Origin of the sequence: Phenylobacterium sp., from assembly GCF_004799515.1 — a bacterium.
Classification (GTDB): Bacteria; Pseudomonadota; Alphaproteobacteria; order Caulobacterales; family Caulobacteraceae; genus Phenylobacterium.
The window spans coordinates 1-55442 of the sequence record NZ_SSMX01000002.1 but is presented as its reverse complement, the minus strand read 5'-3'; the positions used below and the strand labels follow the sequence as shown (position 1 = coordinate 55442).

The window sequence follows — 55442 nt, the reverse complement described above, 5'->3', positions numbered from 1 at the left end:
GGGTCATCGGAGATCGGCGTGGCCGTGCGCGCCTTCAACGATATGCAGGAGCGCCTGCGCCGCTACGTTGACGACCGAACCGCCATGGTGGGCGCCATCGCCCACGACCTGCGCACGCCGCTCACCCGCCTGCGTTTCCGCATCGAAGGCCTACCGGACGACCAGAAGGCCAAGATGAGCGCCGACATCGATCAGATGGAGGCGATGATCTCCGCGGCGCTGACCTTCGTGCGCGACGCCAGCCGGCCCGGCGAGCGCACGCCGCTGGAGCTATCGTCCTTGCTGGAAAGCCTCTGCGACGAGATGGCCGAGACCGGCGCCTCCACCGAGGTGGAGAGCGGCGAGAAGGTGGTGCTGCAGGGCGACCCCATGGCGCTGCGGCGGCTGTTCTCCAACCTCTTGGAGAACGCGGTGAAGTATGGCGGCCGGGCGCGCACGCGGGTCTTCCTGGCCGACCAGAACGCGGTGGTGGAGATCGAGGACGACGGCCCAGGCATCCCGCCGGCCGAGCGGGAAAAAGTGTTCGAACCCTTCTACCGGCGCGAACCGTCGCGCAGCCGTCAGACCGGCGGGATCGGGCTCGGATTGGCGGTGGTGCGCTCCATCGCCCGTGGCCACGGCGGCGATGTGGACCTGGTCAACCGGGTGGGCGGCGGCCTGACGGCGCGGGTGCAATTGCCGCTCTAGGATGGGCTTTCCGGCATAGCTCGCGCGCTTGTGATTGGCGGCTAAGCCCTTCTGACTACAGCAAAGCTCGGCTCCGAAAAGCCGTCCGCATGCGAATAGCGGCGTTCCAAACGCAACCTTGGCAGCGATTCGTTGGTTAGCCCCACCGCAACGCCACTGACGCCTGAGGAGCGTACCCCATGCCCACCGCAGACACCGGAAAGCCGCGCGCCCGCCGGGGCTTCGCCGCGATGAACCCCGAACGCCGCCGCGAGATCGCCCGCAAAGGCGGCGCCTCGGTGCCCGGCGAAAAGCGCAGCTTCGCCAAAGACCGCGACCTGGCGGCTTCTGCCGGCCGTAAGGGCGGCGAAGCCAGCCGCGGCGGCGGCCGCACCCGCGGACGCGACCTCGGCTGAGCCGAGCTGGGGCCGCCGGACCCCTGGCGCTCAGGCGTCCGGGCGTTCGCGCAGGTCCCGGGCCATGGCCGCGAAGACGCCGCCCCAGTCGTTGAACGCCGTCTGGCGGTAGAGCCGGACGGTCGGATACCAGGGCGTGTCGGCGCGGCCGTCCATCCAGCGCCAGTCGGGGACCTGCGGGACCGCGAGCCAGGTCTTCGCGCCCAGCGCCCCGGCGAGATGGACAATGGCGCCATCCATGGCGACCACCAGATCGCACGCCAGAACGGCTGCGGCGGTGTCGAGATAGAGGTCCGAGCCGGGATCGAAGTCCTCGCCCAGGGTCTCCACCGTCATGCCGGCCGGCAACCCCGAGAGCTGCGCCAGGCCCGGACCCTTCTGCAGGCTGATCAGCCGCACGCCGGCCAGGCCCGCCAGCGGCGCGGCCGCGGCCAGCGGAAACGCGCGCGGCACCGGCGGCGCGCTGGAGGCCGCGCTCCCCTGCCAGACGACGCCCACCTTGAAACCGCCCTCGCCGACCCTTGAGCGCCAGCGGGCGACCCGCTCTGGTTCGGCCTGGAGATAGCGGCCGCGCGGCACGGTCGCGACCGTGGTCCCGAAACCGCCCGGCAGGCTGAGCAGGGCGCTCACGAAATCGTAGCCACCGTCGCCCGGAACCGCGTCCTCATCGGCCAATTGCAACCGGGGATCCATCGTCCGCAGGATGGCGTGCATGGCGCGCGGCGCGGCCAGGGTGACCTCCGCGCCGGCGACGATGGCCAGGGCGGCGTAGCGGCCGAACTGCAGGAGATCGCCCTGGAAGAACTCCGGATAGATGAACAGCCTCCGCCCCCGCAGCGACTGGCCGGCCCATTGGCGCGGCAGGGCGTAGCGGGGATCGTCGAATCCCGGGCTGGACTTGCGCCATTCGAAGGCCTGGAAGCCGGCGCGGTAATCGCCGAGCTGCAGCAAGAGGGCGGCGCGGTTGTGCTGGGCCATAGCGAAGCGCGGGTTGAGCGCGACCGCCCGGTCATAAGCCGCCAGCGCCTCGGCCGGGCGGCCGAGCAGGCGCAGGGTGCTCGCGACATTGTAGGCCAGCACCGGGTCGCCGGGGGCCAGCGCGGCGGCGGCCTGGAAAGCCTCCAGGGCCTCGGCATGGCGTCCCGCCGCCTGGTGCGCATCGGCCTGACGGTGCAGATCGCCCACAGCCGTGGCCGCGATTGGAATCTCGTCAGGCGTCATGCGCTGGTGTCGCGAAAGCCCCGCGCCTAGGCCATCAGGGAGACGACGGCGAAGGCGGGATCCTGACTAAGCCAGCTGGTCTCCAGCCGCCAGCCCGCCTTTTCCGCCAGGCCCGCGAACCGATCCACAGTGAACTTGGCGGAGTTCTCCGTGTGGATGGTCTCGCCGGCGGCGAAGCGGAACACCCGTCCGGCCACCCTCACCCGCTGATCCTCCAGGCTCTGCAGGTGCATTTCGATGCGGCTGTCGACGGCGTTCCAGATCGCGCGGTGAACGAAGGCGTCAGGATCGAAGTCGCCGCCCAGCTCCCGGTTGATGCGGGTGAGCAGGTTCTTGTTGAAGGCCGCGGTGACGCCGGCCGCGTCATCGTAGGCGGCCACCAGGATCTCCGGGTCCTTCACCACGTCGATGCCGACCAGGAAGCGCGAACCCACGCCGAGCAGCGCCCGGGCGCTTTCCAGGAAGGCCTGCGCCTCGTCCGGCGTGAAGTTGCCGATCGTCGAGCCGGGGAAGAAGCCAGTGACCGGCCGGCCCTGCGCCTCATGCGGCAGGACGATGGCGCGGGTGAAGTCCTCCAGCAGCGGGGCCACCGTCAGCCCCGGATAGTCCCGCCGGATCGCCAGCGACGCCTCGTCCAGCGCCGCGCCGCTGATGTCGATGGGGGCGTAGACCGCGATCTGCGGGGCGGCGTCCAGCAGGATGCGGGTCTTGACGCTGGCTCCGGAGCCGAACTCCACCAGGGCCGCGTCCGGCGAGATCAGCTGGGCGATCTCGGGCGCGACCCGGCTCAGGAGGGCGATCTCGGTGCGGGTCGGATAGTATTCCGGCAGCTCGGTGATCGCCTCGAACAGGCGCGAGCCCTCCGCGTCATAGAAGTACTTCGGCGGCACGGTCTTCTGCGGCCGCGACAGGCCCGTCAGGACGTCGGCCTCGAACTCGCCGGTCACCGAGGCGCCCGCGCCCGGCGCGCCGTCGCGGGCGAGCCGGAGCCCAGAGAACATCCAGCGCTGCTGCGGATAGAAGAAGTTGCGGTAGCTGGCGCGGGTGTGGCCGGTGGGCGTGACGCAGGCGCCGCCGCGCAGCACGAACTGGCCGGCCATGAACTTGCCGTTGTACTCGCCCACCGCGCCGGCCTCGGGCTTGAATCCCGGATAGGGCGCGTAGGCCGAGCGGGTCCATTCCCAGAGATCGCCGAACATCTGCCGCAGGCCCGAGCCTGGCGGCGGGGCTCCGGCGGCCAAGCGCCCAGACCCCGCGAAATTGCCCGCCACGGACAAGCCTTGGGCGGCGTGCTCCCATTCCGCCTCGGTGGGCAGGCGCGCGCCCGCCCAGGTCGCATAGGCCTCGGCCTCGTAGAAGCTGACGTGGCTGACCGGGGCGGTCGGATCGATGGGACGCAGGCCGTGCAGGCCCATGGCGCTCCAGGCGCCGGCGGCGTCCTGCTGCCAGTAGAGCGGCGCGATCCAGCCCTCCGCCTGGGCCTGCGCCCAGCCCTCGGAGAGCCAGAGTTCGGAGCGGCGGTAGCCGCCGTCGGCGATGAAGGCCAGCCACTCGGCGTTGGTCACCAGCCGGTCGGCGAGCTCGAACGGCTCAAGCCAGACCCTGTGGCGCGGTCCCTCATTGTCGAAGGCGAAGCCGGCGCCCGGCGCGTGGCCGATCTCCACCAGCCCGCCCTCGAAGCCCACGAACTTCAACGGGTCCGGCGCGACGCCCGCGGGCGCGTGGCGCGGCGGAGCGTAGGCCGGCTGCAGGGGCGACTGGGCAAAGAGGTGCAGGATGTCCATCAGGATCAGCTCCTGATGCTGTTCCTCATGGGCCAGGCCCAGGTCGAGAAGCGGGACAAGCCCCTCGGCCAGAGGCTGGGTGAGCAACTGGCCCATGCCGGCGTCGACGTGCGCCCGATAGGCGATGACGTCGTTCAGCGACGGGCGGGTGAGCAGGCCCCGCTCCGGCCGCGGCTGCCGGGCCCCCAGCGCCTCGTAGTAGGAATTGAACAGGTAGTGGAAGCGCGGGTCGAAGACCTTGTAGCCCGCCAGGTTGGGGACCAGCAGGAAGGTCTCCCAGAACCAGGTGACGTGCGCCAGGTGCCACTTGGTGGGGCTGGCGTCCGGCATGGACTGGGCGAGTTGGTCTTCCGGCGTGAGCGAGCGGGTCAGCGCCTCGGTGGCCTGGCGCACCGCGCGGTAGCGGTGCAGGTCGGCCGGAACGGACCGGACAGCCTCGCTTTGGGGCGCTTGCGATGCCGCAAGCGCCTGCGGCTCCCCGGCGAGCGGGTCGTTGGATTGGCTCATGTGCCTCCTCTCCGCGCGTCCGCACCCGGACACGCCTCTTCCCGCCTAGCCACAGCTAGTCATTCCTTCGCCGGGCGCAACCACGGTGGGAACGCGGTTCGCGAAAAACCTCCGCGGCGCGCCTCCGGAAGACCGGCCCAAAGACCGGAACGGATGAAGGGGGCTCGCGTTCATCGACCGGCGGAGAGCCGGAGGGCGCGGCGGTTTCCGGCGCAGTTGAGTGCGAGGCCCCATGGACGCGACGCTGAGTTGGCGTGACGAGGTGGTCGGCCTGATCCCGGCGCTACGGGCCTTCGCCTGGTCCCTGAGCCACAATGGCTCCGACGCCGACGACCTGGTGCAGGACACCCTCATCAAGGCCTGGACCAACCGCGAGAAGTTCGAACCGGGCACCAACCTGCGCGCGTGGCTCTTCACCATCCTGCGCAACACCTACTACACCGCCATCCTGCGCCGCCGGCGTGAGGTGCGCGACGAGACCGGCGAATACGCCGGCGCGCTGAAGTCGCCGCCGACCCAGGACTGGAGCGTGGCGATGCACTCCCTGCAGGCGGCGCTGCAGAAGCTGCCCGCCGAGCACCGCGAAGCCCTGATCCTGGTAGGCGCGGCGGGCCTCTCCTACGAAGAGGCGGCCGAGATTTGCGGCTGCGCGCTGGGCACCATCAAGAGCCGGGTGAACCGGGCCCGCGCCCGGCTCCTGAAGATCATGGACGCCGAGGACGCCACCGACGTCATGGCGTTGGAGACCATGGCGGTGGCTGTCCGCGCCTGAGACGGGGCCTGACGGCTACTTCCCGTCCGGATAGACCACCGGCAGCACCAGGGCCGAGGGGTGCGAGGCGTCCATATAGACCGAGTTGGTCGCCACCCGCGGCGCCAACTTGTGCTCGCCCTCCGCCTCGCCGGTGTTCGGATTGACATTGAAGCGCGGGCTGTTGGACGAGGTGATGTGCACCGCGATCCGATGGCCCTTCTCGAAGGTGATCGCCGTCGACCACAGGTCGATGTCCAGCTCCTCCGGCGCGCCCGGCGTCATCATCTTGATATCGCCCGGCAGGCGGCCATTGCGGAACTTGGCGCGGATCGGGGCGTCCAGCACGATGGCCTCGTAGCCGTCGGGATAGACGTCCACCAGCTTGGCCATGAAGTCGGTGTCGGGACCGTCGGTGGCGCCATAGAGTTCGACCTTCACCGGGCCGGAGACGGTGACGTCCTTGTCCAGCACCGGGGTCTGGAAGCGCAGGTAGTCCGGCCGGTCCTTGATCGCCCGCTGGTCCATCGGCCCGCGCTCGAAGGTCAGGTTCGCCCCGCCCACCGTCGGCACGGGATTGGCCGGATCGAAGCGGTAGCTGACCTTCGTCCCCTCGCCGCCCGGCGCCTTGGTCGCCAGCGTCTTGTCCGGTTCCAGGTAGTAGCGGACCTCGCGGTAGGCTGGCGGCCAGTTGGCCGAGGTCAGGATGCGGTTCTTGGGGCTGACCCGGCCCTTCTCGGCGCCCGCCATCATGAAATAGGTGACCGGCGGTTCGTCCATGATCCCGTTCTGCTCGCCCTTCAGCCAGTAGCTGAACCAGCGGATCTCCTGGTCGGTGGCGAGGTTCAGCCGATCGAAGCCGGGATAGGTCAGGTCTCCGGACAGGTTCCCGTGACCGAACGGCCCCATCATCAGCTTCTGGTTGCCGCGCGCCCCTCTTGCGCCCTGGTTCTGCAGGTATTCAAAGTTCGAAATGTTGCCGTGGTTGAAGATGTCGTACCAGCCGCCGACGTTGTAGATCGGAATCTGGATGTACTTGCGGTTCTCGCTCATCGCCGCGCGGTTCCAGAAGATGTCGTCCGTCACGCGCCGGCGCTGCTGATCGAGCACGTCGTCGGCGACGCCCTGGCCCTTCGACCAGCCGATGACGTCCTTCTCCTTCAGCACGCCGCCCATGTAGCTGTTCTGCATGAGGTCGTAGGGCGCCACGACGACATAGGCCGCCTTCAGATGCGGCGGGGCGGCCATGGCGGCCTCGTTGGAGGTGATGCCCATGGCCGAACCGCCGGAGAGGCCGATCTTGCCGTTGCTCCACGGCTGTTTCGCGGCCCATTCGACGCTGTCGTAGCCGTCCTCGACGTCATTCTCGAAGGCCGCGTAGAAGCCCTGGCTGCGCCCCTTGCCGCGCACATCCTGCAACACATAGACGAAGCCCGCGTCGGTGTAGTGCTTGGCCTGGGCGACCAGAGCCTGGCGCATCTTCGAGCCGTCCGGGTCGTGCTCCTTGTCGATGCGGCCGTCCTTCAGATAGGGCGTGCGCGTCATCACCGCGGGCCAGGGGCCGGCGCCGGCGGGCTTGAAGACGTTGGCGGCGAGCTTGGTCCCGTCGCGCATGACGGCGATCTCCTCGGCCGCGCCGGGCGGCAGGCCCGGCCACTTTTCCGCGGAGGCGGCGGCGGCCTTGGCGGCCGGCTTCGCGGGCGTCTGGGCGACCGCGCCAGTCGCGAGGCTCAGCGCCAGGGCCGAGGCCAGGGCGAAATGGGTCAGCTTGCTCATCGGATGGTCCCCCCGGGCGGGTCTTTCGCCCGCGCCAAATCGTGTGTTTGCAAATCGCGCGGGCGCGTGGCGCCGCGGGCGCCACTTAAGCACAGGCATGGCGGCGGCGTCAGCGCCCTTCCGGCGCGCGGCGCGGCGCTCTAAGAACTTGGCGATGCCCGACACCCGAGCCCTTCGGCCATGACCCGCGACGAGGCCCTGGCGCTGGACGCCGGCGATCCGCTGGCGCGGTTCCGCGCGGGCTTCGCCCTGCCCCACGGCCTGATCTACCTGGACGGCAATTCGCTAGGGCCTCCACCGCTGGCGGTCCACGAGCGGCTGGCGGAGGTTTCGCACAACGAGTGGGGCGAGGGCCTGGTGCGCAGCTGGAACAGCGCCCGCTGGATCGAGGCGCCGCTGCGGGTCGGCGGCAAGATCGCCCGGCTGATCGGCGCTCAGCCGCACGAGGTGACGGTGGCCGATTCCACCACGGTGAACCTCTTCAAGCTGGCCGCCGGCGCGCTGTCGCTAAAGCCCGGCCGCACGACGATCCTGTCCGAAGCCGGCAACTTCCCCACCGACCTCTACGCCCTGCAGGGGCTGGCGGCGCTGCTGGGACCGGGGCGGGCGCGGCTGCGGACTGTGCCGCCGGAGGATTTGGTCGCCGCCATCGGCGAGGACACCGCCGCGGTCGTCCTGACCCACGTGCACTACAAGACCTCGCGCCGCTGGGACCTGGCGGCGGTGACCGCGGCGGCCCACGCCAAGGGCGCGCTGATGATCTGGGACCTGTGCCATAGCGTCGGCGCGATCGCCGTCGACCTGAACGGCGCGGGCGCGGACCTCGCGGTCGGCTGCAGCTACAAGTACCTGAACGGCGGCCCCGGAGCGCCGGCCTTCCTGTTCGTGGCCGAGCGGCACCAAGCGCAGATCGCCTCGCCGCTCTCCGGCTGGATGGGCCACGCCGAGCCCTTCGCCTTCGAGGACGGCTACCGCCCGGCCGCCGATATCCGCGGCCAGATCACCGGCACGCCGCCGATCCTGGGGCTGGCGGCGCTGGAGGCGGGCGTCGACCTGCAGCTCCAGGCCGATCCGGCGCAGGTGGAGGCCAAGGGCCTGGCGCTGGCCGGCCTGTTCGTCCGCCAGGTCGAGGCCGCCGCGGCTGACCCGGCGCTGCGGCTCACCGGGCCGCGCGGGCCGACGGCGCGGGGCCTGCACGTCTCCTTCGCCCATCCGGAGGGCTACGCCCTGGTCCAGGCGATGATCGCCCGCGGCATCGTCGGGGACTTCCGCGCCCCCGACATCGCCCGCTTCGGCTTCTCGCCTCTGTTCCTGAGCTACGCGCAGGTCTGGGACGCCGCGCAGGCGCTGGCCGAGGTGCTGGCGACCCGAGCCTGGGACCGCCCGGAATTCCGCGCCCGCGCTGCGGTGACTTGACCCCTCGCACAACCCAAGACGCAACCGGGGGTCGTAACGATACGTCAGGAAATTATAGGCACCTTATTCGGCGAGAGGAGGACCACCCAGATGTCTCCCCGCCGAGGAACGCCCTTTGTCGCGCTGGACCTGTTCCCACGCGGCCTAGCTTTCGCCGTCCAGACGCACCGGAACCTGGTCGTCCAGGCCTTCGGGCTGGCGATGGTCATCCTGACGGCCCTGCCCGTCGTCCCTTGGCCGGCCATGATCATCTGGACCGCGCTGCAGGTGACGGTGATCGTCTCCGAGGACCGGCTGATGCACACGGTGCAGGCCGGCGGCCGAAGCGCCGCGGCCGCCTCGCGCATCGCGCCGGCCCTGCGGATCTGCGCCACCACGCTCTACGCCCTGGCGGCCTTCGCCCTGATCGTCCGCGGCGGCGCGGTGGAGCGGCTCTTCGCCTTCGCGCTGATGAGCGTCTCCATGGTCCATGTGCTGATGCGCTACTTCCGCTCGCGCTGGATCCTGGCGGCGAGCCTCGCCCCCTATATCGCCATTCTGGGCCTGATCGGCCTGGGCCAGGCCCGTCAGGAACTGCTGGTCGACCGCCCGTTGGGCGCCGTCGCGGCAGGCTTCACCCTCTTGCTGTTCGGTGTTCAGTTCTGGTCGGCGCGAGCCCAGCTCGCCGCCTCCTGGGAAGAGCTGGTGGCCGCGCAGAAGGCCGCCGAGGAGCGCGAGCGCGCCGCCGAGGCCGCCAATCGCGCCAAGTCCAACTTCCTGGCCACCATGAGCCACGAGCTGCGCACGCCGCTCAATGGCGTGCTGGGCATGGCCCAGGCGCTGACCTCCGAGCGCCTGACCCAGATCCAACACGAGCGGGTGAAGATCATCCGCCGCTCGTCGGAAAACCTGCTGGCGGTGCTGAACGACCTCCTGGACCTCTCCAAGATCGAGACCAGTGCGCTGGAGCTGGAGCTGGCGGAGTTCGACCTCGAGCACCTGGTGCGCGGCGTGGCCGCGGCCTACCAGCCGCTGGCCGACAAGAAGGACCTGAGCTTCCATTTCGAGATCAGCGAGGCCGCGCGGGGCCGCTATGATGGCGACTCCGCCCGCATCCGGCGCGTGCTGTACAGCCTAGCGGACAATGCGGTGAAGTTCACCGAGGCCGGCGGGGTGACCATGACCGTCGACCGGTTCGACGGCCAGGTGGTGTTCCAGGTGTCCGACAGCGGCATCGGCATCGAGGCCAAGGACATGGGGCGCCTGTTCGAAGGCTTCTTCCAGGCCGACGCCGGGCGCGACCGCCGCTACGGCGGCGCGGGCCTGGGCCTGGCCATCTGCCGCGAGATGACCCAGCTGATGGGCGGCTCCATCGAGGCGGCCAGCGAACCGGGCGCCGGCGCAACCTTCACCGTGCGCCTGCCGCTGGTCCCGGCCCGCGCCGTGGCCGAGCCGGCCGTCGCAGACGCCGCCGAGGCAGAGACCGGAGCCGCCGGCGAGATCCGCGTCCTGGCCGCCGAGGACAACGACACCAACCAGCTGGTGCTGAAGACCTTACTGTCGCAGGCCGGCATCAATCCCACCCTGGTGGAGAACGGCCGCCAGGCGCTGGAGGCCTGGGAGACCCAGCACTGGGACATCATCCTGATGGACATCCAGATGCCGGTCATGGATGGGGTCGCCGCCACCGTGGCGATCCGCGAGCGCGAGGCGCAGACCGGGCGTCCGCGCACCCCGATCCTGGCGGTAACCGCCAACGCCATGACCCATCAGGTGGCCGAATACGAGGCCGCGGGCATGGACGGAATGGTTCCCAAGCCCATCGACATCACCGCCCTCTTCCAGGCGATGGAGCAGGCCCTGGAGCCCGCCTACGCCGAGGTGGAGCAGAAGACGGCGGTCGCGGCGGCCTGATCCGGCCCGCGGGATTTACCTGAGCTGACCGCTCTCTATAGTGGCGTCAGCGCGCGATGCGCTTTTCAGGAGAGCCGCTGGTGAACAGACGTCTGCTCTTTGCTTCCCTCTTCGCCCTGATGACGCCGACATTGGCGTTCGCCCAGGAAGACAAACGCCAACAGCGCCCCGCCGGCGGACCGGGCGGCGGCGGCCAACGCCCTGGCGGCCAAGGCGGCGGCGGACGGCCGCCCGGCGGCGGCGGTGAGCGGCCTCCTGCTGGCGGCGGTGGCGGCCGGCCTCCCGGCGGCGGCGGTGGCGGCGGCCAACGCCCGCCCTCCGGCCAGCGCCCGCCCCCGCGTCCCAATCCTGGCGGCCCCAATCCTGGCGGCCCCAATCCTGGCGGCCGTCCGCCCGGCGGAGGCCGTCCGCCGCAAGGCGGCCATCGCCCGCCGCCCGGACCGCCCCCCATGGGGCCGCATCGGCCCGGTTCGGGCCGGCCCCCGGGCTTCCGCCCGATCCACGGGAGTCCGTGGCGCTATCCATCCGGGTTCCGCTATCGCCGCTGGGGTGTCGGCATGACCCTGCCGGCGATATTCCTCACCTCGGCCTACTTCTTCAGCAACTATTACCAGATGGGCCTCGAGGGACCGCCGTATGGCTACCAGTGGGTGCGCTACGGACCGGACCTGCTCCTGGTGCAGCTTGCCACCGGCCAGGTCTCCGACGTGATCTACGGGGCGTTCTACTAGCCACGCGGCCGACTGTTTCAGGGCGAATTACGCCAGGTCACAGTGGAGACATCCGCGTGTAGGCTGACCACGGGTATGCTGGCTCCAAGCATGGACCACGCCGTCGTCTCAGGAACCGACCCGGTCGACGCCGCGGCGGTCTCGGCGCTGATCGACGGCGTGTACGCCTGTGTGCTTGACCGCGGCCGCTGGCCTGGGGTGCTGGAGAGCCTGTGCCACGAGATCGGCGGCTGCGCGGCCAGCCTCAACATCCACAACCTGGCCACCCGCGTTCCGGAATTGCTTGTGGAGCACGGCACCGACCCTGTGGCCTCGCGGGCCTATGTGGAGACCTACGCCGGCCTCAACCCGCTGATCGATGCGATCCTGCTCTACATCCCGCCCGGACAGGTGGACACCGTCTACCGCACCGCGGACCTGCCCGCCTTCCGGCGCAGCCGCTTCTATCGCGAGTGGGTCGGGCCACAGGCCTGGGGCGACTGGCTGAGTTGCGTCCTGATCCGCACCACCTCCAGCCTGGCCATGCTGGCCGTAGCCCGTCGGGAGCGGGACGGACCGTTCAGCCCGCAGGACGTCGAGTTCGTGCGGCTGCTGGCGCCGCACCTACAGCGCGCGACCATGCTGAGCCGGGTTTTCGATGACCGCGACGCCAAGCGCGAGGGTCTGTCGGCCCTGGTCGACCGCATCCGCGCGCCAGCCTTCCTGGTCAACCCGGCGGGGACCGTGGCCTTCGTCAACGCCGCGGGCGAGCAGCTCCTGGCCGAAGGTTCGGTGCTGCAGGCGCGCGACGGGCGGCTGACGCCCTGCGACGGCGACACCCGCCGGCGTTTCGCCGAGGCGCTATACGCGGAGGCCGGCGCCCCGGTCAGCCTGGTGTTCGGACCGCCGCAGGACCGGCGGCTCCTCTGGGTGGCGCCGGCCTCGGCGGCGAGCGGCGGCCACAGCATCGTGCTGGTCACCTCCCGCGAGGACGACCTGCCCCTGCCCGGCCCGCTGCTGGTCGAGGCGTTCGGCCTGACCGCGGCGGAGATCCGCGTCCTGGTGGCCCTGCTCAAGCGCCGGACTATGGCGGAGATCGCCCAGGACCTGGGCATCACGCCCAGGACCGCCAAGGCGCACCTGCAACACCTGTTCGAGAAGACCGGCACGCGCCGGCAGGCCGACCTGCTGGCCGAGGTGATGGCCCTCGTCCCACCGATCAGCGTCTTCTAGCGGCTTCGCAGACGCCTAGGCCCGGCTCGGCTCAGGCTGGGGCGGGCAGCCTGCGCCGGCGCAGGGCCGCGCCCGCCAGGCCGAAGCCCGCGATCATCAGCGACCAAGCGGCCGGCTCCGGCACGCCCCCGGTTCCCGCCGGCGCCAGCGGCGTGGCCACGAAGCCGGTGTACTCGAAATTGAAGCCGTTGCCGCTGTAGAGGCTGCCCCCGATCACGCCGGCGTCGTTGATGGTGTCCGGACCCTGGTTGCTGTCCGGGTCGAAGGGCGGCAGGTCGAGGGTGCTGAACACCCCGCCCTGCTCGGCGAAGCTCACGCCATTGGCCGTGCCCACCACCTCGCCGAGGTCGTTGACGGCCGAGATGTGGGTGACGGTCGCGCTCGGGGGCGCGATGGTGGTGAAGACCCCATCGTCGTCCAGGAAACCCAGGTTCTTACCGCCGCTGAAGTACTGGCCGACGATCAGGCCGTTGGCGCTGACCCCAGAGATGCTGGTGGCGCCGGAGCCCGGCACGGAGACGACGCTGAAGACGCCGCCCTTGTCTATGAAGCCCACCCGCACGCCGCCAACCATGGCGGTGCCGACCACGTCGCCGGCGCTGTCGATGCCCGTGGGGACGATGCCGGAGAACCCGGGGGCCGACAGGGTGGTGAGCACGCCGTTGGTGTCGGTGAAGTAGGTGAAGACCCCATTGCTGGCGGCGGTCTCGTACTCGCCCAGCACCACGCCCGCGTTGTTGATGCCCAGTAGCTGGGTGTCGACGGCGCCCGGGGCGTTCACGAAGGTGTACTGGCCGCCCTTGTCGATGAAACCGACGAAGTCGTAGACCAGCCCCACGCCGTTGGTGGTCTGGATGTCGGTGCCGACCACCGTGCCCGAGGCGTTCATCGCCGCGACGCCGATGGCGCTGGTGTTGCCGCCGTTGTTGATCAGCGGCGGCGCGACGGGGGTCTCGACCCCACCCTGATAGATGAACGCGCCCTGAGAGCTGGGATTGCCGTAGCCGACCAGGATCTGGCCGGCGTCGTTGATCGCGACCACGCCGGTGTTCGACGATCCCGCCACGGGGAACTGGGTGAACTGGTAGTCGGTGGCCAAGGCCGGCCCGGCGGCGGCCGCGGCGATGGCGGCCAGCAGGTACATCGAACGACGCATCTCAACGAACTCCCGGACGAAAACGGAAGCTGAGCCTAGCGGCCGGGAAGATGCGCCACATTGTCCGAACGGACAGTTCTGCGGGGCTTTGGAGGTGTCGACAGCGTCGGTCGGCGGGCTGCTTTATGGACCATATTCAATGAGTTAGTCAGACAACCGAACCGCGTTCGTGCACTCGGGGAACGCGAATTCCAACGGGTCCTGGAGGGCATCCAGCTTCGCACCGGCCCCTCAGCCAATCCCACGAAGCTCGTATAGCGAAGCAGGATGGCGGTGACGGAGGGATTCGAACCCTCGATACCCTTTCAGGTATGACGATTTAGCAAACCGTTGCCTTCAGCCACTCGGCCACGTCACCTTGCTGAAAACGTTGGAGATTCCATCCAGCGTCAGCGTCCCTCCGCGAGCCTCGGCAAGGCCGGTCCGCAGCGGGATCGCGGTTTCTAGCCGAAGGCGGCGGCTCTGCCTAGACGGCTAGAGCCGTGCGGCGACGGCGCAGCGCCCCGCCCAGGCCGAAGAAGCCGCCCAGCATCAGCGCCCAGGACGCCGGTTCCGGCACGCCGAGGATGGATTCCCCCGAGCGTAGCTCGGCCACGTCGACGCCGGCGTCCGGCGTGAACTCGGTGGTGAAGGTGTCGAGCGCGTCGATCACGCCGCCGCGGTTGGTGAGGAGCTGTAGCCCGGCCACCACCAGCACCGTCTGGTTCGCGCCCAGGGTGATCGGGCCCGGTACGACCGAGGAGCCGCTGCAGGCTTCGGTCGTGGTGCTGATCGAGGGCGAACCCGAGCCCACCAGGGTCCCGCCGCCGAAAGCCACGCCCAGCACGCCGGGCGTGCCGCAGCCGGTCAGGAACACGTCGTCGAACAGGGTCTGGGCGTCCACTGGCCCTAGGCTGCTGATTACCGAGGGGTCCCAAAGGGCGACGTAGGTGGTGGCGATCGCGCCGCCGGGGAAGACCCCGCCCGCCGTGCCGCTGAAGCTGTCGATGTCCAGGTTGCCGGTGATCTCGAACGGTGTCGAGGACGCGCCTTCGTTGGTGTAGCTCTGATAGCCGAACGCGTTGATGCCCATCCGCGTCTCGGCGCCGGAGGACGAGGCGGCCTTCAGGACCGGCAGGTCGGCCGCGCCGAAGCCCACCGTGCCGCTCGCGGACGAGGCGGGGTCATTGGGCAGGGTCACGGTGTTGCCGAACAGGTTGACGATCGTCTGGCCGGTCAGGGTCAGGTTGGTGTTGGAGGTGGACGAGAGCCCGCCGCTGATGGCGCTGCCGACAATGGCCTGAGCCGGCTCGACGGTCCCGTCGCAGGCGCCCGCTCCAGCCGCGCTGCAATCCCGGTAGCTGGCGAAGGCCGCTGAACCATAGGCCGCCTGGGCGGCGGCCGGATTCGATCCCGCCAAGGCCGCGACGCCGAGGGCCGTCACCGCCAGCCATGCAAGTTTGTTGTCCACGTTCGGCAGTCCCTCTGTCGCCGCGCGCATCTGGCGCGGCCAGACGCGAGGGTGGCGCAACAGGTTACGGTTGCAAGGAGGTGCGCCCTGGGGTGGAAAACCTCGCAGCTGACGCGAACTCCGCCCACGGGGGAGAAGAACGGGCGTGGGCGAACGGGCAAGGAAAAGCCCGGACCGGCGGCCCGGGCGTTTCAACGTCGGTCCGCGCATCGCCCCGCGGGCGCGCCGAACCGGAGGCCGCCCGGAAGGCCGGGCGGCGGCTTGAGGCCTCAAGGCCTCAGCCGTGAGCGAGCCATTCGCGGGCCTGGCGCTGGGCTTCGGCGACCTCGTCGGAGGCCATCTCCTCGGAGAGTTCCTTGCGGTAGATCTTGGCTTCGACCGAACCGCGCATGGCGGCCAGGTTGAACAGCATGTGGGCCGACACATAGTCGAGCGGCGCGCCGCCCTGACCCGTGGAATAGAGCAGACCCAACCGGAAGAGTTCGTCGCCCGTGGCTTCCGCACTGGGGAGCGGGAGCCCTTCGCCGGCGACTTGCAATTGCGCAAGCATGACCTTTGTCCCTGTCTGAAGCCGGCCGCGTCCCGTTCTGGAACGCTTCATGCGGCTCACGTTACGCAGAGAAACAGCCTTGCGCTGAACACATGGTTAAGGCCGCTGTTGTCAGGCCTTCATCTTGCCCCAGGTGTTAAAGGGTCGCAGGCGGCCGCCGGAGGTGGTCGCGCGCCGCCCCCGCGTTCAGGCCGGGTTCAGGCGTGCGTGACATTGTAAGCATCGACCGAGCCTGCGTTTTTGAGGATGATTGGCGATATGCGCCGCCTGCTCTCCGTCCTGGCCGCCGCCCTGCTCGTCGCCGGACCGCTGGCGGCGACGGGCGGAGCTGTGGCTGGCGAGCGGCGTGAGGAAGGCCGGCGCGAGGCTCCGATGCCCAGTCGAGGCGAGATGGGGCGTGGCGGTGAGATGGGCCGGGGCGAGATGGGCCGCTGGGCCGGCGCCCCGCGCGCCGCCGCCGCGCCGCCGCCGCAGGCCTATCGCGGCGAAGCCTATCGTGGCGGCGCCGGCGGCGGCTACGATCCCCGCTATGATCCCAGGACCAGCGGCATGGCGAGGGCCCCCGACCCGCGATATGACCCGCGATATGCGCCGCGCGCCTACGCGGCCCCGGCCCCGCCGCCCGCCGCCTACAGCGCTGCGCCGCGCCGTGGCGGCTATCTGGGGCCGGAGGGCGCGCCGGTGATCGGCGACTATGGCCGTTACCGCCTGAGAGCGCCGCCGCCGGGCTATGACTGGGTGCGCACCGCGCGCGGCATGGCGCTGGTCTCGCGCGCCACCGGCCAGGTGTTCGACGTGGTGCCCTACTAGTCTGCCGGGTTGGAGTTCATCGTGACGATGTTGGCGCCGCCGTGGGTCGCCGCCCGGGCCGGCTCTGCGCCTGCGCCGATGACGGCGGCGGCGAGCGTGAAGGACACCAGGTAGGGCGCGAGCGCGATGAGTTTGCGCGGGATCATCGGAGCTTCCGTTAGCTGAGCGTGCGCCGTCGCAGGCTTCTCTAAAGCGGCAGGCGGACGGGTTGGATGCGGCGCGGGCCGGACGCCCGCCTGGGTTCAGTGGACGGACGGATGGGCCTGGCCTTGCGGCCAGGCAAGGTCGTCGTTGGCGGCGGTGGCCGCGACCGGCGAGAGGGTGAAGAGGCTCTGGCGTTCGATGCGGCCGCGCACCGCGACCCGGTCGACTTCGCGCCAGCGCGGGCTCGGCGCCAGCCGCTGGACAGTGGCCTCGCCGATCAGCAGGTGGACATCATAGGTCTTGGTCAGGTCGACCAGGCGCGAGGCGATGTTCACGGCGTCGCCGAGGGCGGAGTAGTTGAAGCGGCGGGCGCAGCCGATGGCGCCCACCAGGCATTCGCCGGAGTTGACGCCGACGCCGATCTGGATCGGCGGCAGGGTGCGGCCATCGGGCAGCGACAGGTCGAGGCTGGCGTTCAGGCCGTCGATCGCCGCCAGCATCGCCTCGGCGGCGGCGACGGCGTGGCGGGCGTGGTTGGTGTCGGCCTGCGGCGCGCCCCAGAAGGCCATGACGCAGTCGCCGACGTACTTGTCGATGGTGCCGCCGTGCGCCCCGACGATGTCGGCCAAGGCGCCCAGGACGGTGTTGATCAGTTGGCCGAGGCGGCGCGGGTCGTCCTTGAGCGCTTCCGACATGCTGGTGAAGCCGCGGATGTCGGCGAAGAGGATGGTGAGGTCGCGGGTCTCGGCGCACAGGTCGTTCGCGCCCGGATTGGCCATCAACTGCTCGACAACCTGCGGCGGGATGTACTGGCTAAAGGTCCGCTGGAGATCGCGGCTGCGTTGACGCTCGGCCCGCAGCAGCGGCCCCTCCGCGTCGTCCTCGGGAAAGAGGCCGACGTCGTTGGCCGACAGATACCTGCGGCGCTCGTCCTGCGGCGCCACGGCTTGTCCAGGTTCACGGCGCGAAGCCAGCTGGACAACCTTAGCGCCGGAGTATTCCCAAGCGTCGTAGGTTTGCTTTTCTGCATACCGGAACATTGACAGGCTCCCTAAGTCGCCAGTCCAAATTAACCATTATGTTCAGGTTTAAAATTCCGGTTGGCCCCATAAGTAGTTCACCTGATCGGGTTGTTCCCAAGATCACAGCTACGGTTACGCTCGTATTCGAGAACCTTTCTATAGAGTGAATACGGATAACTTATTGGTGATGGATCGTTCTAACGTTCGGAACACTCCCTACGTGTAACTGCGTATGTAGCCGTACTTAATTTCACGAGCCGGCGTTCCGGCTCATAAGGAAGCCATAACAACCCCAGGATCTCGCGGTTTTCACATGACCAGCCAATTGATCACCGGCCCCTTCGCGGGACATCAAGGCGCCGCCCAGACCTCGGTCCAGCCGCGCGCCGCCCGCCCGGTCCGTCTTCCGGTGGGCGTCGGCCTGCTGATCGCGGCCTCGGTGTCCACGGCGCTGTGGGTGGGCGGCGCCATGGCCGTCCATTCCCTGCTGGGCTGAGAACTCGGGGTCTGTAGACAGACCTAGTCCGCGCCGAGCTTGCTCTTCAGTAGCTGGTTGATGACGCCCGGGTTGGCCTTGCCGCCAGTGGCCTTCATCACCTGTCCCACGAACCAGCCGATGGCCTGGGGCTTTTCCTTCACCTGCTCGGCCTGACCGGGATTTTCGGCGATCAGCTTGTCGATGATCGCTTCCAATTCCCCGGTGTCCGACACCTGCTTCAGGCCCTGCTTCTCCACGATCTCTGAGGCGCGGCCTTCGCCGTTCCACATCCGCTCGAAGACGTCCTTGGCGATCTTGGAGGAAATCACGTTCTCCTCGATCAGCTGGACCAGCTCGGCGATGGCGTCGGGGAAGATCGGGCTCGCCTCGATCTCGATCCCGCCGGCGGTCAGCCGGGCGGCCAGGTCGTTGGTCACCCAGTTGGCGGTGAGCTTGGCGTCACGGCCCTTCGCGGCGGCCTCGTAATAGTCCGCCCTCGCCCGCTCGCTGATCAACACCTGGGCGTCATAGGCCGAGAGCCCGTACTGCGACTGGAAGCGCCCCTTCTTGGCGTCCGGCAGCTCCGGCAGGGTCGCCTCGATCCGCTTCACCCAGGCCGGATCCAGCTCCAGCGGAAGCAGGTCCGGGTCGGGGAAGTAGCGGTAGTCGTGCGCCTCTTCCTTGGAGCGCATGGAACGGGTCTCGCCCTTGGTGGGATCGAAGAGCCGGGTCTCCTGGTCGATCTTGCCGCCGTCCTCGAGGATCTCGATCTGGCGGCGCGCCTCGTACTCGATGGCCTGCTGGATGTAGCGGTAGGAGTTGACGTTCTTGATCTCGCAGCGCGTGCCCAGATGGCTGAAGCTGCCGGTCTCGCGGAACTTCTCATAGTCACCGGGACGGCAGACCGAGACGTTCACATCGGCGCGCAGGTTGCCCTTCTCCATGTCGCCGTCGCAGGTGCCCAGATAGACCAGGATGGTGCGCAGCTTCTTCACATAGGCCGCCGCCTCCTCCGAGGTGCGCATGTCCGGCATGGAGACGATCTCCATCAAGGCGGTGCCGGCGCGGTTCAGGTCGACGTAGGTGGCGTTGGGGTCCTGGTCGTGCAGCGACTTGCCGGCGTCCTGCTCCAGGTGCAGCCGCTCGATGCGCACGGTGAAGGTCGAGCCGTCGTCGTGCTCGACGATGACCTCGCCCTCGCCCACGATCGGGTGCTTGAACTGGCTGATCTGATAGCCCTGCGGCAGGTCGGGGTAGAAGTAGTTCTTCCGGTCGAAGTGGCTCTTCAGGTTGATCTGGGCCTTGAGGCCGAGGCCGGTCTTCACCGCCTGCTCGACACAGTGGCGGTTGATCACCGGCAGCATGCCGGGCATGGCGGCGTCCACCAGGCTGACCTGCGAGTTGGGGCTGGCGCCCGCGCCGACGGCGGCGCCGGAGAACAGCTTGGCGTTCGAGGCCACCTGGGCGTGCACCTCCAGGCCCAGGACGATTTCCCACGGGCCGGTGCGGCCTTCGATCTGCTTTGACTTCTCGCTCATAGGATTTCCCTAGCGCCGACCGGCCCAAAGGCAAAGCGTGACTCAAGCGTCACCTTGCGCGCGGGGGCAAATGGCGTCATCAAATCAAGGGCGGACGTGAAGGCTGGGAGCCGATCTCGACAGACTGACATAAACGAGCAACGTTCGTAATCTCGCCGCTTTTTCGGGCGAGCCAAATTGCCGCGCAGGTGCTTCGCGCTTGCCAGGCGTCCCGCCGTCGCGCTCATGCTTCGCGGGCAACCATTGGGGAAGGACCCTTCAAGCCATGAACACCAAGCTCGTTGCGGGCCTTGCGGCCCTCGCGACCCTCGCCGCCGTCCCGGCCTTCGCCCAGACGCCGGCCCCCGCCGCCGGCGGCCCGATGTCGGTGGACAAGACCACCATCGGCGCCCTGATGGCCAACCCCGCCGCCAAGGCCGTCCTGGAAAAAGACGTGCCGGGGATCGATCAGTACCTCGACCAGATCAAGGACATGACGCTGGCGCAGGTCGCTCCGATGAGCCAAGGCGCCATCGACGACGCCAAGCTGAAGCAGATCCAGGCCGACCTGGACAAGGCGAAGTAGATTCGAGCGAAATAAGCTTCGGCTGCACAGCCGAACCGAGCGGCCCCTCGCCTCAGCGGGGGGCCGTTTTGTTTTCGGGCGATCGTTCTGCTTTGAATTTAGGGCGCGGCCGCCGGCGCCGGTTCCTTCAGGAGCGGGCCGACCGTCGCCTCGAAACTGTCGTCGTTGAACGCCCCGGCCGCGGCGAACCGCACGATCCCTGAGCGGTCGATCACATAGCTGGTGGGCACCCCGGCCTTGATCCCATAGCCGCCGCCGAAGACCTGGAGGCCCAGCGGATAGGCCAGCTTGCCCTGCAGCGGCTTCAGCTTGTCCGCTGGAAACCCAAGCTCGGTCGTGACAGCGAAGATCTGCAGGTCGCTGTCCGGGTGGTTGTGCATATAGGTCTGGAACACCACCATCTCCGCCTTGCACGGCGTGCACCAGGTCGCCCAGCGGTTGATCACCACCACCTTGCCCTTGAGCTGGTCGGCGGTGACCACCGACCGGTCGAGCAACTGGATCTTGTACGGTTTGGCCGGCTTGCCGACCTCGTCGGCGGCCGCGCGCGCCGGAACGCCCCCGATCAGCGGAGCCAGGGCCAGCGCCCCCAGCATCGCGGCCATATCTGCCCGCTTCATCGCAACCCGCCCCCGCGCTGACTCAGCCCCGCGGAAAGGTCTACCACCACTTCTTGGGCTTGGCGCGGAAGTCGGCGGCCTTTTCCAGGGCCCCGCTCAGCGAGAACAGCGTGCCCTCGTCCAGGGCGCGGCCGATCAGCTGCAGGCCGAGCGGCAGACCGGCGGCGTCTAGACCGGCCGGGACGCTTATCCCTGGCAGGCCGGCCAGGTTCACCGTCACCGTGAAGATGTCGTTCAGGTACATGGCCACCGGGTCGTCCGACCGGTCGCCGAGCTGGAAGGCGGCGCTCGGCGCGGTAGGCGTCAAGAGGGCGTCGACCTTCTGGAACGCCTGGTCGAAGTCGTCGGCGATGCGCCGGCGCACCTTCAGCGCCTTCAGGTAGTAGGCGTCGTAATAGCCGGCCGAGAGCACATAGGTGCCGATCAGAATGCGTCGCTTGACCTCGTCGCCGAAGCCCGCGGCGCGGGACTTCTCATAGGTGTCGGTGAGCGTGCCGCCCTCGACCCGCAGGCCGAAGCGCATGCCGTCATAGCGGGCGAGGTTGGATGAGGCTTCCGCCGGGGCCACGATGTAGTAGGCCGGCAGGGCGTACTTGGTGTGCGGCAGGCTGACCTCGACGATCTCGCAGCCCGCCTCCTTCAGCCAGGCGATGCCCTGTTCCCAAAGCGCGTCGATCTCGGCCGGCATGCTGTCGACGCGGTATTCCTTGGGCACGCCGACGCGCAGGCCCTTGACCGAGCGGCCGACGAAGCTGGCGAAATCCGGGGTCTCCACCGGCAGGCTGGTGGAATCCTTGGGGTCGTGGCCGGCCATGGAGGTGAGCAGGATGGCCGCGTCCTCGACGGTGCGCGCCATCGGCCCGGCCTGGTCCAAGGACGAGGCGAAGGCCACCGTCCCCCAGCGCGAGCAACGGCCGTAGGTCGGCTTGATCCCAACTGTGCCGGTGAAGGACGCCGGCTGACGGATCGAGCCGCCGGTGTCGGTGGCCGTGGCGCCGAGGCAGAGCTCCGCCGCCACCGCCGCGGCCGAACCCCCCGACGAGCCGCCGGGGGTCAGCTGGGCGTTGCCGCCTTCCGCCCGCCACGGATTGACCACCGGCCCGAAGGCCGAGGTCTCGTTGGACGAGCCCATGGCGAATTCGTCCATGTTCAGCTTGCCCAGCATCACCGCCCCGTCGCGCCAGAGGTTGGCGGTGACGGTGCTCTCGTAGGTGGGCGTGAAGTCTCCGAGGATCTTCGAGCCGGCCGTGGAGCGGACGCCCTCGGTGCAGAAGAGGTCCTTGATCCCCAGCGGCGCGCCTTCCAGCGGCCCGGCGTTGCCGGAGGCCCGGCGCGCGTCGGAGGCCTTGGCCATCTCGAGCGCCTTCTCCGGGGTCTCCAGGACAAAGGCGTTGAGCGCGCGGGCGGCCTCGACAGCCTGCACGTGGGCCTCGGTGATCTCCACGGCGGAGAAGGACTTGTCCTTCAGACCGCCGAGGGCGGCCTTCAAGGTGAGCGCGGTGAGTTCGGACATCCTATTCGACCACCTTCGGCACCACATAGAAGTCGCCGGCGCGCCTGGGCGCGTTGGACAGCACCTTTTCCGGATCGCCGCCTTCGGTGACCACGTCATCGCGCATGGGCAGCGGAGTTTGGACGGCCGAGGCCATCGGCTCCACCCCGTCGGTGTCCACTTCGCCCAGCTGCTCGATCCAGGTCATGATGCCGTTCAGCTCCTTGGCGAGCTGCTCGATCCGGTCGTCCGGTTCGGCGATCCGCGCCAGCCTGGCGACCTTGCGCACGGTCGCCGCATCGATGGCCATGACCATCCTCCTCTTACTGAAGGCGTGGGTTAGCCGTGCGGGGGCGCCTTTTGCAAGCTATGGGTGGCCGATGCCCGTCGTCGACCTCCTCGAACTCCCCGCCCTGATCGGTGCTTACGCCCCGCTGGCCGGCCTCGACCTCGGCGAGAAGACCATCGGAGTCGCGGTCTCCGACACCACACGCACGGTGGCCTCGCCGCTGGAGCTGATCCGAAAGACCAAGTTCACGGACGACGCCGCCGCCCTCTTCAAGCTGATGGCGAGCCGGGACGCCGGCGGGATCGTCATCGGCCTGCCGGTGAACATGGACGGGACCGAGGGGCCGCGCTGTCAGTCGAGCCGCGCCTTCGCCCGCAACCTCCTGCGCCTCAGGCCCGACCTGCCGATCGCCTTCTGGGACGAACGGATGAGCTCGATGGCGGTCAACCGCGTGCTCATCGAGGAGGCCGACGTCACCCGCGCCCGGCGCGCCGAGCTGGTGGACAAGATGGCCGCCGGGTGGATCCTGCAGGGGGCGCTGGACCGGCTGCGGTCCTTGCTCAAATAGCAATGTTCTGGCAATGGTTCTCGAGAGGCAACTTTACGTTGTCCGCTCGAAGGGCCGAGCGAAATGGCCGACAGCGCCGAGCCACTGGACCAGGGTCCCGGAAGCGATGACGCGCGGCGCTACAGCGCCTTCATCAGCTACAGCCATGGCGATGAACGGTTCGCCCGGACTTTGCAGAGGCGTCTCGAGACCTATCGCCTGCCCCGGCAGTTGGCGAAGCGGATCCGTCGCGCGCGCCTGAAGCCGGCCTTCCGCGACAGCGACGAACTGTCGGCCGGTCATGACCTTACGGAAGCCGTTCGCGCCGCCCTGGCGCAGTCGGATTTCCTGATCGTGATCTGCTCTCCCCGTTCGGCGCAGTCGGCCTGGGTCGGCCGGGAAATCGAGATCTTCCGTCATCTCAACGGCGAGAAGCATATCCTGACGGCGCTGATCGACGGAGAGGCGGACCAGGCGATCCACCCAGCCCTGCGGCGTCGCCCCCATGGGCGGGCAACCGAACCGCTGGCGGCGGACTTCCGCCCCGGCGCGGCCGGCGGGCGGATGGCGTTCCTGAAGCTGATCGCCCCGATGACCGGCGTCGCGCTGGACGACCTCGTGCATCGCGACAGCCAGCGGCGGATTCGTCAGGCCGGTGTGGTCGCCGCCGGCGCGCTGTGGGTGACGGTGCTGCTGGGTGCGCTCACGATCGTCGCCTTCACTCAGCGTGGCGTGGCGGTGCACGAGCGCAACAAGGCCCAGGCCCTGGTCGGCTTCATGGCCACCGACCTGCGACAGAAGCTCAGGAATTCCAACAACCTGGATTTGCTGACCACCGTCAACAACGGCACCTTGAGCTACTACAGGGGTGAGGATCTCACCCACATGACCGACACAGCCCTGCAGGCGCGCGCCAAGCTGCTGCAGTCGATGGGCGAGGACGATGAGCGGCGCGGCGACCTGGATGCAGCGCGGAGCAAGATCGAGGAGGCCGCGCGGACGACCTCCGCCCTGCTCGCCAAGGCTCCTGGCGATCCGCAGCGCATCTTCGACCAAGCGCAGAGCGACTACTGGATCGGCTTCATCAACTGGCGCGAGGGCGACGGCGCGAAGGCCAAGGCGGGGTTCCAGGCCTATGCCGCGCGGGCGGCCCGCCTCGTACAGATCAATCCGCGCAACGACGATTGGATCAAGGAGACGGCCTTTGCGGCCAACAATCTCGGGATGCTGGCGCTGAGGCAGGCCGGCGATCCGAGAACCGCCGAACGGCAGTTCCAGACCGCACTGGACGCGCTGGGTGTCATCGCCCGCCACAAGCCGGACGATCGCGATGTCCTAAGCGCCATGGCCAACAAATATGCCTGGATCGCCGATTGCCGGCGCGTCGAGGGCGATTTCGCCGGCGCCCGCGCCAACCGGGAGATGCAGCACCGCATCCTCACCGATTTGAGCGCCAAGTGGCCGCGCGACATGGACGTCAGGGGTGATCTCCTTGGCCACGACCTGGCGATGGCGCGTATCGAGATCGCGGAGGGTCAGCTCAAGCCGGCCATCGCCGACCTGGAGGTGGGACACAGCGCGGCCCTGGACCTGGCGAAGAACGATCCGACCAACACCGATTTCCGCAAACAGGCCCGGATGTTCGAACTGTTCAAGGCGAAAGCCTGGTTGACGATGCCAGCGCACGCGCGTCCGGCCGATTCCGTCATCCAGGCCACCCTCGGCGACTGTTCAGACCCGGCGCTGAACCTTGCGAACGCGGAGATTGGCGACTTCTGCGCCGTGCTGACCGCCCGCCTTCTGCAAGATCGCGGCGACGCGGCGGGCGCTGCGAAAATCCTCGCGACGATGCGACGTCGGGCGATGAAACAACACGACGTCCTGACGGCCCACTGGGGCATCGACCTCGCCGACGAAACCCCTGCGATCCAGGTGGCGGCGACGGACGGACTTCATCGATGAGTCCGCCGTCGGCGGCGTTCCGGTCGCGCCCGACGGCCAGGCGATGATTGTACAACCTTCGGAAAGATGACACCGTTATCCGAGTTTCCGATGGACCAGCTACAGGGGGTCCCGACCGTCGGCGAAGTGGTCCTCAGCACACCAACGCGGTTTCGGCCTGCGGAAGCGAGGGGTGGCGGCGATGACGAAAATGGCCTTGAAAGTCGGGGTGGCGCTGGCGTGCGCCGCCTCCCTGGTTGGCTGTCAACGCGCCGACACCGTCGTCAAGTGCCCCCCGGCGAAAGCGCCGCCCAAGGTCGTCGCGCTCCCGGCGATCACCGGGGCAAACGACTACCCCGTGAGGGTGCAGTCCGAGTGCACGGGCGCCAACAAGCTGATGGACGTGGTCCACATCATCGTCTGGAACGTCGATGACCCTCAGCTCGAGTCCTCCGTGCTCCTGCACTACAAATCGGATCCGCTCGGCAACCAGCACAGCGGCCGCACAGCTCAACCCAACCCAACGGCCGTGCCGAACTCCATCACGCGCATCGATTTCGACGCCGGAGCCTATCTGGCCAATCCTGGCGACGTTGTGCTCATCGAATTGGAGCTCCAGGACGCGGCCGGCTATGTTTTCGCGCCCGGCAAGGACACCGCCGTCTTTACGAGCGACGCGGCGAACGGCCAGATGTTCTGCGTCAAGAAGCCAATGGTCGTCGGCAAGAACGCGAACCTGGTCCGCTTTTATGCGCGGTACATCGCGCCCGTGAATGGAAAGCCGGTGTTCGGGGCCTACAACTTCCACATCGTGACACCGACCGGCAAGGAGCGCCTCATCTCCGTCGATCCCGAGGTCAAGAACAACGGATAAGGCCCGCGTCCCTACAGCCCGCCCGCGAACAGGTCGACCTTGCCGATCTGCACGCCGTGGTGGCGCAGGATGCCGTAGGCGGTCGAGAGGTGGAAATAGAGGTTGGTGGTGGCGAAGACGGTCAGCCACTGGCCGGACGGCAGGGTCGGCTGCATGCCGGTCCCGATCTCGACGGTCAGCGGGACATCGTCGCGGCCGGCGAACTGCTCGGGGGTCAGCGCTTGCAGCCAGGCCTTGGCGTCGAGGATGGCGGCCTTGAAGCCGGCCAGGTCGAGATCGGCGCTGACGTCCGCGGGCAGCGGCAGGCCGGCGACGCGGGCCGGCCAGGCGCGCGCGAAGTTGCAGACCACCATGGCCTGGAAGCGCAGCGGCTGCATGTCCTCGATCAGCCGCCAGTCCAGCATCTCGGTCTCGGAGGCGCCGGTCGCTTTGGCGTGTTCGGCGCCCTTGGAGAGCAGGTGGTCCAGCGTCACCAGCTGGCGCATGAACAGGTCGACGAAGGTGAACAGGCTGACGGACATGGAAACTCCGGACGGGCGAATCTGCGCGGGGACTTGTGGCTGACGGTATGCAACGTCGGCCTCCCGACTCAAGGCCCCGCAAGCACGCGCTTCCCTCGCCGGTCAAAGCCGCCTAAGACCGCGCTTTAATGAGCGCTGCGCCCCCTGGTCTGAACGAGGTCCTGCAACGGACCTTCTCGTTTCCGAAGCGCCACTTCCTGTCCAGCACCGATCTGAACGAGGTCGAAGTCGCGAATTTGCTCGACCTCGCCGACGGTTTCGTCAGCCTGAACCGCCAGACGTCCAAGAAGCTCGACCTGCTCAAGGGCCGGACGCTGATGAACCTGTTTTTCGAGAACTCGACCCGGACCCAGAGCTCCTTCGAGCTGGCTGGCAAGCGGCTGGGCGCGGACGTGGTCAACATGAGCCCGCGCAGCTCGTCCATCGCCAAGGGCGAGACCCTGATCGACACGGCCGTGACGCTGAACGCCATGCAGCCGGACCTGCTGGTCGTTCGGCATTCCTCGTCCGGGGCGGCCAGCCTGCTGTCGCAGAAGGTGAGCTGCTCGGTGATCAACGCCGGCGACGGCCAGCACGAGCATCCGACGCAGGCGCTGCTCGACGCGCTTTCCATGCGCCGGGCCTTCGGGCGGATCGCGGGGCTGAAGGTGGCGATCTGCGGGGACGTGGCGCACTCCCGCGTGGCGCGGTCCAACATCGCGCTCTTGCAGATGCTGGGCGCGGAGGTGCGGCTGGTGGGGCCGCCGACGCTGATCCCGCCCGCGGCCGACCGCTGGAACGTCGAGATCTTCCACGACCTCCGGAAGGGCATCGCCGGCGCCGACGTGGTGATGATGCTGCGCCTGCAGCTGGAGCGCATGGACGGGGTGATGGCGCCCTCGCAGCGGGAGTACTTTCGCTTCTTCGGCCTCGACCGCGAGAAGCTGGCCTTCGCCGCCGACCACGTGCGGGTGATGCATCCGGGGCCGATGAACCGCGGCGTGGAGATCGATAGCGACGTGGCCGACGACCTGTCGGTCAGCCTGATCCAGGACCAGGTGGAGATGGGCGTGGCCGCGCGCATGGCGGTGCTGACCTCGCTCGCCGCCCGCCTCGAGAACGACCGATGACCCTGGTCCACGCGCCCGGGCGGCCGATCGCCTTTTCCAACATCCGGCTGGTGGACCCGGCCAGCGGCTATGACGGCCCCGGCGGCCTGATCGTCACCGAGGGCGTGATCGCCGATGTGGTGAAGGGCGGCGATCTGGGATCGCTGTCGAGCGATGTAGAAATGGTGGATGGCGGCGGCGCGCTCCTGCTGCCCGGCCTCGTCGACATCCGGGTGAAGACCGGTGAGCCGGGCACGGAAACCAAGGAGACGCTCAAGTCGGCGGCCCTGGCGGCGGCAGCCGGCGGGGTCACCTCCATCGTCGTCCAGCCCGACACCCATCCGGTGATCGACGAGCCCTCGGTGGTAGACTTCATCCTCCGGCGGGCCCGCGACATCGAACTGGTGAAGGTCTACCCGGCCGGCGCGGCCACCAAGGGCGCGGACGGCCAGCGGATGGCCGAGATCGGGCTGATGGCCGAGGCGGGCTGCCTCTACGTCTGCGACGCCGACCGGCCGATCGTCGATTCCAAGGTGCTGCGCCGGGTGCTGAGCTACGCCAAGGCCTTCGGGGTGCTGGTGGCGCACCGCCCGGCGGATCCCTGGCTTTCGGCAGGAGCCGCGGCCAGCGAGGGCGAGTTCGCCTCGCGCCTGGGCCTGCCTGGCGTTCCAGCCATCGCCGAGAAGATCATGCTGGAGCGCGACCTGGCCCTGGTGGAGCTGACCGGCGCGCGCCTGCTGGTCGACCAGCTGACCACCGCCGACGCCATCGAGAGCTTCCGCCGCGCGCGGGCCAAGGGCCTGCCGGTGACGGCGACGACCTCGATCAATCACCTGTCGTTCAACGAGATCGACATCGGCGACTACCGCACCTTCTGCAAACTCGACCCGCCCCTGCGCAGCGAGGACGACCGCCAAGCAGTGATCGAAGCCGTCGCCTCGGGCCTGATCGAGATCGTGGTCTCGGCGCACGCGCCGGCGCCGGCGGAAGACAAGCGCCTGCCGTATGACGAGGCTGCGCCGGGCGCCATCGGCCTGCAGACCCTGCTGCCGGCGCTGCTGACCTTCCACCACGAGGGCCGCATCCCGCTGATCGACCTGATCGCCAAGGTGACCAGCGCGCCCGCCGACCTGCTCGGCTTGCCGCAGGGCCGCCTGGCCAAAGGCGCCCCGGCCGACCTGGTGCTGCTCGACCTGAACGCCCCCCTGCTCATCGACGCCGACAAGCTGGTGTCGAAGTCGAAGAACTCGCCCTTCGACGGCCGCCGCCTGCAGGGCAAGGTGCTGCGCACGGTGGTGGACGGGCGGACCGTGTTTTCCGCCTAGCTTCTTCGGGAACGGGCCGGGCCGGCTTGTCGAGCCCGCCGTCGGGCCCTAAAGCACGGACGCCCATCGTGATGATTTAGCCATTTGGCAATATGCCTATCGTCGATGCCCTGAAAGCGCTCGGAAACGACCGGCGCCTCTTGATCCTGGACTGGCTGAAGGACCCGCGGGCCCATTTCCGGCCGCAGGTGGACGGCGACCTGGTGGACGACGGCGTCTGCGGCGTGCTGATCGCCGAGAAGCTGGGGATCAGCCAGCCGACGCTGTCGGAGCACATGCGCGTGCTCACCCAATCCGGGCTGGTCAGCGCCAAGCGCATCAAGCAGTGGACCTTCTACCGCCGCAACGAGGCGGCGATCGCGGCGCTGAAGTCGGCTTTCGCCAGCGAGGTCTAGGCGCTAGGACTCGGGTCAACGAGGGAGCGTCCATGTTCGCAGGCCTGAGCCTCGCCGAGATCGCGGCGGCCGTCATCGGCGGCTATCTGCTGGGCTCGATCCCCTTTGGCGTGATCGTGATGAAGGCCGCAGGCGCCGGCGACCCGCGGGCGATCGGCTCCGGCAACATCGGGGCGACCAATGTGCTGCGGAGCGGCCGGCGGGACCTCGCGGCGCTCACCCTGATCGGCGACGGCGGCAAGGGCGCGGTGGCCGTGCTGATCGCCTGGCTGGCCACGCGCGGGGCCGACGACCAGGCTCAGGCCCTCCTGACTTGCGTGGCGGGCGGCGCGGCCTTCGTGGGGCACCTGTTCCCGGTCTGGCTCGGCTTCAAGGGCGGCAAGGGCGTCGCGACGTTCTTTGGGACCCTGATCGCCGCGGCCTGGCCGGTGGGCCTGCTGGCAGGGGCGACCTGGATCGCCATGGCGGCCCTGTTCCGCTTCTCCTCGCTGGCGGCGCTCGTCGCCGTGGCGCTCGCCGGCGTCTATTCGGCCCTGCTGTTCCACCGGCCCCTCCCCGTGACGATCCTCTCCGCCGGCATGGCGCTCCTGGTCTACGTCCGCCACGAGGCCAACATCCGTCGCTTGTTGAAAGGCGAGGAGCCGCGCATCGGCGGGTCGAAGAAGGACGCGCCGCCCGACCTCGGCCACAACGGGGGTCCGAAGCTCGAGACCCAGGCCGACTATTACGGCGACGACAAGAGCGGCCCGCCGAAAGCATGAGCGGACTGTCGCCGGCCGAACGGCGCGACTGGCTCCGGCTGGCGCGCACCGAGAATGTGGGGCCGGTCACCTTCGACCAGCTGATCCGCCGCTTCGGGACGGCCCGCGGGGCGCTCGCCGCCCTGCCCGACCTCGCCCGGCGCGGCGGACGCAACATCCGGCTGGCCGACGAGGCGGCGATCGACAAGGAGCTGGCGGCCGGCGAACGGCTGGGCGCGCAGCTGATCTGCGCCTGCGAAGCGGCCTTTCCGAGCGCGCTCGCCGCGCTCGATCCGCCGCCGCCGATCCTCTGGGCGCGGGGGCGGCTGGAGATGCTGCACCGGCCGAGCGTGGCCATCGTGGGCGCACGGGTCGCCTCGGCTGCCGGCCAGCGTTTCGCCCGCGGCCTTGCGGCCGACCTGGGCGCCAGCAGCCAGGTGGTGGTCTCCGGCCTGGCGCGCGGCATCGACGGGGCGGCGCACGAGGGCGCCCTGGCCACCGGGACCGTCGCCGTCCTGGGCGGCGGGGTGGACGACATCTATCCGCCGGAACACGCCGACCTCTACCGCCGCATCGTCGAGGCCGGCTGCGTCGTGTCGGAGAGCGAGCCCGGCCGCACCGCCGTGGCCCGCGACTTCCCGCGCCGCAACCGCATCATCTCGGGCCTGTCGCGCGCCGTGGTGGTGGTCGAGGCCGAGCTGCGCTCCGGTTCGCTGATCACCGCGCGCCTGGCCGCCGAGCAGGGCCGCGAGGTGCTGGCCGTGCCGGGCTCGCCGCTCGACCCGCGCGCCAAGGGGACCAACGACCTGATCCGCCAGGGCGCGGCGATCTGCGAGGGCGCCGAGGACGTGCTGCGCGCGCTGGATGGCCTGCGCAATCTGGGCGAGCCCGACCGCACCTGGCCCGGCGCGCCCGCGGCCGAGCCGGACGACGCCCTGCGCGAGGCGGTCGCCGCCCTGCTCTCGCCCACGCCGGTCTCGCGCGACGAACTAGTCCGCGCCACGGGCGCGCCGCCCGCCCAGGTGTTCGCGGCCTTGGTGGAGCTGGCCCTGGCCGGGCGCGCCGAGCTATTGCCCGGCGGCATGGCCGCGGGCTGAGCGTCCAGGCGGTTTTCGCGCCAGAGGTGCTTGGCCTTGACCGGCGCCGGTGAAATGCGCTCGTCATAAAACCCTGTTGGGTTAACACGATCCGCGAGCGGATCGGCAGATCCTGGACCGCCCTGACCCATGCTCGGCGCCGAGGCCATCGACACCTTCTTCCGCGGCGCGACGACGCCCGGCCTGTGGCCGAGCGCGCTCGAGACCATCGCCCGCGACCTGAAGTCCGACGGCGCAACCCTGGTGGACGGCCCCGCCTGGCGCTCGCGCGTGTCGACCTCCACCCAGATCGCCAGCTTCGTCGAAGAGTACTTCAGCCTTGACGTGAACCAGTTCGACAGCCGTGAGGGCCGGGTCAATCCGACGACGGACAATAGCTTCGTCAGCGACTTCGACACCTACACGGCCGAGGAGATCGAGCACGATCCCTACTACGTCGAGTTCCTGCGCCCGCGCGGCTTCGGCTGGCACGCGGTGGCCTGCCTGCGCGGCGGCGATAGCCCGCTGGTGCTCAGCCTCAAGCGGCGGCTGAACCAGGGACCGTTCCAGCGGGCGGAGCTGGCGCGCATGGCCAAGGTCCTGCCCTACCTGCGCGCCGGCGCCCAGGCGGCGCAGATGGCGCTGAGCTTCCGCTCGCAGGATCACCTGGAGGCCCTGCGCCTGGAGGGCCATGGCGGGGTGCTGCTCAACCAGGACGGCCGGGTCCTCGCGATCAACGCCGCCCTGGGACTGGGCGACGGCCTGTCGATCGTCGACGGCCGCCTGCGGGCCGCCTATTCCGCCGAGCAGGGCGCGCTGGACCGGGCGGTGGGCGTCGCGGTCAGCCTGGCGGCGCCGCACGAGCTGCCGGTTCCGGCCCCCGCGGTCCTGCACCGCCCCTCCGGCCGCCGCCCGCTGATCGTGCGGGTCGCGCGCCTGTTCGAAGCGGCGCCGAATCCCATGGCCCTGGCGCGCGCGGTGGTGGGCGTGGTCGACACCGACGTCCAGCCCGTGCCGGCCGCCAGCCTGCTGCGCGACAGCTTCGGCCTGACGCCCAAGGAGGCGGAGCTAACCATGCTGCTGGGCGCCGGGCGGACCCTCAACGAGGCGGCCGACCTCTGCCACATCTCGCTGTCCCATGCGCGGCAGCGGCTGAAGGTGGTCTTCCAGAAGACAGAGACCTCGCGGCAGAGCGAATTGGTCAGCCTGCTGATGCGCCTCGCTTAGCCGTTGATTCCCCTGAGAGTTGAACCTTCGCCGCCACTCCCGGATGGGAGTGTCGGGCCGCCTCGCCGCGACGCCATGATCCCTTAACCAAGGCGCGGGTGGACCCCACGGAGCGCGCCTGGACTTCTGGTGAGGCAAATCATGGCGCGAGTGAAGACGGCAATCCTGGCGACGGCGCTGCTGGCGGGGGCGTTCGCGGCCACCACGGCGGTAGCGGGTCAGACCACGTTCACAGACACAACCTTCAACACGGCGAACTACACCCTGGGTTCGTTCAGCGATCCCAGCGTGACGATCAACAGCTATGGCCAGACCCTGACCGGCGGCGACCCGGGTGCGGCCCTGCAGGGGACGGTGTCCAGCGTCGGCGCCAACGCGCAGGGCGTGCTGCTGACCGCGCTCAACAACACCTTCGTCTACAACCCCTCTACCAGCGGGGCGATCACCTCCCTGAACGCCTCCCTCGACCGTTTCACCACGCCCACCAACGGCGGCGACGCGAGCCTGGTGGGCAGCTACAGCCTGCGGGTCCTGGCCGAGCAGGATGGCCAGCTCTACCAGGCGACCTTCGTCTTCGGCCCGATCAACCAGCCCGGTGGAATCTGGAACGACCTGGTCGAGAACGGCATCACCGCCAGCGACTTCAGCACCCTGGACGCCAGCAACTTCACCGGCGCCGGCGTCACCGGCGGCCTGAACTTCGCCGGCGACGCGATCACCTTCGGCTTCGCCATGCGCGGCTCCGGCGCGGTGGAACCTGACGGTTCGCTCTCGACCTTCGACCAGACCAACGACCTGCGGGCGGACAACTTCGACCTGACGATAAACTCAGGGACCGTGCCCGAACCCGCCAGCTGGGCGCTGATGCTCGTGGGCTTCGGCGCGGCCGGCGCCCTCCTGCGGTCGCGGCGGCGGCCCGCCTTCGGCTGATCTCCGTCGGCTGGGCGCTTCGCGGACGGTCCAGACCCGCGGGAGCCCCGAACCGCCGCGGCCGCAACCTTGCGGCCGCGGCGCGTAGCCGTCCGCCCGACGTCCGCCCCGCCCGCTTATCCGGCGGCATGGTCTCGACCCCATAGCGCCGTAATCTCACCGCACGGCCCGGAAATATTCCCGCCAGGGACAGAGTCTAAGTTGAAGACTCAAAACAGGTCGGAGACCACCTCTATGAAGCTCAGGATCGCTATCACCCTCGCCGCGCTGGCCGTCGCCGGTTCGGCCTTCGCCCAGCCGCCGGCCGGCGGTGGCGGCGCGCCCTCGCCCGAGATGCAGGCCGCCCGCCAGGCGATGATGCAGGCCTGCGCGGCCGACCAGAAGTCGCTGTGCGCGGATAAGCAAGGCCGCGACGCCATGATGTGCCTGCGCGACAACATGGATAAGGCCAGCCAAGGCTGCAAAGACGCCATGGCCAAGATGCGCGCCGCCCGTCAGGGCGCCGGCGGCGGCGGCGGCCACTAGGCCCCACCACGGTTGAAAACGGTTGGGCCGGCGCGGCTTTCAGGCCCGCCGGCCTTTTCGCGCCCGGCGCCCGAAAAAAGGAGCCCCTTTAGGGGGCTCGCCGAATGGCGGCTTCAAGGGCCGTTGACAGGCCCTAGCGGCCCACCCCACTTTCCGCGTCCTTTGGCGCCCCGGCCAAGCTGGGCCGCCGCGCTATGGATGGTCAGACCGCCCCCGCATGAACATCGTCGTCGTCGAAAGCCCCGGCAAAGCCAAGCCCATCAACAAGTACCTGGGCTCGGACTACAAGGTCCTGGCTAGCTACGGCCACGTGCGCGACCTTCCGGCCAAGGACGGTTCGGTCCGCCCGGACGAGGACTTCGACATGAGCTGGGAGGTGGACGCCAAGTCCGCCAAGCGGCTCAGCGACATCGCCGCGGCCGCCAAGGGCGCCGACAAGCTGATCCTGGCCACCGACCCCGACCGCGAGGGCGAGGCCATCTCCTGGCACGTTCTGGAGGTCTTGAAGAAGAAGAAGGTGCTGGCCGGCGTCACGGTCCAGCGGGTCACCTTCAACGCCATCACCAAGACCGCGGTCACCGAGGCCATGAAGGCCCCGCGCGACATCGACATGGAGCTGGTGGACGCCTACCTGGCGCGCCGGGCGCTCGACTATCTGGTGGGCTTCACCCTGTCGCCGGTCCTGTGGCGCAAGCTGCCGGGGTCGCGCTCGGCGGGCCGCGTGCAGTCGGTGGCGCTGCGCCTCGTCGTCGACCGCGAAATCGAAATCGAGAAGTTCCGCACCCAGGAATACTGGACCGTGGAGGCCGACGTGGCGGCCGGCGGCGACCCGTTCCTGGCGCGCCTGACCAAGCACGAGGGCAAGCGGCTCTCCAAGTTCGACCTCGGCAACGAAACGTCCGCTTTCGCCGCCCGCGACGCGGTCAAGGCCGCGACCTTCACGGTCGCCGCGGTGGAGAAGCGCCCGGCCAAGCGTTCGCCGCCGCCGCCCTTCACCACCTCGACCCTGCAGCAGGAAGCCTCGCGCAAGCTCGGCTTCAACGCCCAGCGCACCATGCAGGCCGCCCAGAAGCTCTATGAGGGCATCGACATCGGCGGCGAGACGGTGGGCCTGATCACCTACATGCGGACCGACGGGGTGCAGGTCGCGCCCGAGGCGCTGGACGACGCCCGCGCCACGATCGGCGGGCTCTACGGCAAGGACTATGTGCCGGAAAAGCCGCGCTTCTATTCCACCAAGGCCAAGAACGCCCAGGAGGCGCACGAGGCGATCCGCCCGACTAGCCTGGGCCGCAATCCCGGCAAGCTGCGCCTGGAGCCGGACCTGGGCCGGCTCTACGAGCTGATCTGGAAGCGGATGATCGCCTCGCAGATGGAGAGCGCCCGCATCGAGCGCACCACCATCGACCTGGAGTCCGGAGACGGCCAGACCGCGCTGCGCGCGTCCGGCGACGTCACCCTCTTCGACGGCTATCTGAAGGTCTACGAGGAAGGCCGCGACGACCCGGACGAGGAAGAGGTCGCCAAGCTGCCGCCGGTGGTCCAGGGCGCCGCCGCCAAGATGATCGCCAGCCGCGCCGACCAGCACTTCACCGAGCCGCCGCCGCGCTATTCCGAAGCCAGCCTGGTCAAGAAGATGGAGGAGCTCGGCATCGGGCGGCCCTCCACCTATGCCTCGGTGCTCGGCGTGCTGCGCGACCGGGCCTATGTGCGGATGGAGAAGAACCGTTTCGTGCCCGAGGACAAGGGCCGGCTGGTCACCATCTTCCTGGAGGAGTTCTTCCGCCGCTGGGTGGAGTACGACTTCACCGCCGGCCTGGAGGAACAGCTCGACCTCGTCTCGGACGGCAAGCTCAACTGGAAGGTCCTGCTGCGCAAGTTCTGGGACGACTTCTATCCGAAGACCGAGGAAGTCCTGAAGGTCTCTACGCGCGATGTGCTGGACGCGCTGGATGGGGCGCTGGCGCCCTTCCTCTACCCGCCCAAGGCCGACGGGTCGGATCCCCGAGTGTGCCCGAACTGCGGCGCCGGGCGGCTGGGCCTGAAGACCAGCCGGTTCGGGCCCTTCGTGGGCTGCTCCAACTATCCGGAATGCCGCTTCACGCGGCCGATCGCCGAGAGCGAGGACGGCCACACGCCCTCGGGCGACCGTGAGCTGGGCGTCGATCCCGAGACCGGCATGACGGTCTTCCTGAAGAACGGCCGCTTCGGCGCCTACGTCCAGCTAGGCGAGGGCGAGAAGCCCAAGCGTTCGTCCCTGCCCAAGGGCTGGTCGGCGCCGGACATGGACCTGGAGAAGGGCCTGCGCTTGCTGCGCCTGCCGCGCGAGGTGGGCAATCACCCGGAGGACGGCCAACCGATCCTGGCCGGCATCGGCCGCTTCGGTCCCTTCGTGCTGCACGCCGGCACCTACGCCAACCTGCCCACCGCCGACGAGGTGTTCGAGGTGGGCGTCAACCGCGCCGTGGCCCTGCTGGCCGAGAAGCGGGCGGGCGGACGCGGCGGGCGCGGCGAGGCCGCGGCGCTGAAGGACCTGGGCGCCCACCCGGCCGACGGCGCGCCGGTGAAGGTGCTGTCCGGCCGCTATGGCCCCTACATCAAGCACGGGTCCACCAACGCCAACGTCCCGCGCGGGACCGACCCGCAGGCCGTGACCCTGGAGCAGGCCGTCCTGTTGCTGGCCGAACGCGCGGCCAAACCCTCCGGCGGGGCGAAGAAGAAGCTGGCGCGGGCGGCCAAGGCCAAGGCCGAACCCAGGGCCGCGGCGGCGAAGAAGGCGCCTGCGAAGAAGCCGGCCGCCAAGAAGGCCAAGGAGACGGCCTAGGCCATCCCTTCTACCGAAACTGAAAAGCCTGGGTCCCCGCTTTCGCGGGAATGAGCGGAGGATTTAGTGGCTTACGCGCAGGCCAACGGTATCCGCATCCACTACGAGCGCGCCGGGTCCGGGCCGCCGCTGTTGTTCATCTCCGGCACGGGCGGCGACCTGCGCACCAAGCCCAACGTCTTCGACGGGCCGATCGCCAGGGCCTTCGATCTGCTGGCCTATGACCAGTGCGGTCTGGGACAGTCGGACAAACCCGACACCGACTACAGCATGGCCGACTACGCCGACGACGCTGCGGCCCTGATGGCCGACCAAGGCTGGGACGAGGCCTGCGTCATCGGCGTCTCCTTCGGCGGCATGGTGGCCCAGGAGCTGGCGATCCGGCATCCGGGACGGGTGAAGCGCCTAGTCCTGGCCTGCACCTCGCCGGGCGGGGCCGGCGGGGCGTCCTTTCCGTTCCACGAGATCGAGCACCTGAAGGGCGAGGCGCGCGCGAAGCACATGATCCCGATCAGCGACGTGCGCCGCGACGACGCCTGGGCCGCCGCCAATCCTGAGCAGTACGCCTTCTTCGTCACCCTGGGCTCCGCCGATCCGTATGCAGACGAACCCGGCCACGCGATGGGCGCCCACCGCCAGCTCGTGGCCCGCGCCGCGCATGACACCTGGGACCGCCTGGAGCAGATCGCCTGCCCGACCCTGATCGCCGCCGGCCGCCACGACGGCATCGCCCTGCCCGCGACCCAGGAAAAGATGGCCGGACGTATCCCTGGCGCGAGGCTGCAGTGGTTCGACGGCGGCCACCTGTTCATCATCCAGGACCGCACCGCCGCGCCCGCGATGATCTCGTTTCTGACCGAGGCCTAGCGCCGGGGCCGCCAGCCCCCCATATGGCTGTTGCGCATCGCGGGCCGAAGGGTTCGCGAAGAGCGCCGCCGAACGCCGGCGGCCGGGTGTCGCGCTCCCGCTCAAATCCCACCACAAGAAGAAAGCCGAACGGTGCTAAAGCACCCGCACATGCCTAAACCTAGACAACCGAAATCACCCCGTTTTCCCCAGCGGACGCCCCAGGGGCTTCCCGACAAAGACACCCTCATCAAGCACATCCGCGAGAGCGGCGAGACCAACAAGGCCGAGATCGCCAAGGCCTTCGGCCTGAAGGGCGAGGACCGCCGGGCGCTGCGCCACATGCTCCAAGACCTGGAGACCGAAGGCGCGTTGGGCCGCCGCGGCCGCCGCGGCTTCGCCGAGAGCGGCGCCCTGCCCGAGGTGGGCGTGGTCGACGTGGTCGAGCGCGATCCCGACGGCGACCTGCTGGTCCGCCTGACCAAGGGCGAGGACGCGCCCCTCGTCGTCCTGGCCCCGCCACGCAAGGGCGACGCCGCCGCGCCCGCCCCCGGCCTGGGCGACCGCCTGCTGGTCCGCTTCGCGCCGCTCGAAGGTGGCGGCTATGAGGCCCGCGTCATCAAGGCCCTGGGCGCCGGCGGCCAGCGCATCCTGGGCGTGATCCGCAAGGCCCGGCGCGAGGTCCGCGTCGAGCCCGTCGACCGCCGCTCCAAGGACACCCTGATCCTCACCGACCCCGCCGCCGAGGCCCTGCGCGACGGCGACCTGGTGCTGGCCCAGGCCAGCGGCCGCGAGGTCCGCTATGGCCCGCAGCACGGCAAGCTCTTGGAAGTCATCGGCCGCGAGGACGAGCCGCGCGCCTTCTCCCTCCTGGCGATCCACGCCCACGGCATCCCGACCGGCTTCCCCGCCGCCGCGGAGGCCGAGGCCGCCCAGGCGCAGCCGCCGACCCTGGCCGGCCGCGAGGACCTGCGCGACGTCCCATTCATCACCATCGACCCGGCGGACGCCCGCGACCATGACGACGCGGTCTATGCCCAAACCGACGACGATCCCAAGAACCCCGGCGGCTGGATCGTCTGGGTGGCCATCGCCGACGTGGCGGCCTACGTGCGCCCGAACTCGGCGCTGGACGACATCGCCCGCGAAAAGGCCAACAGCGTCTACTTCCCCGACCGCGTGGAGCCCATGCTGCCGGAGGTGCTGTCCAACGGCCTCTGCTCGCTCCGCGAAGGCGAGAACCGCGCCTGCATGGCCGTGCGCATGGTGTTCGGCGCCGACGGCCGCAAACGGTCCCACAAGTTCGTGCGCGGCCTGATGCGCTCGGCCGCCAAGCTCTCCTACGAGCAGGCCCAGGCCGCCGCCGACGGGACGCCGGACGACAAGACCGGCCCGATCCTGAAAGGCATCATCCAGCCGCTCTACGCCGCCTACGCGGTGCTGAAGAGGGGCCGCGACGCCCGCTCGCCCCTGCACATCGAGAGCGCCGAGCGCCGCATCCTGATCGACCGCGAGGGCGAGGTCGCCGCCATCACGCCCCGCGCCAGCCTGGAAGCCCACAAGCTGATCGAGGAGATGATGATCCAGGCCAACGTCTCGGCCGCCGAGACGCTGGAGGCCAAGAAGACGCCGCTGATCTACCGCATCCACGACACCCCGAGTCCCGAGAAGGTCCAGGCCCTCGTCGACTTCCTTTCGACGCTCGGCATCGCCTGGTCGAAGGGCGAGGCCCCGCGCACCGACCGCTTCAACAAGCTCCTGGACGAGACCCGCGGCGGGCCCAACGCCGACATCGTCAACGAGGTGGTGCTGCGCACCCAGATGCAGGCGGTCTATTCGACGGACAACATCGGCCACTTCGGCCTGAACCTGGCCAAGTACGCCCACTTCACCTCGCCGATCCGCCGCTACGCCGACCTGATCGTCCATCGTGGCCTGGTCAGCGCACTCGGCCTGGGCGCCGATGGCCTCAGCGAGCGCGACATCGCCAAGATGTCGGACACCGCCGAGAGCATCACCTTCGCCGAGCGCCGCGCCATGGCCGCCGAGCGTGACGCGACCGACCGCTATGTGGCCGCCTTCCTGGCCGAGCGCGTGGGCGCCGAGTTCGCCGGCCGGATCACCGGCGTCACCCGCTTCGGCCTGTTCGTCCGCCTGGACGACACCGGCGCCGACGGCCTGGTCCCGATCTCCAAGCTGGGCGGCGAGTACTTCATCCACGACGACCGCACCCACGCCCTGGTGGGCGAGCGCAGCGGGGCGCGCTGGCCGTTGGGCATGAGGGTGGAGGTGAAGCTGACCGAGGCGACGCCGCTGACCGGCGGCCTGCTCTTCGAGATGCTGAGCGAGCCCGCCGCGCCCGACCCGAACGCGCCCCGGCCGCGCCTCGGCATGCGCGCCCGCAGCGACCGCGGCCCGCACGGGCCTCGGAGCGGCGGCGGCGGCTTCAAGGGCCCGCCGCGCCCGGGCCAGCCCGGCCGGCCGAAGAACATCCGCAACGGCCGCAAGAAGGGCGGACCGAAGCGCTAGGATTGGCGCCCGCGCCGCGGCCAAGCTAGGCTCGCCGGATGAAGCGCGACGTCCGCCTGCTGTTCGGCCCACTGACGGCGGTGATCTTCTTGGTCGGCGTCGCCGGCCTGGCGATGACCGTTCCGGGCTACGACAGCGTACGCCAGACGGTCAGCGAGATCGGCGAGGTCGGCTCGCCGGCGCAGGTCCCGTTCTCCGTCATGCTATGGGCCGTCGCGGCGACGGCGATCGTCTTCTGCCTGGGCCTGCGCCGCGCCGCCCTGGACGCCCGCGCCACGCCGTGGCCGGCCTATGTCGCGGCCCTGATGGCGGTCTGCTCGGCCGGCATCGCGGTCTTCGCCTTCCCGCACCCGCTGCACAACCTGTTCGGCCTCTCCGAACTGGTCCCTTACCAGGCGCCGCTGATCCTGGCGCTGACCTGGCGGGGAAGGCCCGCCCTGCGCGGCGGCGTGGCGTTTTCCGCGGTCATGGCGGCCGTCGTCTGGCTGGCGATCCTGCTCAACCTGACCACCCTGCATCGGCACGGCGCGGTCTGGACGGTCATCCACCCGGTCTATGGCCTCGTCCAGCGCGGCCTGTTCGCCAGCTTTTTCGTCTGGTTCGGCGGCCTAGGCTGGATGCTGTGGCGCCGCAAAGCCGCCCTTCCCTCAGCCCCGCGCCCGGTCATACAGTTGTTCGATGAGTAGCGACGCCGCCGAGACCATGACCCGCAAGCCGGAGGGCCCGCCCAGGGTCCCGGGCGCCCGCGCCGTGCGGCCGAAGAACGCCGCCACGGTGATGATCATCCGCCGCGACGCCGCGACGCCCCGCGTGCTGATGGGCAAACGCCACGGCGGCCACAGCTTCATGCCCGACCGCTGGGTGTTCCCCGGCGGGCGCATCGACCGGTCCGACTACCGCGCGCCCTTCGCCACTGACCTCAGGCCCGAGACCGCCGCCCTGTTCGACCGCTACCTGCCAGCCGGGCGCGGGCGGGCGCTGGCCCTGGCGGCGGTTCGCGAGACCTGGGAGGAAACGGGCCTCCTGCTGGCGCTCAAGGCCCCGGAGCGCCCTGCTGTGGGGCCCTGGCGGGACTTCACCGCCCAAGGCGCCCTGCCCGACCTGGCGGCCCTGGAGGTGATCGCCCGGGCCATCACGCCCCCCAGTGTCGGCAAGCGCTTCGACACCTGGTTCCTGCTGGCCGACGCCGATCGCCTGGTCAGCCTGGACCGCCAGCCCGACTGCGGCGAGCTGGAGGAGATCGCCTGGGTCGACTTCGACGAGGCCCAGACCCTGCCGCTGCCCACCGTCACGCGGATGATGCTGAAGGAAGCCGTCCTGCGGATGGACGATCCGCAGCGTCCCAAGCCCTTCATGCGCTTCCGCCAGGGCGCGATGCGGCCGGACCGGCTCTAAGCAAGCCAAGCCCGTTGCTGACAGACAGTTGTCAGCAACCCTGTGTGAAACCGGGCGCCAAGGGAGACACGCCGTGACCATCCAAGGCAGCTGCCATTGCGGCACGACCAAATTCGAATGCGACGCGCCGCCGGAGACGGTGACCCGCTGCACTTGCTCGTTCTGCTCCAAACGTGGCGTACTTTGGGCCTACTACGCGCCGGAGCAGTTCCGGGTGATCGGTCCCGAACAGGACGCCACCTACCGCTGGCAGACTAAGACAGTGGCGCATCACTACTGCGCCACCTGCGGCTGCGGCACCTTCAGCCTGTCGCCGGACTGGTCAACGGGCCAGGCGGACTTCACCAAGCTGAAGGTCGGCGTCAGCGCTCATCTGTTTGACGACTTCGATCTGCGGGCCGTGCCGGTGGTGGTTGTCGACGGGAAGAACGAGTGGTGACGGGGCGTATCGTAGCGCGGCATTGACTTTGCGCTGCGGATTCGTATTTTCCGCGGCTCTTCGAACACCCGCCGTCGGCTAGTCCGTCCGGCCCCGCCCGTAAGGACCAGCCATGGCGAAGCCCGCCTCCATTAAGATCCGCCTGAACTCGTCGGCGGACACCGGCTTCTTCTACGTCACCAAGAAGAACGCCCGCACCAAGACCGACAAGCTGGTCATGAAAAAGTACGACCCCGTCGTGCGCAAGCACGTCGAGTTCCGCGAAGGCAAGATCAAGTAGCCATCGCAAACTTCTGATTTTGCAAGAAGACGCCCGGCGAAAGCTGGGCGTTTTTCGTTTCAGGCCGCGTGGGCGATGACCCGGTTGCGGCCGTGGGTCTTGGCCTCGTACATGGCCTCGTCGGCGCGCTTGATCAGCTTTACCGGGGTGTCGTCGGCGAGGCTGGCGGCCACGCCGATGGAGATGGTGACGGTCAAGAGCTCGGAGCCTTCCATCACCCGGAACGGCGAGCCGGCCACGTGCAGGCGGATGCGCTCGGCGATGCGGTGGGCGTCGGCCAGCTCGGTTTCCGGCATCACCACCACGAATTCCTCGCCGCCGAAGCGGACCGGCAGGTCGATGGCGCGCACGTTGGAGGCCAGGCGCACGGCGAACTCGCGCAGCACCTCGTCGCCCACGGCGTGGCCGAAGCCGTCGTTGACCTTCTTGAAGTGGTCGATATCGATGACCAGCAGGGCCACCGGGTCGCCGCCGCCGACCACCGCGCGGCGCACCAGGGCATCGAGCTGGGTTTCCATGTAGCGGCGGTTGTGCAGGCCGGTGAGCTGGTCGGTGACCGCCAGCTCGAGCGACAGGTCGAGGTTCTCGCGAAGGTAGTCGGTGTAGCGCTTGCGGCGGATCTGGGTCTTCACCCGCGCGGCCATCTCCTGCGGGTCGATGGGGCGCGGCAGGACGTCGTTGACGCCGATCTCCAGCGCCTTCACCAGCCTGGACCGCTCGTCGAAGTCGACGATGGCCAGGATCGGCAGGCTGCGGGTCGCCTCGTCTGAGCGGATCTGGGCGGCGAAGCGCAGGCCGTCAAAGCCCTTGGCCGCGGCGTTGACGATGATCAGGTCCACCGGCCCGCGGGCGGCCAGCATGGCGGTCTCGGGCGAGGTCTCCACCACCGGACGGTGCTCGATGGACAGTTCGGCTGCGATCCGCTCGGCCTGGCGCTCATGGTCGTCGACGATCAGGATGCGCCCGCCCGTCCCACCGAGGCGCGAGGCGACGCCTGCTATGACGCCCATGCGCCGGCCCGAGGCCTCGCGCTGGCGCAGTTCGTCGATCACCGACTTCAGCCGCGTCAGGCTGCGCACCCGGGCGAACAGGAGGACGTCGTCGATGGGCTTGGTCAGGAAGTCGTCGGCGCCGGCTTCCAGCCCCGCCACGCGGTCCGCGCGGCCGTCGAGGGCGGTCAGCAGCACCACCGGGATGTGGCGGGTCTCCAGATCGTCCTTCAGCCGGCGGCAGACGGTGAAGCCGTCCATGCCGGGCATCATGACGTCCAGGAGGACGATGTCGGGCTTCTCGGCGGCGGCCAGGGCGAGCGCGGTCGGCCCGTCCGAGGCGGTCAGCACCTCGTAGTACTCAGCCTCGAGCTTCGCCCGCAGCAGGCGGACATTGGCTTCGATATCGTCGACCACAAGGATACGCGCGGACATCTCTAAGGCCTCAGCCCATCAGACGACGGATGGTGTCGAGGAAATGTACGACTGAAATCGGCTTGGAGATGTAGGCCTCGCAGCCGCCTTCGCGGATCCGCTCCTCGTCGCCCTTCATGGCGAAGGCGGTGACGGCCACGACCGGGATCGCGGCTAGGTCCTCGTCTTCCTTGAGCCATTTGGTGACCTCCAGACCGGAGATCTCCGGCAACTGAATGTCCATAAGGATCAGGTCGGGGCGATGTTCCCTGGCGAGCGCCAAGGCCTGCAACCCCTCGCGGGTCTGCAGGGTCTCATAGCCCTGGGCGTCGAGGAGATCATGAAACAGCTTCATGTTCAGCTCGTTATCCTCGACGATGAGGACCTTCTTCGCCATCTAGGACCTGGTTCTTTCCTTCGTGGACCGCGGTTGCGGACTTCCCCACCCTGGGGGTCTTCATCCCACGGGATATCCTTAAACTTCGTTAGCCCAAGGAGACTTAGTGGCGCAGCCCGGGCAGGTTCCCCCCATCGCCGCGCCCTCCCTGGAGCGCCCCTCTTTGGAGAAATTGGGGCTGTCGCCGGAGCGCCCCTTGGTGATCGTCGACGTGGACGAGGTGCTGGGCCTGTTCATGGCCGGCTTCGGCGCCTTCGTGGCCGAGTGCGGCTACGAGCTGCGGTTCGAACGATTCGCCCTCTTCCAGAACCTCTACCGGCCGGGCGCGCGCGAGCCGGTGGACATCGCGGTGGGGCGCGAGTTGTTCAACGACTTCTTCGCCATCGGCTGCGGCGAGCTGGAGCCGGCGCCGGGCGCGGTCGAGGCCCTGAGGCGGCTGAAACCCCACGCCGAGATCCTGATCCTGTCCAACGCGCCGGCGAGCGCCGAGCGGCTGCGCGGCGACTGGCTGAAGAAGCACGGCCTGCCGCACGCCCTGATCCTCTCCAGCGGGCCGAAAGGGCCGATCACCGCGGCGCTGACCGCCCAAAGCCGCGGCAAGAGCGCCTTCGTCGACGACCTGCTGCCCAACCTCGACTCGGTAGCCGAGCACTCGCCCCGCACCGCGACCTTCCAGCACGTCGCCGACCCGCGACTGCGCCCGCTCGCGCCGCGGTCCGACAAGCACCCGAGGATCGACGACTGGAGGGATCTCGGCGAGGCGATCGCGGCGGCGATTTCCTGATTCCGCTCACTCCCGCCTCCGCAGGGATGGGCGGGAGAAATCAGGCCAGCGCCTGGTCCAAGTCGGCGATCAGGTCGTCGACGTCCTCGACGCCGACCGAGAGGCGCACGAAGGCGTCGGAGATGCCCAGCTCCTCGCGCACGTGCGGCGGGATCGAGGCGTGGGTCATGATCGCCGGGTGCTCGATAAGACTCTCCACGCCGCCCAGGCTCTCAGCGAGGGTGAAGAGTTCGGTGCGCTCTAGGAACCGGCGCGTCCCGTCCAGGTCGCGATCGAGGGTCAAGCTCACCATTCCGCCAAAGCCGTGCATCTGGCGTTTGGCGAGCGCGTGCTGCGGGTGGCTCGCGAGGCCGGGATAGATCACCTGCTTCACCGCCGGGTGCTTTTCGAGGAATTGCGCGATGGCCAGCGCGTTGTCGCAGTGCCGCTGCATGCGCAGCGCCAGCGTCTTGACCCCCCGCAGCGCCAGGAAGCTGTCGAAGGGGCTGGCCACCCCGCCGACGGCGTTCTGCAGGAAGCCCATGCGCTCGGCCACCTCGCCGTCGGCGCCGGCCACCACCACGCCGCCCACGATGTCGGAATGGCCGTTCAGGTATTTGGTGGTCGAGTGCATGACGAGGTCGAAGCCATGCTCCAGGGGCCGCTGCACCCAGGGGCTCGCGAAGGTGTTGTCGGCGGCGATCCAGAGGCCGCGCCGCTTGGCCAGGGCCGCCAGCGCCTCCAGGTCGGCCAGGCGCAGCATGGGGTTGGTGGGTGTCTCGACCCAGATCAGCCGGGTCTTGGGCCCGATGGCGGCTTCGACCGCGGCCACGTCGGCCAGGTCGACGAAGCTGAACTCCAGGCCGGCGGAATAACGGCGCACCTTGTCGAACAGCCGGAAGCTGCCGCCGTAGAGGTCGGACGAGGCGATGACGTGGTCGCCGGCGTTCAGCAGCTCCAGGATGGTTCCGATGGCCGCCAGGCCGCTGGCGAACGCGTAGCCGCGCACGCCGCTTTCCAGGTCAGCGACGGCGCGTTCGAAGGCGAAGCGGGTGGGGTTGTGGCTGCGGGAATATTCGAAGCCCTTGTGCACGCCCGGGCTCTCCTGGGCGTAGGTCGAGGTGGCGTAGATCGGCACCATCACCGCCCCGGTGGTCGGGTCCGGATGCTGGCCGCCATGGATCGCGCGCGTGGCGAAGGCCAGGCGGTTGGAGCGGTCGGTCATGGAGCCTCCGTCGGAGCCGGCGTCAGGCGCGGCGCAGGTGGTTGATCAGGTCGACCCGGGTGATCAGGCCCAGGAATTCGCGGCCCTCGAGCACGATGGCCACCTCGTCGCGTTCGAAGATGGGGATGAGCGCGTCCAGCGGCTCGCCCGCCTGCAGGGTGTTGAGCTTGGCGACCATGGCGGTGGCGACCCGGTCGCTGAAGCGGCCGGGGCCGCGCTCGACGGCGACGAGCAGGTCGCTTTCGTCCAGGAGCCCAATCAGCCGTCCGTCGTCGAGCACGGGCAGCTGGCTGACGTCGGCGGTGCGCATGCGCTTGTAGGCGGTGTCGAGGGTGTCGTCGGGGCCGACGGTCTCGGCGCCGCCCTCCTGGGCGTTGCGGGCCACCAGGTCGCGCAGGGTGCCGGTGATCGCCCGGTCGGTCAGGCCCTGGTCGGCCAGCCAGTGGTCGTTGAAGACCTTGGACAGGTACTTGTTGCCGCTATCGCAGACGAAGGTCGCCACCCGCTTCGGCTCGGTCTGGGCGCGGCAGTAGCGCAGGGCCGCCGCCAGCAGGGTGCCGGAGGACGAGCCCGCCAGGACGCCGGCCTTGGCGAGCAGGTCGCGGGCCGCCTCGACGCTCTCGCGGTCGGTGACGGCGAAAGCGTTGCCCTTCTTCAACAGGGTCAGGTCGCAATTGTCGGGCACGAAATCCTCGCCGATGCCCTCGACGATCCAGGAGCCGGGTTCGACCCGCTCGCCGCGGTTGACCAGGGGCTCCAAGATCGAACCCGCCGGATCGGCCAGCACCATCTCAGTCTTCGGACTCACCTTGCGGAAATAGTGGCCGAGGCCCGTCAGCGTGCCGCCGGAGCCCACGCCCACCACCACCGCGTCTAGGTCGCCGTCGAGCTGCTCGAACAGCTCCGGCCCGGTGGTGGTCTCGTGCGCCCGGGGGTTCGCCGGGTTGGAGAACTGGTTCATGTAGACCGCACCCGGCATGTCGGCGGCCAGACGGTGGGCGATGTCCTGGTAATAGTCCGGGTGGCCCTTGCCGACGTCGGAGCGGGTGATCCGCACGTCGACGCCCAGGCCGCGCAGGTGCTGGATCTTCTCGCGCGCCATCTTGTCGGGCACCACCAGCACCAGCTTGTAGCCTTTGAGGATGCCCACCTGGGCGAGGCCCAGGCCGGTGTTGCCGGCGGTGGCCTCGATGATCACCCCCCCGGGCTTCAGCCGCCCATCGGCCTCCGCCTCTTCGATCATGGTGCGGGCGATGCGGTCCTTGATCGAACCGCCGGGATTAGCGCTCTCCAGCTTGGTGAAGAGCCGGCAGGGGCCGCAGTCGAACGTCCCGGTCAGCTCCAGCACCGGGGTGCGGCCGATCAGGTCGAGGGCCGAGGTCACCGGCTTCGGCGCGGGCGACAGGTTGGCGGGCTGGGCCGGCTCGGCGGCGATCATGGCGGCGACTCCCAAGGATCGGCCCATCACTACTCCACCTGGGCCCAACGCAACATCCTTGCGCGCGGCTGCAACAGCCCGGCGACTATCGCGCACTGCGGCGCAGGTGGTAGGGCACGCCCATGTCCGTCAACATCCGTATCTGGGTCGAAATCGCTCACCAGCCCGCCTATCGCGCCGGCGGCTGGGCCTATGTGCTGGCCGAGGGCGGCGCGCGCTCGGGCGCAGCCGGCGGCGAGCGCAGCGCAGAGGCCGGGCGGATCGCGCTGGCGGGCCTGGCGCAGGCCCTCGCCGCAACCCCGGCCGGCGCCGTGGTCGTGGTGCGCAGCGCAAGCCCCGCTGTGCTGGCCATCCCCAAGCGCCTGGCCGCCGCCGAGACCGAGCCGCCGGAAGAGGACCTCGACCTCTGGGCGCCGCTCACCAAGGCCCTGGCGGCGCGGCAGGTGCGCTTCGCCCCCGACACGGCGCAGCTCCGTACGCCCAGCGCCTTCGCCGCGGCCTGGGCGGACCTGGCCCGGGACAAGGCCAAGACCAAGCCCTTCCGCGCCATCATCCCCAAGGCCAACCTCGACAAGGTCGCCCTGCCCGCCTGAGTCCCATAGGGCGCCGAATCAGGGCGCGGGATCGAGGATCTTGTCGACGAGCGCCACCGCTCCGGGAATGGGCTCCAGGCGCGGGTAGCGGGGCGCCCCCGCCCCGATGACGCTCGCCGTGCGCGCGCGCCCGTCCTGCTCGAAATCCAGCCGCAGCGGGCCGCCGGCGTCGCGTCGCAGGGCCCCGGTCAGGGCCTCGTCACTGTAGGCCGTCCCGTCGACCGCGGTGATACGTGCGCCGATCCCAAGTCCCGCATTGAAAGCCGGCCCCTCCCAGGCGAGCCGGCGCACTACGCCCATCTTGCCCATCTGGACGCCGAGCGAGGTCATGAGGTCCGGGCCGCCCTCCTCCAGCTCGCCCTGGCGGAAGGTTTCGGTGGGGGCGGCCGAATAGGCCAGCCGGTAGCCGCCCCGGCGAACGCCGTCGAGCGCGCGGCCCGCGTCATGGGCGTCCAGCCGTTCGCGGAAGAAGGCGGCCCAGTCCAGCGGCGTGACCGCGTTCAAGGCGGCGCAAACGTCGGCCAGGCCGTAGGTGCGGGCGACCTCGCTGCGGCCGTCGACCGCGAAGAAGCGGCGCGCGAAGTCGTCCAGGCTGCGGCGGCCCGCGGTCCGCTCGAGGATCAAGGTGTCCACGTCGAGCCAAAGGAGGACCCCGTCGCCGTAGTAGTCCTCGCGGCCCTGCCAGTCCGGCCAAGCGGTCCCGTGGCCCGCGTCATAGATCGGGTCGTTGACGCTGTCCGAAAGCGGCTTCCAGCGCCGGCTGGCGCGGGCCTCAGCCCTCGCGGCCACCGCCGCCAGGAGGTCGAGGGTCTCGTTGCGGGTGCGCAGGCCCGACCGGGCGGCCAGCACGATCCCCCAATACTGCGTCTGTCCTTCATAGACCCACAGCAGGTCGTCCCGCGACGGCGTGTTGAAGTCGGGGGTCCACAGGCGCGCGGGGATGCGGAACTTGCCGTTCCAGCTGTGCGCCAATTCGTGCGCCAAGAGGTCGTGTTGCAGCAGATGCTGCTCGGGATGGGTGAGGTACTGCGGGCCGAAATTGTTCTCAGCCGACCGCAGGTGCTCAGTCCCGCCGTCGTCCGGGAGCGCGTCGCTCAACGAAACGAGGGCGTCGTAGCGGGAGAAGTGCGGCGGCCCGAAGACATGCTCCGCCTGATGCGCCAGCCGATCGAGCCGCGACCGCGTGTCCGGCGGCAGGGCCAGATCGCCCGGCGCGTCGGCGACCAGGTCCAGCCGCATGGGCGCGCCGTCCAGGGGCGCCAGCTCAACCCGGCTGAACCAGCGCCCGGCGTAGACCGGCGAGTCGACCAGGGTCTCCAGCGACACCGGGGCGTAGGCTGTGAGGCCGCCCGCCGTCGAGGTCACGTCCAGCGAGGTTCCCGCCTGGAATCCGTCCGGCAGCCGCACCCGGGCCTCGACGGGGATGTCCCGGACGTACCAGCCGGCGGGATAGAGCACGAGGCTCTGCCAGGGCACGGTGACGATGTCGGGCGTCATGGTGAGCGCGCCCGGCCGCGTCGGCGCCAGGAACTGGAAGTCGACCTCGAAGCGGCGGGCCGCGGGCGGCAGATCGAGATGGAAGGCGAAGACATTCACCGGGTCGCGGCGCCAGCGCACCGGCCGACCGTTCGCGGTCACGGTCAGGCCGGCCAGGGCGGCGACGGAGCCGGTGGGCGCGTGGCTCGCCGTCTCCCACTGCGGATAGAACAGGGTGACCGGCCGACCGGCCGCCAGGGTCACGACCTCGTGGACCCGATAGACCTTGTGATCGGTGTCCGTCGCGTCGACCGTCAGCTGCAGGCGGCCCGGAAAGGGACGATCCAACGGCGCAGCCGCCGGCGCCAGGGGGCGCGTCATCTGCGGCCCCGTCCCAACGGCGGCGGTTCCCGACGCCGCCACCGCAGCCGCTGCGATCAAGCTGAACCATTGCATGGCCAGGGCCTCGGCCGGTGCGCGCCTAGGGCTTCACCAGATCCGTACGCGGTCGGCGGGGGCCAGATAAAGCTTCTCGCCGGGCTTCACGCCGAAGGCGGAATACCAGCTGTCCATGTTGCGTGCGGTGTCGGCGCGGAACTCGGCGGGTGCGTGGCCGTCGGTGACCGCCCGCTGGCGGGCGGTGGCCTCGCGGGTCTTGGTGCGCCAGCTCTGCGAGAAGGCGACGAAGAACTGCTGATCGCCGGTGAAGCCCTGCTGGCTCGGCCCCTCCTTCCCGCCGTTGGCCGCGCGGTAGGCGTCGTAGGCCGCGTTGAGGCCGGCGATGTCGGCGATGTTTTCGGAGAGCATCTGCTCCCCGTTCAGGGTGATGTCCGGGAACGGGTGGTACTGGCCGAACTGCATCGCCAGCGCATGGCCCGAGGCCTGGAAGTGCGCCAGGTCCTGCGGAGTCCACCAGTTGCGCAGGCGCCCCTGGCTGTCGAACTGGGCGCCCTGGTCGTCGAAGCTGTGGCTGATCTCGTGGCCGATGGTTGCCCCTGTGGCGCCCAGGTTCATGGCGACCGGGTTCTTCGGATTGAAGTCCGGCGCCTGGAGGATCGCCGCGGGGAAGTTCAGCGCATTGCGCACCGGCAGGTTCACCGCGTTCACCGTCTGCGGCGTCATCGCCCACTCGCCGCGATCCACCGGCTTGCCGAACTTGGCGAGGTTGCGGCGGTATTCGAACAGCTCGGCGCGCTCGGCGTTGCCGAAGGCGTCGCCGGGCGTGATCAGGAGGCTCTTGTAGTCGATCCAGTGGTCCGGATAGCCCACGCCGACCTTCAGGGTGTCGAGCTTCTTCTTGGCCTCGAGTTTGGTGGCCGGCGCCATCCAGTCCAGCTTGTCGATCCGTACACGGAAGGCCGCGATCAGCTTGGCGACCATGGCTTCGATCTGGGCCTTGGATTCCGGCGGGAAGTACTGGGCGACGTAGAGCTTGCCCACCGCCTCGCCCAGCGCGCCATTGGTGGCGTTGACCGCCCGCTTCCAACGCGGCAGCTGCTGCGGCACGCCGCTGAGGGTGCGGCCGTAAAAGGCGAACCGCTCGTCGGCGAAGGCCTTGGGCAGGACGCTGGAGAAGTCGTCGAGCTGGTGGAAGGCCAGGTAGTCCTTCCAAGTCTCCAGCGGTTCGCTGGCCACCAGGGCCGACTCGCCGGTGGTGGCCTTCGGGTGCCAGACGATGAACTGCGGCCGCGCCGTCAGGCCCGCGGCGGCGAAGAAGGCGGCCCAGTCGAGGCCCGGCGCCTTCGCGGCGAAGTCGGCCCGCGCCCAGGGGTTGTTGGCCTTCAGCACGTCCTCGGATTCCGCGCGCGGCGCGTGGACCTTGGCGATCTTCAGCTCCAGGTCGTAGATCCGCTGGGCCTTGGCCTCGGCGTCGGGGATGTTGGCCAGGGTCAGGACCTTGGCGATGTGCGCCCTGTAGGCGGCCCGGTCGGCGGCCATGTGCGGATTGTCCGACAGGTAGTAGTCGCGGTCCGGCATGCCGAGGCCGCCCTGCAGCAGATAGGGCGCGTAGCGGCTCGGGTCGTTCAGGTCCTGCTCGACCCACAGGCCGAACAGGTGGTCGGTCTCGAAGTTGGTGGAGTTGAGCGCGTCCACGTCGGCGCGCAGCTCGTGACCGAGTTCGGCGGCCAGATGCATCTTGTCCTTGATCGCGGCGATGCGGGCGAGCGTCGGCTCGATGGGCTTGAGGCCCAGGCTCTCGATCTTCGCCTCATCGAGGTAGCTGGAATAGTAGTCGCCGATCTTGCGCGCCTCGGTCCCCGGCGCGGCCTTGGCGGCGGTCTGGATCAGGGTCTGGACCCGCGTGGTGGTCAGCTCGACGAGTTCGCCGCCGGTGCCCCAACTGGAGCGGTCGGCGGGGATCTCGGTGCGGGCCATCCAGCCGCCGTTGGCGTAGGCGAAGAAGTCGTCGCCGGGCTTGACCTTGGTGTCCATGCCGGCGGTGTCGATGCCGGCCGGATGGGTGTTCTCCAGGGACGCGGGCGGGGTTTGGGCGGTCGCGGCGGGAACGGCGACGGCGAGCGCGGCGCCGAGCGCGGCGAGGGTCCGGGTTTTCATGGTCCGCAACCTAGCGCCTCGGCCGCCGCTGTCCACGGGCGGCGCCGGGCTCGGTCAGGCCCGGGTCAGGCGGCGATGGTTGGCCTTCACCTTGCGGCGGTAGTGGGCCAGGGTCCGGGCCGTCGCCGACGCCGGCGTCGCGCCGAGCGCGCCGGACAGCGCCATGGCCTGCAGCGAGAGGCCCGCGGCGACCTTCTCGCTGACCATGCGCTCGGTCTCGGCGCCCGCCCGGGCGCCGCCCTGGGCGATGAGGAGGGTACGCAGGCCGATGACGGCGGTGGCCTCGGCCGCCAGGCTCCAGGCGTCGAAGCCGATGCCGATCCAGGGGTTGGCGCGGACGCGGGCCATTCAGAGTCTCCGGGGTTCGGAGGCCCAATCCCTCGCCGAGCCCGCCGTTCCCTACCGCGGACGATGGCCGGATGATAGGTCCGCCCCGCACCGCGCGCGGCGGGAACAAATCAGGTATTAAGCCCAGGATGATCCGGATCGGCGTGGACTTCGGCGGCACCAAGATCGAGGCGGCGGCGCTGGACGCCCACGGCCGCTTCCAGGCCCGCGTGCGCATCCCCTCGCCGGGCAGCTATGAGGCGAGCCTGGAGGCGGTGCGCGACTTGGTGGCCGAGGCTGAGCGGCAGGCCGGGGTTTCCGGCGCCAGCGTCGGCGCGGGCATCCCCGGCTCGCCCTCCCCGGCCAGCGGCCTGATCCGCAACGCCAACACCACCCACCTGAACGGCAAACCGCTGCAGGCCGACCTGGAGCGGGTGTTGGGCCGCCCGGTGCGGCTGGCCAACGACGCCAACTGCTTCGCCCTGTCGGAGGCCACGGACGGCGCGGGCGCAGACAGCCATGTGGTGTTCGGGGTGATCGTCGGCACCGGCTGCGGCGCGGGCGTCACCGTGGGCCGCCAGGTGCTGGCCGGCGGCAACGGCATCGCCGGCGAGTGGGGCCACACACCCCTGCCCTGGGCGCGCCCCGACGAGCTGCCGGGGCCAGGCTGCTTCTGCGGGCGGCTGAACTGCCTGGAGAACTGGATCAGCGGCCCGGGCTTCGTCCGCGCCCATGGGTCTGGAGAAGACGGGTCTCGGGAAGACGGGGCGGGCGAGGACGCCCGGGCCATCGTTGAGGCGGCGCTGGCGGGCGAGCCCAGGTCCGCGGCCTCGCTGGACGACTACGTGGACCGGCTGGCGCGCGGCCTGGCGGTGATCGCCGACATCCTGGACCCCGACGTCATCGTCCTGGGCGGCGGCATGTCCAACGTCGCGCGGCTCTATGACGAGCTCCCGCAAAAGATCGGCGGCTACACCTTCTCCGACGTCTTCATGACCCCGGTCAGGAAGGCGGTCCACGGCGACTCCTCCGGCGTACGCGGGGCGGCCTGGCTCTGGCCGTTGGAGCCCGGGCCGTGAAGGCCTTCTGCCGCGACTGCTTCTGGCGCGGCGAAGCGGCGGTGCGCCGCTGCCCGGACTGCGCCAGCCCGCGCATCGTGGCGCACGAGGATCTGGGAAGCCTCTCCATCGCCCACATGGACTGCGACGCCTTCTACGCCAGCGTCGAGAAGCGCGACCGGCCGGAGCTGCGCGACCAGGCGGTGATCGTCGGCGGCGGCAAGCGCGGGGTGGTGACCACCTGCTGCTACATCGCCCGTATCAAGGGCGTGCGCTCGGCCATGCCGATGTTCAAGGCGCTGAAGCTGTGCCCCGAGGCGGTGGTCCTGAAGCCGGACTTCAGCAAGTACCGGGCGGAGAGCAAGCGCATCCTGGGCATGGCCGCCGAGCTCACGCCCCTCGTCCAAAACCTGTCGCTGGACGAAGCCTGGATGGACCTCTCGGGCACCGAGCGGCTGCACGGCGCGCCGCCGGCCATCACGCTGGCGAAACTGCAGGCGCGGATCGAGGCGGAGACCGGCCTGACGGTCTCCATCGGCCTGGCGATCAACAAGTTCCTGGCCAAGGTCGCCTCCGACCTCGACAAGCCGCGCGGCTTCTCGGTGATCGGCCACGAGGCCCAGGCCTTCCTGGCGCCGAAGCCGGTGGGCATCCTGCCGGGCGTGGGGCCCGCGATGGTGGCGAGCCTGGAGAAGGCCGGCTACCGCACCGTCGGCGACCTGGCCCGCGCCGACATCAAGGCGCTGGCCGAGCGGTTCGGCAGCCACGGCCTTCGCCTGTCGCGCCTGTCGCACGGCCAGGACAGCCGCGCGGTCAACCCTAGCGAGGAGCGCAAGGGGATCAGCGCGGAGACCACCTTCAACGAGGACCTCTCGGCGCTGTCCGACCTGGAGGACGTGCTGGCGCAACTGGCCGAGAAGGTCGCCCGACACGCCCGCGCCGACGGCCTGGCCGGCCGTGTGGTGACCCTGAAGCTGCGCACGCCGGACTTCCGCATCCACACCCGCCGCCGGACGATCCCGGTGCCGACCCAGACGGCCAAGACCCTGTTCGCCGTCGGCCGCGAGCTGCTGGCGCGGGAGGCCGACGGCCGGTCCTTCCGCTTGATCGGCGTGGGTCTGGCCGAACTGATCGAGGCCGAGGCGGTGGAGGACGACTTCTTCGCCGGCGACGAGCGCCGGGCGCTGGCCGGGGAAAAGACCCTCGACGCCATCCGCGCCCGCTTCGGCGCCGACGCGGTGACCTCGGGGCGCATTTTTCAGGCAAGGCGCGGACCGAAAACCTCCTGACAGGCGAAATACAATCGCAGGCGGCGCCGAAACCGCCCCCGCTTGACGGTTTCACTGGCACCCGTGACGATTCGACCCTTCCAAATGGGTTGGGTTTGCATATCTAATTGTCTGGCGGCGATTACGGCGCGTCGCCAGGAGATCGATTGGATGGCCGAGCGTAAAATGGGCGACCAGGACACCGGCGTTCGGTCGGCGGTGGTCACCCAAACCAAGCCCAAGACGCAAAAGCCCTCGATGTATCGGGTGCTGATCTTGAATGACGACTACACGCCAATGGAGTTCGTCGTTTATGTGCTTGAGCAGTTCTTCAACAAGTCGCGCGAAGACGCGACTCGCATAATGCTCCACGTCCATCAACACGGCGTGGGGGTCTGTGGGGTGTTCACCTACGAGGTGGCGGAAACAAAAGTGGCCCAGGTCGTTGATACGGCGCGGCGGCATCAGCACCCGCTGCAGTGCACCATGGAAAAGGACTAGAGGCCTTTGCCTTCATTTTCGCGCCCACTCGAGGAGTCCCTTCATCGCGCAGTGGCCTATGCCAACCAGCGCAAGCATGAATACGCGACGCTCGAGCATCTTCTCCTGTCCCTCGTCGACGACGAGGACGCCGCCGGCGTGATGCGCGCCTGTGACGTGGACCTTGGCGCGCTTCGAACCACGCTCACCAACTACGTGGACACCGAACTGCGCTCGCTCGTCGTCGACGACGGCGAGGACGCCAAGCCCACCGCCGGCTTCCAGCGCGTGATCCAACGCGCGGTCATCCACGTGCAATCCTCCGGCCGCGAAGAGGTCACCGGCGCCAATGTGCTGGTGGCGATCTTCTCCGAGCGCGAGAGCCACGCCGCCTACTTCCTGCAAGAGCAGGACATGACCCGCTACGACGCGGTCAACTACATCGCCCACGGCATCGCCAAGAAGGCCG

Annotated in this window: 54 protein-coding genes, 1 tRNA gene and 1 pseudogene (1 of these 56 running past the window's edge); 34 read left to right on the top strand and 22 right to left on the bottom strand. The window is 69.5% G+C overall.

Translation table 11 applies throughout. The features are described 5' to 3' along the window. On the top strand, nucleotides 1-687 hold the 3' portion of the coding sequence (locus tag E8A49_RS00385) for an ATP-binding protein (protein ID WP_293375126.1). Its footprint begins 657 nt before the window's first position; 687 of the gene's 1344 nt are visible here — the last part of the coding sequence; the start codon falls outside the window, past its left edge; it ends in the stop codon at nucleotides 685-687. Nucleotides 688-866: 179 nt separating this feature from the next. Next, entirely contained in the window at nucleotides 867-1082 is a 216-nt protein-coding gene (locus tag E8A49_RS00380) for a general stress protein (RefSeq protein ID WP_293375123.1), read from the top strand. A gap of 30 nt (nucleotides 1083-1112) precedes the next feature. Here E8A49_RS00380 and E8A49_RS00375 read toward each other — a convergent pair whose 3' ends face one another. Together E8A49_RS00375 and egtB are read right to left on the bottom strand one after the other, a co-directional pair. Beyond that, complete coding sequence (locus E8A49_RS00375; protein WP_293375120.1) at nucleotides 1113-2303, bottom strand: glycosyltransferase; 1191 nt, start codon at nucleotides 2301-2303, stop codon at nucleotides 1113-1115. A 26-nt stretch (nucleotides 2304-2329) separates the two neighbouring features. Next, nucleotides 2330-4594, bottom strand: coding sequence for an ergothioneine biosynthesis protein EgtB (gene egtB, locus E8A49_RS00370; protein WP_293375117.1), 2265 nt, complete (start codon nucleotides 4592-4594; stop codon nucleotides 2330-2332). 232 nt (nucleotides 4595-4826) lie between these two features. On the opposite strand from egtB, the gene E8A49_RS00365 reads away from it, so the two are divergent. After that, a complete protein-coding gene (locus E8A49_RS00365; RefSeq protein WP_293375114.1) occupies nucleotides 4827-5366 on the top strand; it encodes a sigma-70 family RNA polymerase sigma factor in 540 nt (179 codons plus the stop codon). A gap of 15 nt (nucleotides 5367-5381) precedes the next feature. On the opposite strand, the gene E8A49_RS00360 is transcribed toward E8A49_RS00365, so the two are convergent. After that, the gene (locus E8A49_RS00360) at nucleotides 5382-7121 is read right to left on the bottom strand and encodes a CocE/NonD family hydrolase (RefSeq protein ID WP_293375111.1); all 1740 of its coding nucleotides are present in this window, start codon (nucleotides 7119-7121) and stop codon (nucleotides 5382-5384) included. A 180-nt stretch (nucleotides 7122-7301) separates the two neighbouring features. Here E8A49_RS00360 and kynU point away from each other — a divergent pair, with 180 nt between their 5' ends. Together kynU and E8A49_RS00350 are read left to right on the top strand one after the other, a co-directional pair. Then, the gene (gene kynU / locus E8A49_RS00355) at nucleotides 7302-8537 is read left to right on the top strand and encodes a kynureninase (RefSeq protein WP_293375108.1); all 1236 of its coding nucleotides are present in this window, start codon (nucleotides 7302-7304) and stop codon (nucleotides 8535-8537) included. A gap of 90 nt (nucleotides 8538-8627) precedes the next feature. Continuing rightward, nucleotides 8628-10430, top strand: a complete 1803-nt coding sequence (locus E8A49_RS00350; RefSeq protein ID WP_293375105.1) for an ATP-binding protein — start codon at nucleotides 8628-8630, stop codon at nucleotides 10428-10430. Between the two features lie 65 nt (nucleotides 10431-10495). Here E8A49_RS00350 and E8A49_RS00345 read toward each other — a convergent pair whose 3' ends face one another. After that, nucleotides 10496-10738 carry a hypothetical protein gene (locus tag E8A49_RS00345; protein WP_293375102.1) on the bottom strand — a complete coding sequence of 81 codons (243 nt, stop codon included), beginning with the start codon at nucleotides 10736-10738 and terminating at the stop codon, nucleotides 10496-10498. Between the two features lie 249 nt (nucleotides 10739-10987). Here E8A49_RS00345 and E8A49_RS00340 point away from each other — a divergent pair, with 249 nt between their 5' ends. Beyond that, the gene (locus E8A49_RS00340; RefSeq protein WP_293375099.1) at nucleotides 10988-11161 is read left to right on the top strand and encodes an RcnB family protein; all 174 of its coding nucleotides are present in this window, start codon (nucleotides 10988-10990) and stop codon (nucleotides 11159-11161) included. A gap of 90 nt (nucleotides 11162-11251) precedes the next feature. Beyond that, complete coding sequence (locus E8A49_RS00335) at nucleotides 11252-12373, top strand: helix-turn-helix transcriptional regulator (RefSeq protein ID WP_293375096.1); 1122 nt, start codon at nucleotides 11252-11254, stop codon at nucleotides 12371-12373. Nucleotides 12374-12404: 31 nt separating this feature from the next. On the opposite strand, the gene E8A49_RS00330 is transcribed toward E8A49_RS00335, so the two are convergent. The 4 genes from E8A49_RS00330 to E8A49_RS00315 form a co-directional block, all read right to left on the bottom strand. Continuing rightward, the gene (locus E8A49_RS00330; RefSeq protein ID WP_293375093.1) at nucleotides 12405-13529 is read right to left on the bottom strand and encodes a PEPxxWA-CTERM sorting domain-containing protein; all 1125 of its coding nucleotides are present in this window, start codon (nucleotides 13527-13529) and stop codon (nucleotides 12405-12407) included. Nucleotides 13530-13797: 268 nt separating this feature from the next. Beyond that, nucleotides 13798-13887 (bottom strand) — tRNA-Ser (locus tag E8A49_RS00325). A gap of 108 nt (nucleotides 13888-13995) precedes the next feature. Continuing rightward, nucleotides 13996-14979 (bottom strand): PEPxxWA-CTERM sorting domain-containing protein, encoded by a 984-nt coding sequence (locus tag E8A49_RS00320; RefSeq protein WP_293375090.1) that lies wholly within the window; start codon nucleotides 14977-14979, stop codon nucleotides 13996-13998. A gap of 277 nt (nucleotides 14980-15256) precedes the next feature. Further along, complete coding sequence (locus E8A49_RS00315) at nucleotides 15257-15529, bottom strand: sel1 repeat family protein (RefSeq protein WP_293375086.1); 273 nt, start codon at nucleotides 15527-15529, stop codon at nucleotides 15257-15259. A 258-nt stretch (nucleotides 15530-15787) separates the two neighbouring features. On the opposite strand from E8A49_RS00315, the gene E8A49_RS00310 reads away from it, so the two are divergent. Then, entirely contained in the window at nucleotides 15788-16339 is a 552-nt protein-coding gene (locus tag E8A49_RS00310) for an RcnB family protein (protein ID WP_293375083.1), read from the top strand. Here E8A49_RS00310 and E8A49_RS00305 read toward each other — a convergent pair. Then, nucleotides 16336-16485: a hypothetical protein gene (locus E8A49_RS00305; RefSeq protein ID WP_293375080.1), complete on the bottom strand. Its 150-nt coding sequence runs from the start codon at nucleotides 16483-16485 to the stop codon at nucleotides 16336-16338. The two genes, E8A49_RS00310 and E8A49_RS00305, sit on opposite strands and share 4 nt — an antisense overlap. Nucleotides 16486-16581: 96 nt before the next feature. Then, nucleotides 16582-17427 (bottom strand): adenylate/guanylate cyclase domain-containing protein, encoded by an 846-nt coding sequence (locus E8A49_RS00300; RefSeq protein WP_293375077.1) that lies wholly within the window; start codon nucleotides 17425-17427, stop codon nucleotides 16582-16584. 391 nt (nucleotides 17428-17818) lie between these two features. On the opposite strand from E8A49_RS00300, the gene E8A49_RS00295 reads away from it, so the two are divergent. Beyond that, the gene (locus tag E8A49_RS00295; RefSeq protein ID WP_293375074.1) at nucleotides 17819-18001 is read left to right on the top strand and encodes a hypothetical protein; all 183 of its coding nucleotides are present in this window, start codon (nucleotides 17819-17821) and stop codon (nucleotides 17999-18001) included. A 23-nt stretch (nucleotides 18002-18024) separates the two neighbouring features. Here the strand turns inward: E8A49_RS00295 and gatB are convergent, their stop codons facing one another. Next, nucleotides 18025-19521 carry an Asp-tRNA(Asn)/Glu-tRNA(Gln) amidotransferase subunit GatB gene (gene gatB, locus E8A49_RS00290; protein WP_293375071.1) on the bottom strand — a complete coding sequence of 499 codons (1497 nt, stop codon included), beginning with the start codon at nucleotides 19519-19521 and terminating at the stop codon, nucleotides 18025-18027. Nucleotides 19522-19786: 265 nt separating this feature from the next. Between gatB and E8A49_RS00285 the strand changes: the two genes are divergently transcribed. Then, nucleotides 19787-20086, top strand: coding sequence for a hypothetical protein (locus tag E8A49_RS00285; protein ID WP_293375068.1), 300 nt, complete (start codon nucleotides 19787-19789; stop codon nucleotides 20084-20086). 98 nt (nucleotides 20087-20184) lie between these two features. Here E8A49_RS00285 and E8A49_RS00280 read toward each other — a convergent pair whose 3' ends face one another. The 3 genes from E8A49_RS00280 to gatC are packed head-to-tail and all read right to left on the bottom strand — an operon-like array spanning nucleotide 20185 to nucleotide 22508. After that, entirely contained in the window at nucleotides 20185-20706 is a 522-nt protein-coding gene (locus tag E8A49_RS00280) for a TlpA disulfide reductase family protein (RefSeq protein WP_293375065.1), read from the bottom strand. Between the two features lie 40 nt (nucleotides 20707-20746). Continuing rightward, nucleotides 20747-22219, bottom strand: a complete 1473-nt coding sequence (gatA, locus tag E8A49_RS00275) for an Asp-tRNA(Asn)/Glu-tRNA(Gln) amidotransferase subunit GatA (protein WP_293375062.1) — start codon at nucleotides 22217-22219, stop codon at nucleotides 20747-20749. Between the two features lies 1 nt (nucleotide 22220). After that, entirely contained in the window at nucleotides 22221-22508 is a 288-nt protein-coding gene (gene gatC / locus E8A49_RS00270) for an Asp-tRNA(Asn)/Glu-tRNA(Gln) amidotransferase subunit GatC (protein WP_293375059.1), read from the bottom strand. 70 nt (nucleotides 22509-22578) lie between these two features. Here gatC and ruvX point away from each other — a divergent pair, with 70 nt between their 5' ends. The 3 genes from ruvX (at nucleotide 22579) to E8A49_RS00255 (ending at nucleotide 25849) form a co-directional block, all read left to right on the top strand. Then, nucleotides 22579-23055, top strand: coding sequence for a Holliday junction resolvase RuvX (gene ruvX / locus E8A49_RS00265; protein ID WP_293375056.1), 477 nt, complete (start codon nucleotides 22579-22581; stop codon nucleotides 23053-23055). Nucleotides 23056-23118: 63 nt separating this feature from the next. Then, entirely contained in the window at nucleotides 23119-24996 is a 1878-nt protein-coding gene (locus E8A49_RS00260; protein ID WP_293375053.1) for a toll/interleukin-1 receptor domain-containing protein, read from the top strand. Between the two features lie 172 nt (nucleotides 24997-25168). After that, a complete protein-coding gene (locus tag E8A49_RS00255) occupies nucleotides 25169-25849 on the top strand; it encodes a hypothetical protein (RefSeq protein ID WP_293375050.1) in 681 nt (226 codons plus the stop codon). Nucleotides 25850-25860: 11 nt separating this feature from the next. Here E8A49_RS00255 and E8A49_RS00250 read toward each other — a convergent pair whose 3' ends face one another. Then, nucleotides 25861-26370, bottom strand: a complete 510-nt coding sequence (locus E8A49_RS00250) for a DUF1993 domain-containing protein (protein WP_293375047.1) — start codon at nucleotides 26368-26370, stop codon at nucleotides 25861-25863. A gap of 128 nt (nucleotides 26371-26498) precedes the next feature. On the opposite strand from E8A49_RS00250, the gene E8A49_RS00245 reads away from it, so the two are divergent. The 15 genes and pseudogenes from E8A49_RS00245 to rpmG all read left to right on the top strand — a co-directional run bounded on the left by E8A49_RS00245 (nucleotide 26499) and on the right by rpmG (nucleotide 41989). Next, entirely contained in the window at nucleotides 26499-27479 is a 981-nt protein-coding gene (locus tag E8A49_RS00245; protein WP_293375044.1) for an aspartate carbamoyltransferase catalytic subunit, read from the top strand. Then, nucleotides 27476-28783, top strand: a complete 1308-nt coding sequence (gene pyrC / locus E8A49_RS00240; protein WP_293375041.1) for a dihydroorotase — start codon at nucleotides 27476-27478, stop codon at nucleotides 28781-28783. Before E8A49_RS00245 ends, pyrC begins: the two co-directional genes overlap by 4 nt. Before the next feature lie 92 nt (nucleotides 28784-28875). Further along, complete coding sequence (locus E8A49_RS00235) at nucleotides 28876-29178, top strand: metalloregulator ArsR/SmtB family transcription factor (RefSeq protein WP_293375039.1); 303 nt, start codon at nucleotides 28876-28878, stop codon at nucleotides 29176-29178. A 32-nt stretch (nucleotides 29179-29210) separates the two neighbouring features. Further along, a pseudogene (gene plsY / locus E8A49_RS00230) lies at nucleotides 29211-29858 on the top strand (glycerol-3-phosphate 1-O-acyltransferase PlsY); the annotation flags it as partial. A 77-nt stretch (nucleotides 29859-29935) separates the two neighbouring features. Further along, complete coding sequence (gene dprA, locus E8A49_RS00225) at nucleotides 29936-31015, top strand: DNA-processing protein DprA (RefSeq protein ID WP_293375036.1); 1080 nt, start codon at nucleotides 29936-29938, stop codon at nucleotides 31013-31015. Between the two features lie 129 nt (nucleotides 31016-31144). Next, on the top strand, nucleotides 31145-32221 hold the full coding sequence (locus E8A49_RS00220; RefSeq protein ID WP_293375033.1) for a helix-turn-helix transcriptional regulator: 1077 nt from the start codon (nucleotides 31145-31147) through the stop codon (nucleotides 32219-32221). Nucleotides 32222-32362: 141 nt separating this feature from the next. After that, nucleotides 32363-33151: a PEPxxWA-CTERM sorting domain-containing protein gene (locus tag E8A49_RS00215; RefSeq protein WP_293375030.1), complete on the top strand. Its 789-nt coding sequence runs from the start codon at nucleotides 32363-32365 to the stop codon at nucleotides 33149-33151. 234 nt (nucleotides 33152-33385) lie between these two features. Beyond that, the gene (locus tag E8A49_RS00210; protein ID WP_293375027.1) at nucleotides 33386-33676 is read left to right on the top strand and encodes a hypothetical protein; all 291 of its coding nucleotides are present in this window, start codon (nucleotides 33386-33388) and stop codon (nucleotides 33674-33676) included. Between the two features lie 217 nt (nucleotides 33677-33893). Then, nucleotides 33894-36500 carry a type I DNA topoisomerase gene (gene topA / locus E8A49_RS00205; RefSeq protein WP_293375024.1) on the top strand — a complete coding sequence of 869 codons (2607 nt, stop codon included), beginning with the start codon at nucleotides 33894-33896 and terminating at the stop codon, nucleotides 36498-36500. Between the two features lie 66 nt (nucleotides 36501-36566). Further along, nucleotides 36567-37367: an alpha/beta fold hydrolase gene (locus tag E8A49_RS00200; RefSeq protein WP_293375021.1), complete on the top strand. Its 801-nt coding sequence runs from the start codon at nucleotides 36567-36569 to the stop codon at nucleotides 37365-37367. 150 nt (nucleotides 37368-37517) lie between these two features. Beyond that, on the top strand, nucleotides 37518-39875 hold the full coding sequence (rnr, locus tag E8A49_RS00195; protein ID WP_293375018.1) for a ribonuclease R: 2358 nt from the start codon (nucleotides 37518-37520) through the stop codon (nucleotides 39873-39875). A 38-nt stretch (nucleotides 39876-39913) separates the two neighbouring features. Then, nucleotides 39914-40561 carry a DUF998 domain-containing protein gene (locus E8A49_RS00190; protein ID WP_293375015.1) on the top strand — a complete coding sequence of 216 codons (648 nt, stop codon included), beginning with the start codon at nucleotides 39914-39916 and terminating at the stop codon, nucleotides 40559-40561. Beyond that, a complete protein-coding gene (locus tag E8A49_RS00185) occupies nucleotides 40554-41270 on the top strand; it encodes an NUDIX hydrolase (RefSeq protein ID WP_293375012.1) in 717 nt (238 codons plus the stop codon). The genes E8A49_RS00190 and E8A49_RS00185 overlap by 8 nt, the downstream gene beginning before the upstream one ends. Nucleotides 41271-41343: 73 nt before the next feature. Further along, complete coding sequence (locus tag E8A49_RS00180; protein ID WP_293375009.1) at nucleotides 41344-41709, top strand: GFA family protein; 366 nt, start codon at nucleotides 41344-41346, stop codon at nucleotides 41707-41709. 112 nt (nucleotides 41710-41821) lie between these two features. Continuing rightward, nucleotides 41822-41989 (top strand): 50S ribosomal protein L33, encoded by a 168-nt coding sequence (rpmG, locus tag E8A49_RS00175; RefSeq protein ID WP_111458827.1) that lies wholly within the window; start codon nucleotides 41822-41824, stop codon nucleotides 41987-41989. Nucleotides 41990-42048: 59 nt separating this feature from the next. Here rpmG and E8A49_RS00170 read toward each other — a convergent pair whose 3' ends face one another. Continuing rightward, nucleotides 42049-43413 (bottom strand): PleD family two-component system response regulator, encoded by a 1365-nt coding sequence (locus tag E8A49_RS00170; RefSeq protein WP_293375006.1) that lies wholly within the window; start codon nucleotides 43411-43413, stop codon nucleotides 42049-42051. A 10-nt stretch (nucleotides 43414-43423) separates the two neighbouring features. After that, entirely contained in the window at nucleotides 43424-43789 is a 366-nt protein-coding gene (locus tag E8A49_RS00165; protein ID WP_293375003.1) for a response regulator, read from the bottom strand. 163 nt (nucleotides 43790-43952) lie between these two features. On the opposite strand from E8A49_RS00165, the gene E8A49_RS00160 reads away from it, so the two are divergent. Continuing rightward, complete coding sequence (locus E8A49_RS00160; protein ID WP_293375000.1) at nucleotides 43953-44573, top strand: hypothetical protein; 621 nt, start codon at nucleotides 43953-43955, stop codon at nucleotides 44571-44573. Nucleotides 44574-44613: 40 nt separating this feature from the next. Here the strand turns inward: E8A49_RS00160 and E8A49_RS00155 are convergent, their stop codons facing one another. Next, nucleotides 44614-45777 (bottom strand): cystathionine gamma-synthase, encoded by a 1164-nt coding sequence (locus E8A49_RS00155; RefSeq protein WP_293374997.1) that lies wholly within the window; start codon nucleotides 45775-45777, stop codon nucleotides 44614-44616. Nucleotides 45778-45799: 22 nt separating this feature from the next. Then, a complete protein-coding gene (locus tag E8A49_RS00150) occupies nucleotides 45800-47215 on the bottom strand; it encodes a pyridoxal-phosphate dependent enzyme (protein ID WP_293375309.1) in 1416 nt (471 codons plus the stop codon). A gap of 122 nt (nucleotides 47216-47337) precedes the next feature. Here E8A49_RS00150 and E8A49_RS00145 point away from each other — a divergent pair, with 122 nt between their 5' ends. Then, nucleotides 47338-47808, top strand: coding sequence for a hypothetical protein (locus E8A49_RS00145; RefSeq protein WP_293374994.1), 471 nt, complete (start codon nucleotides 47338-47340; stop codon nucleotides 47806-47808). Between the two features lie 18 nt (nucleotides 47809-47826). Here the strand turns inward: E8A49_RS00145 and E8A49_RS00140 are convergent, their stop codons facing one another. The 3 genes from E8A49_RS00140 to E8A49_RS00130 form a co-directional block, all read right to left on the bottom strand. Further along, entirely contained in the window at nucleotides 47827-49665 is a 1839-nt protein-coding gene (locus tag E8A49_RS00140; protein ID WP_293374991.1) for a peptidase M61, read from the bottom strand. 108 nt (nucleotides 49666-49773) lie between these two features. Next, a complete protein-coding gene (locus E8A49_RS00135; RefSeq protein ID WP_293374988.1) occupies nucleotides 49774-51840 on the bottom strand; it encodes a M13 family metallopeptidase in 2067 nt (688 codons plus the stop codon). A gap of 54 nt (nucleotides 51841-51894) precedes the next feature. Beyond that, nucleotides 51895-52188: a hypothetical protein gene (locus tag E8A49_RS00130; RefSeq protein ID WP_293374986.1), complete on the bottom strand. Its 294-nt coding sequence runs from the start codon at nucleotides 52186-52188 to the stop codon at nucleotides 51895-51897. A gap of 128 nt (nucleotides 52189-52316) precedes the next feature. Here E8A49_RS00130 and E8A49_RS00125 point away from each other — a divergent pair, with 128 nt between their 5' ends. From E8A49_RS00125 to E8A49_RS00110, 4 genes are all read left to right on the top strand, one after another. After that, complete coding sequence (locus tag E8A49_RS00125) at nucleotides 52317-53246, top strand: ROK family protein (RefSeq protein ID WP_293374983.1); 930 nt, start codon at nucleotides 52317-52319, stop codon at nucleotides 53244-53246. Next, complete coding sequence (locus E8A49_RS00120; protein WP_293374980.1) at nucleotides 53243-54514, top strand: DNA polymerase IV; 1272 nt, start codon at nucleotides 53243-53245, stop codon at nucleotides 54512-54514. Before E8A49_RS00125 ends, E8A49_RS00120 begins: the two co-directional genes overlap by 4 nt. Nucleotides 54515-54664: 150 nt before the next feature. Beyond that, the gene (gene clpS, locus E8A49_RS00115) at nucleotides 54665-54994 is read left to right on the top strand and encodes an ATP-dependent Clp protease adapter ClpS (protein WP_293374977.1); all 330 of its coding nucleotides are present in this window, start codon (nucleotides 54665-54667) and stop codon (nucleotides 54992-54994) included. 6 nt (nucleotides 54995-55000) lie between these two features. Further along, nucleotides 55001-55442 (top strand): Clp protease N-terminal domain-containing protein (locus tag E8A49_RS00110; protein ID WP_293374974.1); only part of this gene is annotated, 442 nt, incomplete at its 3' end.

Bases quoted from the DNA above. Each gene is read 5' to 3' on its own strand.
- E8A49_RS00380 (WP_293375123.1), top strand. From the start codon at position 867: ATGCCCACCGCAGACACCGGAAAGCCGCGCGCCCGCCGGGGCTTCGCC.
- E8A49_RS00375 (WP_293375120.1), bottom strand. From the start codon at position 2,303: ATGACGCCTGACGAGATTCCAATCGCGGCCACGGCTGTGGGCGATCTG.
- egtB (WP_293375117.1), bottom strand. From the start codon at position 4,594: ATGAGCCAATCCAACGACCCGCTCGCCGGGGAGCCGCAGGCGCTTGCG.
- E8A49_RS00365 (WP_293375114.1), top strand. From the start codon at position 4,827: ATGGACGCGACGCTGAGTTGGCGTGACGAGGTGGTCGGCCTGATCCCG.
- E8A49_RS00360 (WP_293375111.1), bottom strand. From the start codon at position 7,121: ATGAGCAAGCTGACCCATTTCGCCCTGGCCTCGGCCCTGGCGCTGAGC.
- kynU (WP_293375108.1), top strand. From the start codon at position 7,302: ATGACCCGCGACGAGGCCCTGGCGCTGGACGCCGGCGATCCGCTGGCG.
- E8A49_RS00350 (WP_293375105.1), top strand. From the start codon at position 8,628: ATGTCTCCCCGCCGAGGAACGCCCTTTGTCGCGCTGGACCTGTTCCCA.
- E8A49_RS00340 (WP_293375099.1), top strand. From the start codon at position 10,988: ATGACCCTGCCGGCGATATTCCTCACCTCGGCCTACTTCTTCAGCAAC.
- E8A49_RS00335 (WP_293375096.1), top strand. From the start codon at position 11,252: ATGGACCACGCCGTCGTCTCAGGAACCGACCCGGTCGACGCCGCGGCG.
- E8A49_RS00330 (WP_293375093.1), bottom strand. From the start codon at position 13,529: ATGCGTCGTTCGATGTACCTGCTGGCCGCCATCGCCGCGGCCGCCGCC.
- E8A49_RS00315 (WP_293375086.1), bottom strand. From the start codon at position 15,529: ATGCTTGCGCAATTGCAAGTCGCCGGCGAAGGGCTCCCGCTCCCCAGT.
- E8A49_RS00310 (WP_293375083.1), top strand. From the start codon at position 15,788: ATGCGCCGCCTGCTCTCCGTCCTGGCCGCCGCCCTGCTCGTCGCCGGA.
- E8A49_RS00305 (WP_293375080.1), bottom strand. From the start codon at position 16,485: ATGATCCCGCGCAAACTCATCGCGCTCGCGCCCTACCTGGTGTCCTTC.
- E8A49_RS00295 (WP_293375074.1), top strand. From the start codon at position 17,819: ATGACCAGCCAATTGATCACCGGCCCCTTCGCGGGACATCAAGGCGCC.
- gatB (WP_293375071.1), bottom strand. From the start codon at position 19,521: ATGAGCGAGAAGTCAAAGCAGATCGAAGGCCGCACCGGCCCGTGGGAA.
- E8A49_RS00285 (WP_293375068.1), top strand. From the start codon at position 19,787: ATGAACACCAAGCTCGTTGCGGGCCTTGCGGCCCTCGCGACCCTCGCC.
- E8A49_RS00280 (WP_293375065.1), bottom strand. From the start codon at position 20,706: ATGAAGCGGGCAGATATGGCCGCGATGCTGGGGGCGCTGGCCCTGGCT.
- gatA (WP_293375062.1), bottom strand. From the start codon at position 22,219: ATGTCCGAACTCACCGCGCTCACCTTGAAGGCCGCCCTCGGCGGTCTG.
- gatC (WP_293375059.1), bottom strand. From the start codon at position 22,508: ATGGCCATCGATGCGGCGACCGTGCGCAAGGTCGCCAGGCTGGCGCGG.
- ruvX (WP_293375056.1), top strand. From the start codon at position 22,579: ATGCCCGTCGTCGACCTCCTCGAACTCCCCGCCCTGATCGGTGCTTAC.
- E8A49_RS00260 (WP_293375053.1), top strand. From the start codon at position 23,119: ATGGCCGACAGCGCCGAGCCACTGGACCAGGGTCCCGGAAGCGATGAC.
- E8A49_RS00250 (WP_293375047.1), bottom strand. From the start codon at position 26,370: ATGTCCGTCAGCCTGTTCACCTTCGTCGACCTGTTCATGCGCCAGCTG.
- E8A49_RS00245 (WP_293375044.1), top strand. From the start codon at position 26,499: ATGAGCGCTGCGCCCCCTGGTCTGAACGAGGTCCTGCAACGGACCTTC.
- pyrC (WP_293375041.1), top strand. From the start codon at position 27,476: ATGACCCTGGTCCACGCGCCCGGGCGGCCGATCGCCTTTTCCAACATC.
- E8A49_RS00235 (WP_293375039.1), top strand. From the start codon at position 28,876: ATGCCTATCGTCGATGCCCTGAAAGCGCTCGGAAACGACCGGCGCCTC.
- dprA (WP_293375036.1), top strand. From the start codon at position 29,936: ATGAGCGGACTGTCGCCGGCCGAACGGCGCGACTGGCTCCGGCTGGCG.
- E8A49_RS00220 (WP_293375033.1), top strand. From the start codon at position 31,145: ATGCTCGGCGCCGAGGCCATCGACACCTTCTTCCGCGGCGCGACGACG.
- E8A49_RS00215 (WP_293375030.1), top strand. From the start codon at position 32,363: ATGGCGCGAGTGAAGACGGCAATCCTGGCGACGGCGCTGCTGGCGGGG.
- E8A49_RS00210 (WP_293375027.1), top strand. From the start codon at position 33,386: ATGAAGCTCAGGATCGCTATCACCCTCGCCGCGCTGGCCGTCGCCGGT.
- topA (WP_293375024.1), top strand. From the start codon at position 33,894: ATGAACATCGTCGTCGTCGAAAGCCCCGGCAAAGCCAAGCCCATCAAC.
- rnr (WP_293375018.1), top strand. From the start codon at position 37,518: ATGCCTAAACCTAGACAACCGAAATCACCCCGTTTTCCCCAGCGGACG.
- E8A49_RS00190 (WP_293375015.1), top strand. From the start codon at position 39,914: ATGAAGCGCGACGTCCGCCTGCTGTTCGGCCCACTGACGGCGGTGATC.
- E8A49_RS00185 (WP_293375012.1), top strand. From the start codon at position 40,554: ATGAGTAGCGACGCCGCCGAGACCATGACCCGCAAGCCGGAGGGCCCG.
- rpmG (WP_111458827.1), top strand. From the start codon at position 41,822: ATGGCGAAGCCCGCCTCCATTAAGATCCGCCTGAACTCGTCGGCGGAC.
- E8A49_RS00170 (WP_293375006.1), bottom strand. From the start codon at position 43,413: ATGTCCGCGCGTATCCTTGTGGTCGACGATATCGAAGCCAATGTCCGC.
- E8A49_RS00165 (WP_293375003.1), bottom strand. From the start codon at position 43,789: ATGGCGAAGAAGGTCCTCATCGTCGAGGATAACGAGCTGAACATGAAG.
- E8A49_RS00155 (WP_293374997.1), bottom strand. From the start codon at position 45,777: ATGACCGACCGCTCCAACCGCCTGGCCTTCGCCACGCGCGCGATCCAT.
- E8A49_RS00150 (WP_293375309.1), bottom strand. From the start codon at position 47,215: ATGATCGCCGCCGAGCCGGCCCAGCCCGCCAACCTGTCGCCCGCGCCG.
- E8A49_RS00145 (WP_293374994.1), top strand. From the start codon at position 47,338: ATGTCCGTCAACATCCGTATCTGGGTCGAAATCGCTCACCAGCCCGCC.
- E8A49_RS00140 (WP_293374991.1), bottom strand. From the start codon at position 49,665: ATGACGCGCCCCCTGGCGCCGGCGGCTGCGCCGTTGGATCGTCCCTTT.
- E8A49_RS00135 (WP_293374988.1), bottom strand. From the start codon at position 51,840: ATGAAAACCCGGACCCTCGCCGCGCTCGGCGCCGCGCTCGCCGTCGCC.
- E8A49_RS00130 (WP_293374986.1), bottom strand. From the start codon at position 52,188: ATGGCCCGCGTCCGCGCCAACCCCTGGATCGGCATCGGCTTCGACGCC.
- E8A49_RS00125 (WP_293374983.1), top strand. From the start codon at position 52,317: ATGATCCGGATCGGCGTGGACTTCGGCGGCACCAAGATCGAGGCGGCG.
- clpS (WP_293374977.1), top strand. From the start codon at position 54,665: ATGGCCGAGCGTAAAATGGGCGACCAGGACACCGGCGTTCGGTCGGCG.